At 55.3% G+C, this 57671-nt stretch carries 51 protein-coding genes (2 of these 51 cut by a window edge); 27 read left to right on the top strand and 24 right to left on the bottom strand.

The window, feature by feature from the left end; all coding sequences use genetic code 11:
* From AC1MKH_RS06485 to AC1MKH_RS06510, 6 genes are all read left to right on the top strand, one after another.
* Positions 1-66 carry the end of a TonB-dependent receptor gene (locus AC1MKH_RS06485; RefSeq protein ID WP_276218556.1) on the top strand. Its footprint begins 2139 nt before the window's first position, so only the last 66 of its 2205 coding nucleotides appear in the window; the start codon falls outside the window, past its left edge; the stop codon is at positions 64-66.
* A gap of 144 nt (positions 67-210) precedes the next feature.
* Positions 211-1599, top strand: coding sequence for a phenylalanine transporter (gene pheP, locus AC1MKH_RS06490; protein WP_276218554.1), 1389 nt, complete (start codon positions 211-213; stop codon positions 1597-1599).
* A gap of 224 nt (positions 1600-1823) precedes the next feature.
* Positions 1824-3065: an MFS transporter gene (locus tag AC1MKH_RS06495; protein WP_276218553.1), complete on the top strand. Its 1242-nt coding sequence runs from the start codon at positions 1824-1826 to the stop codon at positions 3063-3065.
* Between the two features lie 16 nt (positions 3066-3081).
* Entirely contained in the window at positions 3082-4110 is a 1029-nt protein-coding gene (locus AC1MKH_RS06500) for a sugar phosphate isomerase/epimerase family protein (RefSeq protein ID WP_276218551.1), read from the top strand.
* A complete protein-coding gene (locus AC1MKH_RS06505) occupies positions 4107-5258 on the top strand; it encodes a Gfo/Idh/MocA family protein (protein WP_276218549.1) in 1152 nt (383 codons plus the stop codon). Before AC1MKH_RS06500 ends, AC1MKH_RS06505 begins: the two co-directional genes overlap by 4 nt.
* Positions 5259-5335: 77 nt before the next feature.
* Positions 5336-6316, top strand: coding sequence for a LacI family DNA-binding transcriptional regulator (locus AC1MKH_RS06510; protein WP_276218547.1), 981 nt, complete (start codon positions 5336-5338; stop codon positions 6314-6316).
* Here AC1MKH_RS06510 and AC1MKH_RS06515 read toward each other — a convergent pair whose 3' ends face one another.
* From AC1MKH_RS06515 to AC1MKH_RS06535, 5 genes are all read right to left on the bottom strand, one after another.
* The gene (locus tag AC1MKH_RS06515) at positions 6317-7564 is read right to left on the bottom strand and encodes a mechanosensitive ion channel family protein (RefSeq protein WP_276218545.1); all 1248 of its coding nucleotides are present in this window, start codon (positions 7562-7564) and stop codon (positions 6317-6319) included.
* Between the two features lie 159 nt (positions 7565-7723).
* Positions 7724-8377, bottom strand: a complete 654-nt coding sequence (gene nfsB, locus AC1MKH_RS06520; protein WP_276218543.1) for an oxygen-insensitive NAD(P)H nitroreductase — start codon at positions 8375-8377, stop codon at positions 7724-7726.
* A gap of 123 nt (positions 8378-8500) precedes the next feature.
* On the bottom strand, positions 8501-8869 hold the full coding sequence (locus AC1MKH_RS06525) for an MmcQ/YjbR family DNA-binding protein (RefSeq protein ID WP_276218541.1): 369 nt from the start codon (positions 8867-8869) through the stop codon (positions 8501-8503).
* 49 nt (positions 8870-8918) lie between these two features.
* Positions 8919-10100, bottom strand: coding sequence for an aminotransferase-like domain-containing protein (locus AC1MKH_RS06530; protein ID WP_276218540.1), 1182 nt, complete (start codon positions 10098-10100; stop codon positions 8919-8921).
* 130 nt (positions 10101-10230) lie between these two features.
* Positions 10231-10809 carry a TetR/AcrR family transcriptional regulator gene (locus tag AC1MKH_RS06535; RefSeq protein ID WP_276218538.1) on the bottom strand — a complete coding sequence of 193 codons (579 nt, stop codon included), beginning with the start codon at positions 10807-10809 and terminating at the stop codon, positions 10231-10233.
* Between the two features lie 173 nt (positions 10810-10982).
* Between AC1MKH_RS06535 and AC1MKH_RS06540 the strand changes: the two genes are divergently transcribed.
* The 3 genes from AC1MKH_RS06540 to AC1MKH_RS06550 all read left to right on the top strand — a co-directional run bounded on the left by AC1MKH_RS06540 (position 10983) and on the right by AC1MKH_RS06550 (position 14191).
* Positions 10983-12098: an MBL fold metallo-hydrolase gene (locus tag AC1MKH_RS06540; RefSeq protein WP_276218621.1), complete on the top strand. Its 1116-nt coding sequence runs from the start codon at positions 10983-10985 to the stop codon at positions 12096-12098.
* 37 nt (positions 12099-12135) lie between these two features.
* The gene (locus AC1MKH_RS06545; protein ID WP_015965440.1) at positions 12136-12480 is read left to right on the top strand and encodes a RamA family antibiotic efflux transcriptional regulator; all 345 of its coding nucleotides are present in this window, start codon (positions 12136-12138) and stop codon (positions 12478-12480) included.
* Positions 12481-12568: 88 nt separating this feature from the next.
* Entirely contained in the window at positions 12569-14191 is a 1623-nt protein-coding gene (locus AC1MKH_RS06550; RefSeq protein ID WP_276218536.1) for an alpha/beta hydrolase, read from the top strand.
* Here the strand turns inward: AC1MKH_RS06550 and AC1MKH_RS06555 are convergent.
* Complete coding sequence (locus AC1MKH_RS06555; RefSeq protein WP_015965438.1) at positions 14123-14368, bottom strand: DUF1158 domain-containing protein; 246 nt, start codon at positions 14366-14368, stop codon at positions 14123-14125. The genes AC1MKH_RS06550 and AC1MKH_RS06555 overlap by 69 nt on opposite strands.
* Before the next feature lie 509 nt (positions 14369-14877).
* Between AC1MKH_RS06555 and AC1MKH_RS06560 the strand changes: the two genes are divergently transcribed.
* The gene (locus AC1MKH_RS06560) at positions 14878-17592 is read left to right on the top strand and encodes a cation-transporting P-type ATPase (protein WP_276218619.1); all 2715 of its coding nucleotides are present in this window, start codon (positions 14878-14880) and stop codon (positions 17590-17592) included.
* Positions 17593-17674: 82 nt separating this feature from the next.
* Here the strand turns inward: AC1MKH_RS06560 and AC1MKH_RS06565 are convergent, their stop codons facing one another.
* The 4 genes from AC1MKH_RS06565 to AC1MKH_RS06580 form a co-directional block, all read right to left on the bottom strand.
* Positions 17675-18403: a phosphodiester glycosidase family protein gene (locus AC1MKH_RS06565; RefSeq protein WP_276218534.1), complete on the bottom strand. Its 729-nt coding sequence runs from the start codon at positions 18401-18403 to the stop codon at positions 17675-17677.
* A gap of 73 nt (positions 18404-18476) precedes the next feature.
* Positions 18477-19592: a YbdK family carboxylate-amine ligase gene (locus tag AC1MKH_RS06570; RefSeq protein WP_276218533.1), complete on the bottom strand. Its 1116-nt coding sequence runs from the start codon at positions 19590-19592 to the stop codon at positions 18477-18479.
* 91 nt (positions 19593-19683) lie between these two features.
* Complete coding sequence (locus tag AC1MKH_RS06575) at positions 19684-21249, bottom strand: AbgT family transporter (RefSeq protein WP_276218531.1); 1566 nt, start codon at positions 21247-21249, stop codon at positions 19684-19686.
* Positions 21250-21435: 186 nt separating this feature from the next.
* Positions 21436-22341 carry a LysR family transcriptional regulator gene (locus AC1MKH_RS06580; RefSeq protein ID WP_276218529.1) on the bottom strand — a complete coding sequence of 302 codons (906 nt, stop codon included), beginning with the start codon at positions 22339-22341 and terminating at the stop codon, positions 21436-21438.
* Positions 22342-22517: 176 nt separating this feature from the next.
* Between AC1MKH_RS06580 and AC1MKH_RS06585 the strand changes: the two genes are divergently transcribed.
* Both AC1MKH_RS06585 and AC1MKH_RS06590 read left to right on the top strand, forming a co-directional pair.
* Complete coding sequence (locus AC1MKH_RS06585) at positions 22518-23267, top strand: SDR family NAD(P)-dependent oxidoreductase (RefSeq protein WP_276218526.1); 750 nt, start codon at positions 22518-22520, stop codon at positions 23265-23267.
* A gap of 133 nt (positions 23268-23400) precedes the next feature.
* A complete protein-coding gene (locus tag AC1MKH_RS06590) occupies positions 23401-24501 on the top strand; it encodes an NADH:flavin oxidoreductase/NADH oxidase (RefSeq protein ID WP_276218525.1) in 1101 nt (366 codons plus the stop codon).
* 38 nt (positions 24502-24539) lie between these two features.
* Here AC1MKH_RS06590 and entD read toward each other — a convergent pair whose 3' ends face one another.
* Both entD and AC1MKH_RS06600 read right to left on the bottom strand, forming a co-directional pair.
* Positions 24540-25193 carry an enterobactin synthase subunit EntD gene (gene entD, locus AC1MKH_RS06595; protein ID WP_276218523.1) on the bottom strand — a complete coding sequence of 218 codons (654 nt, stop codon included), beginning with the start codon at positions 25191-25193 and terminating at the stop codon, positions 24540-24542.
* A gap of 56 nt (positions 25194-25249) precedes the next feature.
* Entirely contained in the window at positions 25250-27478 is a 2229-nt protein-coding gene (locus AC1MKH_RS06600; RefSeq protein ID WP_276218521.1) for a TonB-dependent siderophore receptor, read from the bottom strand.
* A gap of 252 nt (positions 27479-27730) precedes the next feature.
* On the opposite strand from AC1MKH_RS06600, the gene fes reads away from it, so the two are divergent.
* Genes fes through entF form a run of 3 tightly spaced genes read left to right on the top strand, consistent with a single transcriptional unit; the run spans position 27731 to position 33065 of the window.
* Positions 27731-28945 carry an enterochelin esterase gene (gene fes, locus AC1MKH_RS06605; RefSeq protein ID WP_276218519.1) on the top strand — a complete coding sequence of 405 codons (1215 nt, stop codon included), beginning with the start codon at positions 27731-27733 and terminating at the stop codon, positions 28943-28945.
* Between the two features lie 29 nt (positions 28946-28974).
* Complete coding sequence (locus AC1MKH_RS06610) at positions 28975-29193, top strand: MbtH family protein (protein ID WP_327621805.1); 219 nt, start codon at positions 28975-28977, stop codon at positions 29191-29193.
* Positions 29190-33065 (top strand): enterobactin non-ribosomal peptide synthetase EntF, encoded by a 3876-nt coding sequence (gene entF / locus AC1MKH_RS06615; protein WP_276218515.1) that lies wholly within the window; start codon positions 29190-29192, stop codon positions 33063-33065. The genes AC1MKH_RS06610 and entF overlap by 4 nt, the downstream gene beginning before the upstream one ends.
* A gap of 29 nt (positions 33066-33094) precedes the next feature.
* On the opposite strand, the gene waaB is transcribed toward entF, so the two are convergent.
* On the bottom strand, positions 33095-34234 hold the full coding sequence (gene waaB, locus AC1MKH_RS06620; RefSeq protein ID WP_276218513.1) for a lipopolysaccharide 1,6-galactosyltransferase: 1140 nt from the start codon (positions 34232-34234) through the stop codon (positions 33095-33097).
* Between the two features lie 408 nt (positions 34235-34642).
* Between waaB and wzz(fepE) the strand changes: the two genes are divergently transcribed.
* Positions 34643-35779 (top strand): LPS O-antigen length regulator Wzz(fepE), encoded by a 1137-nt coding sequence (wzz(fepE), locus tag AC1MKH_RS06625; protein WP_276218511.1) that lies wholly within the window; start codon positions 34643-34645, stop codon positions 35777-35779.
* Positions 35780-35819: 40 nt separating this feature from the next.
* Here wzz(fepE) and fepC read toward each other — a convergent pair whose 3' ends face one another.
* The 3 genes from fepC to fepD are packed head-to-tail and all read right to left on the bottom strand — an operon-like array spanning position 35820 to position 38616.
* Entirely contained in the window at positions 35820-36623 is an 804-nt protein-coding gene (gene fepC / locus AC1MKH_RS06630; RefSeq protein ID WP_276218510.1) for an iron-enterobactin ABC transporter ATP-binding protein, read from the bottom strand.
* The gene (gene fepG / locus AC1MKH_RS06635) at positions 36620-37612 is read right to left on the bottom strand and encodes an iron-enterobactin ABC transporter permease (protein ID WP_276218508.1); all 993 of its coding nucleotides are present in this window, start codon (positions 37610-37612) and stop codon (positions 36620-36622) included. Before fepG ends, fepC begins: the two co-directional genes overlap by 4 nt.
* The gene (fepD, locus tag AC1MKH_RS06640) at positions 37609-38616 is read right to left on the bottom strand and encodes a Fe(3+)-siderophore ABC transporter permease (RefSeq protein ID WP_276218506.1); all 1008 of its coding nucleotides are present in this window, start codon (positions 38614-38616) and stop codon (positions 37609-37611) included. The genes fepG and fepD overlap by 4 nt, the downstream gene beginning before the upstream one ends.
* A 112-nt stretch (positions 38617-38728) precedes the next feature.
* Between fepD and entS the strand changes: the two genes are divergently transcribed.
* Complete coding sequence (entS, locus tag AC1MKH_RS06645) at positions 38729-39970, top strand: enterobactin transporter EntS (protein ID WP_276218504.1); 1242 nt, start codon at positions 38729-38731, stop codon at positions 39968-39970.
* A gap of 124 nt (positions 39971-40094) precedes the next feature.
* Here entS and fepB read toward each other — a convergent pair whose 3' ends face one another.
* Entirely contained in the window at positions 40095-41060 is a 966-nt protein-coding gene (fepB, locus tag AC1MKH_RS06650; protein WP_276218501.1) for a Fe2+-enterobactin ABC transporter substrate-binding protein, read from the bottom strand.
* A gap of 245 nt (positions 41061-41305) precedes the next feature.
* Here fepB and entC point away from each other — a divergent pair, with 245 nt between their 5' ends.
* From entC to AC1MKH_RS06685, 7 genes are all read left to right on the top strand, one after another.
* Positions 41306-42481 (top strand): isochorismate synthase EntC, encoded by a 1176-nt coding sequence (entC, locus tag AC1MKH_RS06655; protein WP_276218500.1) that lies wholly within the window; start codon positions 41306-41308, stop codon positions 42479-42481.
* A 9-nt stretch (positions 42482-42490) separates the two neighbouring features.
* A complete protein-coding gene (entE, locus tag AC1MKH_RS06660) occupies positions 42491-44101 on the top strand; it encodes a (2,3-dihydroxybenzoyl)adenylate synthase EntE (protein ID WP_276218498.1) in 1611 nt (536 codons plus the stop codon).
* Between the two features lie 13 nt (positions 44102-44114).
* Complete coding sequence (locus AC1MKH_RS06665; RefSeq protein ID WP_276218496.1) at positions 44115-44969, top strand: isochorismatase; 855 nt, start codon at positions 44115-44117, stop codon at positions 44967-44969.
* Positions 44969-45724 carry a 2,3-dihydro-2,3-dihydroxybenzoate dehydrogenase EntA gene (entA, locus tag AC1MKH_RS06670; RefSeq protein ID WP_276218494.1) on the top strand — a complete coding sequence of 252 codons (756 nt, stop codon included), beginning with the start codon at positions 44969-44971 and terminating at the stop codon, positions 45722-45724. Before AC1MKH_RS06665 ends, entA begins: the two co-directional genes overlap by 1 nt.
* Position 45725: 1 nt before the next feature.
* A complete protein-coding gene (gene entH, locus AC1MKH_RS06675; protein WP_276218492.1) occupies positions 45726-46139 on the top strand; it encodes a proofreading thioesterase EntH in 414 nt (137 codons plus the stop codon).
* 281 nt (positions 46140-46420) lie between these two features.
* Positions 46421-48526: a pyruvate/proton symporter CstA gene (cstA, locus tag AC1MKH_RS06680; RefSeq protein WP_276218490.1), complete on the top strand. Its 2106-nt coding sequence runs from the start codon at positions 46421-46423 to the stop codon at positions 48524-48526.
* A gap of 144 nt (positions 48527-48670) precedes the next feature.
* On the top strand, positions 48671-48868 hold the full coding sequence (locus AC1MKH_RS06685) for a YbdD/YjiX family protein (RefSeq protein WP_015965413.1): 198 nt from the start codon (positions 48671-48673) through the stop codon (positions 48866-48868).
* On the opposite strand, the gene AC1MKH_RS06690 is transcribed toward AC1MKH_RS06685, so the two are convergent.
* The 3 genes from AC1MKH_RS06690 to AC1MKH_RS06700 all read right to left on the bottom strand — a co-directional run bounded on the left by AC1MKH_RS06690 (position 48865) and on the right by AC1MKH_RS06700 (position 50816).
* Complete coding sequence (locus AC1MKH_RS06690) at positions 48865-49269, bottom strand: helix-turn-helix domain-containing protein (protein ID WP_276218486.1); 405 nt, start codon at positions 49267-49269, stop codon at positions 48865-48867. The genes AC1MKH_RS06685 and AC1MKH_RS06690 overlap by 4 nt on opposite strands.
* Positions 49250-49522, bottom strand: a complete 273-nt coding sequence (locus AC1MKH_RS06695) for a type II toxin-antitoxin system RelE family toxin (RefSeq protein WP_276218484.1) — start codon at positions 49520-49522, stop codon at positions 49250-49252. Before AC1MKH_RS06695 ends, AC1MKH_RS06690 begins: the two co-directional genes overlap by 20 nt.
* A gap of 205 nt (positions 49523-49727) precedes the next feature.
* Positions 49728-50816 carry an oxidoreductase gene (locus tag AC1MKH_RS06700; protein WP_276218482.1) on the bottom strand — a complete coding sequence of 363 codons (1089 nt, stop codon included), beginning with the start codon at positions 50814-50816 and terminating at the stop codon, positions 49728-49730.
* A 114-nt stretch (positions 50817-50930) separates the two neighbouring features.
* Here AC1MKH_RS06700 and AC1MKH_RS06705 point away from each other — a divergent pair, with 114 nt between their 5' ends.
* Complete coding sequence (locus AC1MKH_RS06705; RefSeq protein ID WP_276218481.1) at positions 50931-52091, top strand: pyridoxal phosphate-dependent aminotransferase; 1161 nt, start codon at positions 50931-50933, stop codon at positions 52089-52091.
* On the opposite strand, the gene AC1MKH_RS06710 is transcribed toward AC1MKH_RS06705, so the two are convergent.
* The 4 genes from AC1MKH_RS06710 to dsbG all read right to left on the bottom strand — a co-directional run bounded on the left by AC1MKH_RS06710 (position 52092) and on the right by dsbG (position 55941).
* Positions 52092-52718: an IbrB-like domain-containing protein gene (locus tag AC1MKH_RS06710; RefSeq protein WP_276218479.1), complete on the bottom strand. Its 627-nt coding sequence runs from the start codon at positions 52716-52718 to the stop codon at positions 52092-52094.
* Positions 52703-53926: a phosphoadenosine phosphosulfate reductase gene (locus AC1MKH_RS06715; protein ID WP_276218477.1), complete on the bottom strand. Its 1224-nt coding sequence runs from the start codon at positions 53924-53926 to the stop codon at positions 52703-52705. Before AC1MKH_RS06715 ends, AC1MKH_RS06710 begins: the two co-directional genes overlap by 16 nt.
* A gap of 150 nt (positions 53927-54076) precedes the next feature.
* On the bottom strand, positions 54077-54991 hold the full coding sequence (citR, locus tag AC1MKH_RS06720) for a DNA-binding transcriptional repressor CitR (protein WP_276218475.1): 915 nt from the start codon (positions 54989-54991) through the stop codon (positions 54077-54079).
* Between the two features lie 203 nt (positions 54992-55194).
* Complete coding sequence (gene dsbG / locus AC1MKH_RS06725) at positions 55195-55941, bottom strand: thiol:disulfide interchange protein DsbG (protein WP_276218473.1); 747 nt, start codon at positions 55939-55941, stop codon at positions 55195-55197.
* 411 nt (positions 55942-56352) lie between these two features.
* Between dsbG and ahpC the strand changes: the two genes are divergently transcribed.
* Complete coding sequence (gene ahpC / locus AC1MKH_RS06730) at positions 56353-56916, top strand: alkyl hydroperoxide reductase subunit C (RefSeq protein WP_015965404.1); 564 nt, start codon at positions 56353-56355, stop codon at positions 56914-56916.
* Between the two features lie 191 nt (positions 56917-57107).
* On the top strand, positions 57108-57671 hold the 5' end (the start) of the coding sequence (ahpF, locus tag AC1MKH_RS06735; protein ID WP_108473952.1) for an alkyl hydroperoxide reductase subunit F. Its footprint extends 1002 nt past the window's final position; the window shows 564 of its 1566 coding nt (coding positions 1-564); its start codon is at positions 57108-57110; the stop codon falls past the right edge of the window.

Genomic DNA, 57671 nt, shown 5'->3' on the forward strand with positions numbered 1-57671 from the left:
ACCGGCGTTTACCTGTTCCAGGGTGAACCAAGAACGCTGAAAGTCTCAATGACGTACGACTTCTAATCGCGCTATTTTGTGGTCTCGCGCCCCGGTAAGCCTGGCTTATCGGGGCGTTTCATTAATTACCACTCTGAATGTATTGCCTTGCGACAACGGCATCGAAGTGTTAAAAGATGCGCCTTCATAAAAAAGCTACAGGGGTTTGACGTGAAAGACACGTCCTCAGCATCCGAGAGTATTCAGGATGCTTCGTCGGAACAGGTTCCGACGCTGCAACGAGGCTTACAAAACCGACATATTCAATTGATTGCCCTCGGCGGCGCGATTGGCACCGGTCTGTTTCTCGGCATTGGCCCGGCGATTCAGATGGCGGGCCCGGCGGTACTGCTGGGCTACGGCGTTGCCGGGATTATCGCATTTCTGATCATGCGCCAGCTCGGCGAAATGGTCGTGGAAGAACCGGTATCCGGGTCGTTTGCCCACTTCGCCTTTAAATACTGGGGGCCGTTTGCGGGCTTCCTCTCCGGCTGGAACTACTGGGTGATGTTCGTGCTGGTCGGCATGGCGGAGCTCACCGCAGCGGGCATCTATATGCAGTACTGGCTGCCGGATGTGCCTACCTGGATCTGGGCGGCAGGCTTCTTTGTGCTGATTAACGCCGTCAACCTGGTGAATGTTCGCTTATATGGCGAAACGGAATTCTGGTTTGCGCTGATTAAGGTGCTGGCTATCATCGGTATGATCGGCTTTGGCCTGTGGATGTTGTTCACCGATCATGGTGGCGATCGCGCCAGCATTGATAATCTGTGGCGCTATAACGGTTTCTTCGCCACCGGCTGGAATGGGCTGATTACCTCACTGGCGGTGATTATGTTCTCCTTCGGCGGGCTGGAGCTGATTGGTATTACCGCAGCAGAAGCGCGTAACCCGGAGACCACGATTCCAAAAGCGGTTAATCAGGTGGTGTACCGTATCCTGCTGTTTTATATCGGCTCGCTGGTGGTTCTGCTTGCGCTTTACCCGTGGGTAGAGATCAAGTCCGATAGCAGCCCGTTCGTGATGATCTTCCATAATCTGGATAGCAACATCGTGGCATCGGCGCTGAACTTCGTGATTCTGGTGGCGTCACTTTCGGTGTACAACAGCGGTGTTTACTCCAACAGCCGTATGCTGTTTGGGCTGTCCGTACAGGGCAATGCGCCGAAGTTCCTCACCAAAGTCAGCCGTCGCGGTGTGCCGGTGAATTCACTGCTGCTTTCCGGGGCCATCACCTCGCTGGTGGTACTGGTGAACTATCTGTTGCCGAAAGAGGCCTTCGGCCTGCTGATGGCGCTGGTTGTTGCCACGCTGCTGCTGAACTGGGTGATGATCTGCATGGCGCACCTGAAGTTCCGTGCAGCGATGCGACGCAAAGGCCGTGAGCCGAAATTTAAAGCGCTGCTGTCGCCTGCAAGCAACTACATCTGTATCGCCTTCCTGCTGATGATCCTCGGCCTGATGTGTACCATGGACGGCATGCGCCTGTCGGCAATTCTGCTGCCAGTGTGGGTGGTGTTCCTGTTTGTGGCGTTTAAGACGTTGCGGCGCAAAGGGTAAAGCTCAGTCGGCGAAAACGTCTCTGTTTTCGTGCACGCATTATTGCCCGGTGGCGCTACGCTTACCGGGCCTACAAACATCGCACCCGTGCGGATCCCGCGCCCTCTATTTTAATCGTGACCCATCTCCCAGATCCTACTCATGATCCGCGATCTTCTGTTTGTAATCGATTACTTTTCTTTTCAGGGTTAAATGTAATCGATTACTTTTTGAGGGTTGCAAACATGGTGTCAACAACTGAAAGTAGTAATGGTCTCACCGTTCAGCATCGTATGCTGGTTCCACGGCTGTCGTTAATGATGTTTATGCAGTTCTTTATCTGGGGCAGTTGGTCGGTCACGCTCGGGCTGGTGATGACTCAGCACAACATGTCGCTGTTAATTGGCGATGCGTTCTCCGCAGGCCCCATTGCGTCTATTCTTTCCCCGTTTGTGCTGGGTATGCTGGTGGATCGCTTCTTTGCGTCGCAGAAAGTGATGGCGGTGATGCATCTGCTGGGCGCGGCGATCCTCTGGTTTGTGCCGCAGGCGTTAGTGGCGCAAAACGGTTCGCTGCTGATTGCGCTACTGTTTGGCTATACGCTTTGCTATATGCCGACCCTGGCGTTGACCAATAACATTGCCTTCCACAGCCTGGCGAATGTCGATAAAACGTTCCCGGTGGTGCGCGTGTTCGGCACCATTGGCTGGATTGTGGCGGGTATTTTTATCGGCGTGACGGGAATTTCCGATACCACGGGTATCTTTACCCTGGCGGCGATTTGCTCGGTGGCGCTGGCGATTTATAGCCTGACGTTGCCGCATACACCGGCTCCGGCAAAAGGGTTGCCGGTGAAGCTGCGCGATCTCTTTTGCGCCGATGCTTTCGCGCTGCTGAAAACGCGTCATTTCCTGGTCTTTGCTATCTGCGCGACGCTGATCTCCATTCCGCTGGGCACCTATTACGCGTATACCGCGTCCTACCTTGCCGATGCGGGCGTGGGAGATGTCAGTACAGCGATGTCCTTCGGTCAGATGTCCGAGATTTTCTTCATGCTGGTTATTCCCCTGCTGTTCCGCCGTTTGGGCGTGAAGTACATGCTGCTCATCGGCATGCTGGCGTGGTTTGTGCGTTATGCCTTCTTTGCGCTGGGCGTCAGCGAAGAGGGGCGCTTCCTGCTGTATCTCGGCATTTTGCTGCACGGCGTATGTTACGACTTCTTCTTTGTGGTGGGCTTTATCTACACCGACCGCGTGGCGGGCGAGAAGGTGAAAGGGCAGGCGCAAAGTATGGTGGTGATGTTCACCTACGGTATCGGCATGCTGCTGGGCTCGCAGATTTCCGGGGCGCTCTACAACCGTTTGGTCGCCGGGCACAGCGTGCCGCAGGCATGGGTAACCTTTTGGTGGATCCCGGCGGTTGCCGCCGCCGTTATTGCCATTATTTTCCTCTTCTCGTTTAAGTATGACGATAAGACGCAGGCGTAGTGTTTAAGGAGGTGGTATGAAAACAATCAAAGGACCGGGAATTTTTCTTTCTCAGTTTATCGCAGGCGATGCGCCCTTTAATACCCTGGATGGCCTGGCGGAATGGGCTGCTGGGCTGGGTTATAAAGCACTGCAAATTCCCTGCAATCATCCGGCGATATTTGACCTGGAAAAGGCGGTTGCCAGCCAGACTTACTGCGATGAGATTCGCGGTAGGTTGGCTGAAAAAGGGCTGGAGGTAAGCGAGTTGTCTACGCATCTGGAAGGGCAACTGGTGGCGGTGCATCCGGCCTATGATGATGCGTTCGATCACTTCGCGCCCGCTGTGCTGCGCGGCAACCCGCAGGCGCGTCAGCAGTGGGCGGTAGAGACGGTGAAGAAAGCCGCGCAGGCATCCGCCCGGCTGGGGTTATCGGCGCACGCGACCTTTTCTGGCGCGCTGGCGTGGCCCTATTTTTACCCCTGGCCGCCGCACAATGCTGCCCTGTTGCAGGACGCCTTTGCTGAGCAGGCGCGTCGCTGGCGGCCGATTCTGGATGTGTTTGATGAACACGGCGTGAACCTGTGCTATGAAATTCATCCCGGCGAGGATCTGCATGACGGCCTGACCTTTGAGCGTTTTCTGGAAGGCGTAGGACATCATCCGCGCTGTCATATGCTTTACGACCCCAGCCATCTGCACCTGCAAAATATCGACTATCTGGCGTGGATCGATATCTATCATTCACGCATTAAAGCGTTTCACGTTAAGGATGCCGAGTTTGAGCGCAACGGGCGCAGCGGCGTTTACGGCGGTTATCAAAACTGGCTCACCCGAGCCGGACGCTTTCGGTCATTGGGCGACGGGCAAATCGACTTTAAAGGGATTTTCAGCAAATTAACCCAGCATGATTACGACGGTTGGGCGGTGCTGGAGTGGGAATGTTGCCTGAAATCCGCAGAAGTGGGGGCACGCGAGGGAAGCGAGTTTATTCGTCGGCACATCATCCCGGTGTCCACTCGGGCATTTGATGATTTTGCCGCCGGCAGCGAGGCAAAGAAATGATTCAGGTGGGAATTATCGGCAGCGGATTTATTGGCCCGGCGCATCTGGAAGCGCTACGTCGCCTCGGTAACGTGCAGGTGGTGGCGTTGTGCGACAGCAGCCTGGCGCACGCGCAGGCTAAAGCAGATGAACTTTCGGTGCCGCACGCGTATGGCGATGTCGACACCTTTCTGGCGCATCCGGGCTTGCAGGTGGTTCATAACTGCACGCCCAATCATCTGCATGCGCAGATTAACCGGCAAATTCTTGCCGCCGGGAAGCATATCTTCTCGGAAAAACCGCTGTGCCTGACGCCAGATGAGGCGCGGGAACTGGTGACGATGGCGGAGGATGCGGGCGTCGTGCATGGCGTCAGCTTTGTTTATCGCCAGTTCGCGATGGTGCAGCAGGCGGCAAGTATGCAGCGCAGCGGCGCAACCGGGCGGCTGTTCTCGGTTTACGGTAGCTATTTACAGGACTGGATGCTCAACGAGACGGATTTCAACTGGCGCGTGGATGCCGCACAGGGTGGGGCGTCGAGGGCGATGGCGGATATCGGTTCTCACTGGTGCGATACAGTGCAGTTTGTAACCGGCAAGCGCATCGTAGAAGTGATGGCGGATCTCGCAATTGTTTGGCCGACGCGCAAAGCGAATGTTGCAGGTTCCTCAACGTTTAGCCAGCAGACGCAGGCCTTGCAGTACGCGGATTATCCTGTCACTACGGAGGATGCGGGTTCGGTACTGTTTCGATTTGACGATGGCAGTAAAGGTTGCTTTAGCGTCTCGCAGGTCAGCGCTGGGCGTAAAAATCGCCTCAGCTTTGAGCTCAACGGCAGTGAATGCTCGCTGGCGTGGGATCAGGAAGTGCCGCAGCAGCTGTGGATTGGCAAGCGTGAAGGGGCGAATCAACTGCTCAGTGACGACCCTGGATTACTGAATCGGGATATTGCTGACAGCGCCCATTTCCCCGGTGGCCATATTGAGGGCTGGCCGGACGCCTTCAAAAACATGATGCAGAACTTCTATCGCGCGGTGGCGCAGGGGGAAATGCCGCCAGCCGGGGCGCGTCGTTTTGCTTCCTTCCACGATGGCGCAAATGTGATGTATATCATTGACGCAATTATGAAAAGCCATCAGCAACAACGTTGGGTGCGCGTGGCGGATTAAGCGTCTGCCCGGTTCGCCGGGCGGCGTTTTTGTGATAGCCTGCAACCAACGCGTTAATAGCAGGATATCTCCTTCCTATGTCCATTCAGAAAATTGCGCGGCTGGCCGGTGTGTCGGTCGCCACGGTGTCGCGCGTGCTGAACAACAGCGACACTGTAAAACCGAAAAACCGCGAGCGGGTACTGCAGGCGATTAAAGAGAGCAACTATCAGCCAAACCTGCTGGCGCGTCAGCTACGCACGGCGCGCAGTTCGATGATCCTCGTGATGGTTTCTAACATCGCCAACCCGTTTTGCGCCGAGGTGGTGAAGGGCATCGAAGAACAGGCCGAGAAAAAGGGTTATCGCATTTTGCTGTGCCATTCCGGTTCTGATATCGAGCGTTCGAAATCCGGTTTGCGCTTGCTGACTGGTAAGATGGTCGACGGCATTATCACCATGGATGCATTCAGCAAGTTGCCGGAGCTGAAAATGATTATCGGCGATGCGCCATGGGTACAGTGCGCGGAGTATGCCGATACCGGCTCGGTTTCCTGTGTGGGAATTAACGATGTCGATGCCGCTCAACATGTGGTGAGTTATCTGGCTGACAGCGGTCGGCAGCGCATTGCGTTGATTAACCACGACCTGAGCTATAAGTATGCTCGCCTGCGTGAGCGGGGTTATAAAAGCGTGCTGCATGTACGCGAGCTGGATTATCAGACCGTAGAGTACGCGGCCGAGCTGAGTTCTGCGGCGGGGAAAGCGGCAATGGAAAAATTACTGGCGCAACAGCCGAGGCCGGATGCGGTATTTGCCGTTTCTGATACCCTGGCCGCCGGGGCGATGCGCGCGATTGAACAGGCGGGATTGAACGTTCCGCAGGATATCGCCGTAGTGGGATTCGATGGTACCGAGCTTGCGGAGATGGTCTCTCCGCAACTGACGACGGTGCAGCAGCCTTCGCGCGAGATAGGCGCGAAAGCGGTGGAACTGCTGCTGAAAAGAATTGAAAACCCGGCCTCAATGGCCGAGCGGGTGATGATGGACTGGCGCTTTATTTCGCGCGCCAGTGCCTGATTATTGTGGTTGAATGGCGCCTGCCAGTGAACGAATATCGTTCCCGGTAGGCGACTGATATACGCGCAGGCCAAACTCTTCTACCACCGCGAAAATATGGTCGAAGATATCCGCCTGAATGCTTTCATATTCCGCCCACACTACCGTATTGGTAAAGCAGTATATCTCCATCGGCAGTCCGTTATTATCTGGCGCAAGCTGGCGGACCATCAGCGTCATATCTTTACGAATACGTGGGTGGTTGCGTAAATATTCGTTGAGATAAGCGCGGAACGTGCCGACATTGGTCATTTTGCGCAGATTCAATACCGAAGCTTCGCTACCGTGCTCACGGTTCCATTCATCGATTTCCTGATGGCGCGAATCCATATACGGTTTCAGCAGTTTGGCCTGAATCAGACGCTGCTGTTCCTGCTCATCGAGAAAATGCACGCTGGTGGTGTCGATATTAATGCTGCGCTTAATTCGACGACCACCGGACGCGGACATGCCGCTCCAGTTTTTAAAAGAGTCAGAGACCAGCGACCAGGTAGGAATGGTGGTAATGGTGTTATCCCAGTTACGCACTTTTACGGTGGTCAGGCCGATGTCCGTTACCGCGCCGTCAGCGCCATATTTCGGCATCTCCAGCCAGTCGCCGAGCTTCAGCATGTCGTTAGCTGAAAGCTGAATCCCCGCCACCAGGCCAAGAATCGGGTCTTTAAACACCAGCATCAGCACAGCGGCCATTGCGCCAAGGCCGCTAATCAGAATCGCCGGAGATTGCCCCAGTAGCAGAGAAATAATCAGAATGCCGACCAGAATGGCGCTGACCAGTTTCACCCCCTGGAATATGCCTTTGAGCGGTAACTGAGATGCTGCGGATAATTTCTGGCTGAGATTAAAGATGACATCTAATAATGAGAAGAAAGACAACAGGGCGTAAAGCATGACCCACAGTTGGGCGCAGGTTGTCAGAATTTGTGCTGCATCACTGCCTTTTTGTAGCCATAAAACGGCCTGTACGTTGACGATAATCCCTTGCAGGGTAAACGCCAGGCGATGGAAAAGTTTATTCTGGGTAATGATTTGCAGCCATAATTTGCTGCTGGCCTGTGCGCGTCGTTCAAACGTCCGTAGCACAATGCGGTGCAGGATAATATGTACGACAATTGCAGTAAGTAAAATAATACCAAAGATAATCACCAGGGAACTGGTGTGATTTATTTCGATGCCGAGTTCTTCGACCTGAGCTATCAATTCCTGCATAACATCTCCTTTATAACCAGTGCCTATAATGGCGGCTGGGGGGATATTATGCAAATTGGGGGGGGGGCGCGGTGCGGTCTTTTGCCGGATGGCGGCTACGCCTTATCCGGCCTACAAGTGAGTAGGCCCGGTAAGCGCAGCGCCACCGGGCATCGCAGTTTAAATCTCAGTCAAGATTTCTGACAGCGGCAGACGGGATTTCGGCAGAGCCGCATTGAAATCTTCCACGCTGTGATGACCCACCGGCACGACTACCAGGCTGGTGAAGCCTTTCTCTTTCAGGCCAAACTCGGCGTCGAGTACGGCGGCGTCAAAACCTTCAATCGGTACCGCGTCCAGACCCATCGCGCCCACGCCCAGCAGGAAGTTACCGACGTTCAGGTAAACCTGTTTTGCCATCCACTGATCGTCATCTTTCAGATCGATGCGGTGCATATCGGCGAAGAAAGTACGGCCTTTGTGGTTAGCGGCTTTTGCTTCCGGGGTGGCGAAGCGGCCATCGGCCTCTTCCTGATCGACCACTTTCTCAAGCCAGGCGTCATCCATTGCGGTTTTGGCGCAGAAAACCACCACGTGAGAGGCGTCCAGCATTTTGCGTTCATTGAAGACGTAGTTACCGGCAGCGGATTTCGCGACGCGCGCTTTGCCTTCGTCGGTGCTGGCAACGATAAAATGCCACGGCTGAGAGTTGGTGCTGGACGGGCTGAATTGCAGCAGCGTCTTCAGGTTGTCTGCCTGCTCAGCGGTCAGTTTTTTGCTGGCGTCGAAGGCTTTAGTGGAATAGCGCTTTTTGGCAACGGAAATGATATCCATAACAACTCCTGAATGATAAAAAGCACCGCTCAAGCGGTGCGTTAAGTCGGAAAAGGGTACAGCGCAGGAGGCGATTTGAGAAGTGTGAAAAATGCGATAACAGTTATTGATAAAAACGGAAAATCATTGAGGACGAAACCGTTTTTGCTCGCGTTTTGGTAACTTATCGACAACGCGCTCCCATGAATCGGTAATCAGCGATTCCAGTAACTCAGGCGTAATATCATCACCCGGATAGACGGAGATCCAGTGCTTTTTATTCATATGGTATCCCGGTTTGATGCTGGGATAGATAGCCTGATTGAGCAGCGAAATTTCCGGATCTGACTTGAGATTTACAACGGGCAAGCCGCGTGTCCACAGGTTGATCATAAAGATTTTCCCGCCGATACAGAACACATCGTACTCCGGGCCAAACGGCCAGGTCAGCTCGGCAAACGGCATCTCCAGCGCCAGGCGTTTTGCGCTGGCGTGTAATGATTCACTGTCCATAGCTCCTCCGTTGTGCAAAACGGGAACGGCGGTACCGTTCCCGTTTCGCTTACAGTGATTTTGCCAGGCGATCGACCGCCTCAACTAACCCCTCGTGCGACACGGTGGAGTAGGAGAGACGCAGCGTCGTGACGTCAGGCGCATCGTTATAAAAGGCTTCGCCCGGTACAAAGACCACGCGGTTTTCCAGCGTCTTTTTCAGCCATTCGGTAGCATTGAACGGGTAGCGGAAATGGGCCCACAGGAACATCCCGCCTTTCGGGCGACTGAAAGCAAGATGATCGCCCAGTTTGGCTTCCAGCGCACTCGCCAGGGTGTCGCATTTTTTACGATAATCTTCACGGATCAGCGCAATTTGTGCGGGCAGTCGATTAAGCGATAAGTACTGTGCAGTGATTTGCTGCGACAGAGTGCTGGTATGCAGGTCGGTCGCCTGCTTCACGATAATGGCTTTGCTTGCCAGCCATTCCGGCATCACCAGCCAGCCTACGCGCATCCCCGGCGCCAGAATTTTGGAGAAGGTGGAGGTATAGATAACCTGGTCGGTGCAGCCGAGCGCCATGGCGTGTTGATAAAGCGGCTGCGGGCGTTCATCGGTAAAACTGATTTCCCCGTACGGGTCGTCCTCAACGATGATAAAACCGTGCTGTTTGGCCAGCTCAACCAGGCGACGGCGGCGCGGTTCGCTGAGCGTTTTGCCGCCAGGGTTGCCAAAGGTAGGCACCAGATACACCACTTTGACCGGGCTGGTTTGCACTAAATCGGCCAACTGTTCAACCAGCATGCCGTCTTCGTCAGTATCGACGCTCTGAATGTTGGCCTGCGCCAGCTGGAAGACCTGCAACGCCGCCAGGTAAGTTGGGCGTTCGACAACCACCACATCGCCAGGGTTAAGTAACGTACGGGCGACAATATCCAGCGACTGCTGAGAGCCGGACGTGATGTAAACCTGTGACGCGTCACAGGCCACGCCGCGCGCGCGACAAATATCGGCAATCGCCTGACGCAGCGGCGGGTAACCTTCGCTCAGGCTGTACTGCATCGCTTCCTGAAATTGTGACGCCATAACCTGCTGTACCGCGAGCTGAATACCTTCGTTATCAAACAGTTCTGGCGCAGGAATACCGCCGCCAAGCGAGATAACGCCGGGCAGTTTGCTGTGTTTGAGGAGTTCGCGGACGGCGGAAGGTTTCAGCCCTGTGGCGCGCGATGCCAGCTGATGTTCGAACATAATGACCCTGATTTCTGATGATGAGAAGAGGGTCTACTATAAAACAGTCTGCGGCGAAATGGCCGCAGCTTTTTAATTTTCAGAATATCGTGCTGTCAACATGGGGGAATCCGCTATCTGGCGGATGACGTTAAGGCTTTTCCTCGGCCAGTGCGCGCCACATCGCTTCAAAGCCCAGCGCTTTGAGTTTATCCGCACGCGCGGGCTGCTGGCTGGCGAATTCAATGGTGGCTTCCGCCAGCGAAAGGAACAGCGCGTCGCCGAAGGTTTCGAACTCGCCGGACAGGTAAACCGGGCGCACCGAACGCTGGCACAGGCGGTTGAGTTCCGGGAACATCTCTTTCACCTGCAGTTTTGTCTCTTCGGTGATCTTCTCGCTCATCGACATACGACGCATCGCGCGGTTGCCGACCGGATTACGCACGCCCCAGTCGATGTAACTGTTCCAGATACTGTGAATCACCTCTTTCGGCGCTTCAGACTCGCTAAGCCCGGCGATCATCGCCTGGCAAAGGTCGTATTTCAGATGCAGGTAAAGCGCATTAAGCAGATCGTCCTTGGTGGCAAAATAACGGAACAGGGTGCCTTCAGCGACCCCCGCGTTGCGGGCGATAAGCGCCGTCGAGGCAGCAATGCCGGATTGGGCAAAAGCCACCGTTGCGGCATCCAGTAACGCCTGCTTTTTATCTTCACTCTTGGGACGAGCCACTACACTTTACCTCACTGCGAACAAAAGAAGAGATTGAAACACGCAACCCGGCCTCACTTCAACGAGGCAGGTCAAAATTCGAAAATCGGCTTGACGATTTTTTCTTCCTCTCTCTATAATGAGTGCCTACTCACTCATAATCAAGTTTTTCACGCTGCTTCAGGATGAGGCATCTGTCTGGTCAGGAAATGAAACCTTTCATCATCAGTGTGGTTGTCATCATGCTTATTGCATCCGCAGCGAGTCTGCCATTTGTTCTGAATGCCGGTTTCGGCCAGGCTCCGCAAGGTACGGAGAAAAGTCGGGTAGAGGCGTCGCCAAACTACCGCGACGGTGTATTCAATAATCAGCTGCCAACGCCGGGGTTTACCAGCGACAAAAACATGCTGGTGGCCTGGTGGGAGTTTCTGACGGTCAAACGCGAGAACGCGCGCCCGGCGCAACCGCTGCCGATGGTCGCTACCGACCTGGCAAACATTCCGTTGCAGGAAGACGTTACGGTTTGGCTGGGCCATTCGTCGTGGTACCTGCAACTGGCCGGGAAACGCATTCTGATCGATCCCGTGTTCAGCAGCTACGCCGCACCGTTCTCGTTTCTGAATAAAGCGTTTGCCGGGGACTATCCGTGGCGTGCGCAAAATATGCCGGAAATCGATCTGCTGATTATTTCGCACGATCATTACGACCATCTGGATTACGCGACGATTAAGGCGCTGATCCCGAAGGTAAAAAGGGCAGTGGTTCCGCTGGGCGTAGGGTCGCACCTGCGTTACTGGGGAATGAATGAGGAGCGGGTGACCGAGGCCGACTGGCAGGAACAGGTTGAAATCAGCCCGTCGCTGAGCGTGCACGTGCTGCCCGCGCGGCATTTCTCCGGGCGCGGTATTAAGCGCAACCAGACCCTGTGGGCCAGCTTTATGTTCGTCACGCCGCAGCGAAAAATTTACTACAGCGGTGATTCCGGCTATGGACCGCACTTCAAAGCCATTGGTCAGCAGTTTGGTTTTGTCGATGTCGCGATTCTGGAAAATGGTCAGTATGACCAGGACTGGCGCTACATCCATATGCACCCTGAAGAGACCGCGCAGGCCGCCGTTGACCTGCACGCCGCTGCCGTGCTGCCGGGCCACTCCGGGCGCTTTGTGCTGGCGAAGCACACGTGGGATGACCCGTACAAGCGGCTTGCGCAAGCCAGCAAGGGTAAGGCTTATCGTCTGCTGACACCGATGCAGGGCGAGCCCGTAGCGCTTGCCAACCGTACACAACAATTCCGGGCCTGGTGGGAATAATCACCAGCAGTAATAAAAAAAAGAAGGAGAGGGAAGCATGACTATTTCCGCTCAGGTTATCGACACTATCGTTGAGTGGATCGATGACAACCTGCACCAACCGCTTCGCATTGACGATATCGCACGTCACGCGGGCTACTCGAAATGGCACCTGCAACGACTCTTTTTGCAGTACAAAGGCGAGAGTCTGGGGCGCTATATTCGCCAGCGCAAACTCAGCCTGGCGGCGCAGGAGCTGAGGACGACCAATCAGCGTGTGTATGATATTTGTCTGAAATATGGCTTTGATTCGCAGCAGACATTTACCCGCGTTTTCACCCGGACGTTTAACCAGTCGCCGGGGGCGTACCGTCGGGAGAATTATTGTAGTCAGATGCATTAGTGCAACATCTCCACCCGTGACTATCTATTGAAAACAATTCCCATTTGCATTAGCGTTGTTAACAAATTTCAACGGGAATGTGTGTTCGATGAAACTGGCGTGGAGTGGATTACTGATTGGGCTGACGGCGCTGCCTGCCTCGGCGATGGAGTGTGAAACCTCTCCCAACCGGGGCGAGCAGAAGGGGAAATTTGATGCCAGCGGCGAGGTTTGTTTTACTCTGCCGACACTGGGGGAGAATTATGTATCGGCGCGCTTATCGGGCGTGACCGATGCCCGATTGCTGGATGAGCAAAATAGGGCCATCCGCACGCTGGTTTCCGGTGGCCCGGCGGACGGGCAGCATATGTTGCTGTTTTCTCTGCCTGTTAAACAGGCCTCTTCGCTGGTATTACACGGTGAAGCCGGCTCTGCCTGGCATTTCCAGTGGCAAATCAATGAAACTCATGCGCTGGCAGTGGAAGAACAGCAATCGCCCGCCAGCCCACAGCTACAAAAACTCTCACGTGAACTTGCCGCAGGCGGGAATACTGACGCGTTCTGGCTGGCTCGCCAGCATGAAGGTACGCCGATGGTGGAGCCTGTCGACGCGCAGCATAAACGGGTGACTTTTCTGTGGCGCGGCGCGCGTAGCAATGTTTATCTGCTGGGCTCACCCGGTGGCGATCATGATGCGCTGTTTCGCTTAGGGCAGTCGGACGTCTGGTTTCGCAGTTATATCGTGCCTGCCGACACGCTGATGCAATACAAACTCGCCCCGGATGTACCTAAAGTCGCGGGGAGTTTGCGCGAGCAACAGCGCGCCATTCAGGTCAGCGCGCAGGCGGACCCGCTCAACCCGCAGACGCTGAGCCCATTGAGCCTCGATCGCTGGAACCGCTTTTCCCTGCTGGCGCTGCCTGCTTCCCGCTACTTTTCCGCCCAACGTATGGCGCAGCCGATCCGCTACGGCAGCCTGACGCGCCATACGCTGAGCAGCCACCATCTTGGTAATAGCCGCGAAATCAAAATCTATCGCCCCCGCGTCGCGCAGCCCGCACGCTGGACGCTGTTTATGTTTGATGGGCAAAACTGGCAGGATGAGTATCGCACTGCTAACGTGCTGGATAGCCTGATTGCTCGCCATCTGCTGCCGCCGATTAATATTGTTTTCATTGATAGCCTGGACCACGCAAGACGCGGAAAAGAGCTGCCGCCTAATCCCCATTTTGCTGATTTTATGGCCCACGAGCTGGTGCCGTTCCTGCAACGACAGGGCATTACGCTTACACGACAGAAAACGATTCTTTCCGGGTCGAGCTACGGAGGGTTGGCCTCCTCATGGGTGGCACTGCGCTATCCGCGTCTGTTTGGCAATGTGCTGAGCCTGTCAGGTTCGTACTGGTGGACGCCGAAAGGCGAACCGGTGAACTGGCTCGCCAGGCAATATGCGCAATCGCCGCGCTACCCATTACGCTTCTGGTTACAGGCCGGGCAGTTTGAGAGCAGCGGGCCCGGCGGCGGCAATTATCGCCACACGCTGGCGTTTGAGCAGGTACTGCGTGAGAAAGGGTATCCGGTCAGTTTTCATGCATCATCCAGCGGCCACGATTACGCCGGATGGAGTGAAGCGCTGGTGCTGGGACTGCGTGATTTAACCGGCTTAGCGCACGGCAAACCAGCGACGCCAGACGTAACGCAGAACAAAGTACTCTACAGCGCCCAGCACTAAGAACCACAGGCAAAACAGCAGGGTATAGAACTGGTCGAGATCCATCAGATGGAAGGTATCGACCAGTTTTTGCGCCAGCGTTAAGCCGAGGGAAGGCGCCGGTAGCAACAGGCACGAGAGCAGTGCCATAAGCAAAATACCGGCGGCAGAAATCAGGGTTTCGAGCGGGTGTTTCATGCGATGTTAATCTTAAGTTAAAAACTATATTTTCCGGCAATAGGCGGCATAACGCAATAACTCTTGGTAAACATATTTTAAAATATAAAAAACAACCACTACGTATTAATTCGTAGATGAATTAAATAAATATTCCTGGGTTTAAACGAACGCTAATTTACGTAAATAATCGTCATGTTTAACCCAGTAGTTTTACAAATGTATAGGTGCTGTAGCCGATCAGCGTAGCAACGATGATTGCAGCGGCGATGTACAGCGCCAGGCGGCGTCCGCGGTAGATTCCGAACATAATTCACCTCCGTTTAGTTTGAGTTTAAGAACATTCTGTAATATTAATATTATTAAATCAACTGGCATCATCTTTGAATTTTATTGGATAGCGAATGTTGCGTGAGATCAATTTTTTCATCCGCAAGGATTAATAATTATTAAACCGTCTTAGCCTTGGCCAGAAATGATTTCAGGCCTTCCGTATACAGGAATTTAGAAGGAAATTTATCGTGTCTAAAATGATGAACCCGCAGAACATACCGCCAACGGGCGGTAACACCCACCGGCAGGCTTATCAGCAAACCATTGCCCAGATCCTTGAGCAAAAGCAAACCCAGCCGGAAGGCCTCAACCAGGCCGAGGCCGTAGAGCGCTTGCAGAAGCTTGGCCCTAATGCGCTGCCGCAGAAGAAAGGTAAGCCCGCGTGGCTGCGCTTCCTTGCGCACTTCAACGACGTCCTGATCTACATCCTGCTGGCCGCTGCCGTGATGACGGCGGTGATGGGGCACTGGGTGGATACCGCCGTTATTCTCGGCGTTACGGTCATCAATGCGCTGATTGGTTATATCCAGGAGAGCAACGCGGAGAAATCGCTGCAAAGCATTCGCAATATGCTCTCCAGCGATGCGCAGGTGATCCGTGATGGCAAACACGCCACCATCCCGACCACCGATCTGGTGCCTGGCGATATCGTGGTGCTGCGTGCGGGCGACCGTATTCCGGCAGATATGCGTCTGATTGAAGCGCATAACCTGCGGGTGGAAGAGGCGATTCTCACCGGTGAGTCGACGGTTGTCGATAAGCACACCGACGCGCTGACCGGCGACCTGCCGCTGGGCGATCGCACCAATATGCTGTTCTCGGGCACCACCGTGAGCGCGGGCGGCGGCGTAGGCGTAGTTGTGGCGACCGGGCAGGCGACCGAGCTTGGCCGTATCAACCAGATGATGGCTGATGTCGAAACTAACCGCACGCCGCTGCTGGTGCAGATGGACAAACTTGGCAAAGCGATTTTCGTCATTATTCTGGCGATGATGGCGGTACTGTTCGTGTTCAGCGTCCTGCTGCGCGATATGCCGATGGGCGAATTGCTGCTGTCGCTGATTAGCCTGGCTGTTGCGGCGGTACCCGAGGGGTTACCGGCGATCATCTCGATTATCCTCTCGTTGGGCGTACAGGCGATGGCGCGTAAGCGGGCGATTATTCGTAAGCTGCCAACCGTTGAGACGCTGGGCGCGATGACCGTGGTGTGCTCTGATAAAACCGGCACTCTGACCATGAACGAGATGACCGTAAAAGCGGTGATCACCGCCGATAGCTGCTACCGCGTGGACGGCGACAGCTACGAGCCGGTCGGAAATCTCTATCTTGAGGGCAGCAACGAGCCGGTAAAAGTACAGCCTTACACGGTGCTGGAAAAATATCTGCGCACGATTGATCTCTGTAACGACAGTCAACTGGTACGCAATGAGCTGGGCCACTGGGGAATTACCGGCGGGCCAACCGAAGGCGCGCTGAAGGTACTGGCAACGAAAGCGTCGCTGGAGCCGGTGACCACGCAGCTGGTAGCGAAGATCCCGTTTGATTCACAGTACAAGTACATGGCAACGCACTACAAGCTGGATGCCGAAGAGTGGGTGATGGTCACCGGCGCGCCGGACGTCCTGTTTGCGCTGTGTGAGCAGCAGCAGACCGCACGTGGCCTGGCGACGTTCGACCGCACCTACTGGGAGTCAGAGATGGAGCGCTTTGCCCGCCAGGGCCTGCGTATGGTGGCGGCGGCCATTAAACCCGCTGACATCGGCGCGACCACGCTGGACCACAGCGACCTCCAGCAGGGCCTTATCTTCCTCGGTATCGCCGGGATGATGGACCCGCCGCGCCCGGAAGCGGTGGATGCGATCCACACCTGCCAGACGGCGGGGATCCGCGTGAAAATGATCACCGGCGATCACCCGCAAACGGCGATGAGTATTGGCCAGATGCTGGGCATTCATAACAGCACCGAAGCGATGACCGGCTACCAACTGGAGCACATGGATGACGACGAGCTGGCAAAAGCAGCCGTGGAGTATGACATCTTTGCCCGTACCAGCCCGGAGCATAAACTGCGTCTGGTTAAGGCGTTGCAGAAAAACGGCGAAGTGGTCGGGATGACCGGTGATGGCGTAAACGACGCGCCAGCGCTGCGTCAGGCTGACGTCGGCATTGCGATGGGGATTAAAGGCACCGAAGTCACCAAAGAGGCGGCGGACATGGTGTTGACCGACGATAACTTCGCGACCATCGCCAGTTCGGTCAAAGAGGGGCGTCGGGTGTATGACAACCTGAAGAAAACGATCCTCTTTATTATGCCAACCAACCTGGCGCAGGGTCTGCTGGTGGTGATTGCCCTGCTGGCAGGGAATATGATCCCGCTGACGCCGGTGCTGATTTTGTGGATGAACATGGCGACCTCCGCGACGCTTTCCTTCGGCCTGGCCTTCGAAGCCGCCGAGCGTAACGTGATGAATCGCCCGCCGCGTAAAACCGGCCAGCACGTCATGGACGCGTTTGCGGTCTGGCGTGTGGCGTTTGTCGGCTCGATGATTGCCATCAGCGCCTTCATTCTTGAGGCCTGGCTGGCGCCACGCGGCCACAGTGCAGAGTTTGTCCGCACCGTGCTGTTGCAGATGCTGGTAACCGCGCAGTGGCTGTACATGGTTAACTGCCGTAACACCGACGGTTTCTCTATCAACCGCGGCCTGCTGAAGAACAAAGGTATCTGGATGGTGACGGGGGTTCTGTTGCTGCTCCAGCTGGCGATTATCTATCTGCCGGTGATGCAGATGATGTTCGGTACCGAAGCGCTGCCTGCTCGCTACTGGTTCGTGACGCTGGCGATGGGTGCGGTGATGTTCTTCATCGTCGAGATTGAGAAGCGCCTGACGCGCAGATTCCGCAAAGCTGCTTAATTGAAAAATGCCCGGTGGCGCTTCGCTTACCGGGCCTACTCACTTGTAGGCCGGATAAGGCGTAGCCGCCATCCGGCATCTTTCAGGACGACGTTTTCCTCTCCACCGTAATCATCGTGACAAACGGATGATACTGCCACGGTACCGAACCTCCCTTCTGATACATCTTCGAAATGGTGCCATCAAGGTACAGCATCTGCCGGATATCCAGTTTCGACCGGGCATAGCAGGCGAAATCATAAAAATTGGTTTCTTTGGCGCTCAGCATAAACACCACGCGACCCTGACGGTTAATGCCCACCGCATTACGTAATTTTCTCGAACTGGCCGACGGTTTCAGACGCCAGTTGATAGTGCCGTTATCAATCAGCATCGGGCCGGACTGCACTGCGTAATCCATGCCTTTGGTGCTTTTCAGCGCATCGAGGGTCACAATGCCCGCTTTCTGATCCTTGAGATAAAACACGCCGCCCGGGCGAATAAAGAAGTTGCCGCCGCCGGATGCGCGATTAATCGGCGCGAGCTTTTTTCCCTTTTCGATATAGAGCCCCAGCGGCGCATAATCTTTGCCATAAATCCCGCCGTTCATCGCCATCAGCACCTGCCCGTTGCCGTTGATATCTGCCAGCAGCGAATAGAGCGAGCCCCAGGCTTTGCCGTCCGGTTTTTTCCAGCGCAGGGTGATGTTTTCTTGCTGTAGATCGACTTCATAGCTTTGTACCTGAAGAGATGGGTCGGTCAGCGTGCAGGCGGCGTGGGCGAAAGGCGTAAGTGGAAGCAGCAGGGCGGACAACAGCCAAAGACGCATCATATCTTCTTTCCTTGTGCGATGAGCGGGAGGGCAAAATAGCGCGTAATCCCGCTCATGCAAAGGCTTTCTGTGCTTACGCCGCCCAGGTGTCGCAGTGCTGTTGTACCAGGGTTATCAGCGAGCCGCCACCGGCGATGAACTCGCGCATGCGCTGGGCTTCGCTTTTCCCATGTTTCACCATCAGCGCCAGTTCTTCGAGCGCGCTTCCGCCACGGTGTTGATCGGCATACGGTTGCAACTGTTCCAGCAGCGTCTCCAGTTCATGGGCGATGGTGTGTTGCTCGCCGCTGGTCACGTCGGTGACCACACCCTGTAGACCATAACGGCAGGCCTGGAAGCGATTGAATTTATACAGCAGGTAATCCTGCGGGCCAGGTTTATGTGGCCGTTTTTCAAGTAACCAGTGCGCCAGCGCCTGAATCAGCCCGGCCATGTTGACCGCGTGGCCGAGAGTGAGCGGCGTATCCATGACGCGCACCTCCACCGTGCCAAAATGCGGGCTGGGGCGAATATCCCAGTGCAAATCTTTAATGCTTTCGACCATGCTGGTATAGCTGAGCTGGCGAAACAGCCGGGTAAACTCCTGCCAGTTTGCTGCCCAGGGCATGGGGCCGTTATCGGGAAAAGCCGAGAAAATATTGAGCCGCGCGCAGGCGAAGCTGCTGTCGGCACCCTGCAGATAGGGCGATGCGGCGCTGAGCGCAATCAGATGTGGAACGTACCGCGAAAGGCCATGCAGCAGATAAAGCGCGTCGTCACCGTTGGTGCAGCCAATATGCACGTGTTGACCAAACACCGTCGCCTGGCGGGCAAGGTACCCATAGGCTTCCAGGGTATGTTGATAACGGGGATTATCCCCGACTTCCTGACTTTGCCAGCGCTGGAACGGATGCGTCCCACCGCCGCAAATTTTGACATGCTGTTCTGACGCCGCGCGTAGCACGGCGCGCTGGATGGCGGCAAGCTGGGTGGCGGCCTGGTGGATATCGTCGCACACGCCCGTTGCCACCTCCAGCATGCTATTAGTGATGTCATGCTTGATTTCCCCCTGCGTCACACCGCGACTGGCGGCGGCAATCAGGGCGGAAGAGTCCTGGCAAAGATCGTAACCTGGCGGGTTAATGACCTGAAGCTCGAGCTCAATGCCGAGCGTAAAAGGCGCAGAAACATGAAAGTCAGGTAAAGGCATAGTCGTCTCACGGTGGTGACTGGTGCCTTTAGTATAGGTGGGAGAAAAAAAGAGAGCGGACGATACGATGAGTACCGTCCGCTATGTTAGGTTAACCGGCGCTCCAGGTATACGGCGCGGCGACGCCGAGCGGCATCCCCAGCCCCCACCAGGCCAGCAGGAACAAGCTCCAGCTAATAAAGAAGGCGATGGAGTAAGGCATCATCATTGATACCAGCGTGCCGACGCCCGCGCCTTTCACATAGCGCTGGCAATAGACCACCACCAGCGGGAAGAAGACCATCAGCGGGGTGATAATATTGGTGCTGGAATCGCCGATACGAAACGCTGCCTGGGTCAGTTCCGGTGAGATCCCCACGGCCATCAGCATCGGCACCATAATCGGTGATAACAGGCCCCATTTGGCCGAGGCGGAACCAATCAGCAGGTTCACGGCGGCAGTCAGCAGGATCATGCCGATAATCGTCGCTTCGCCCGGCAGCTCCATCGCTTTCAGGCCATCCGCGCCGACCAGCGCCAGCAGTGTGCCAATGTTCGAGTCGCTGAACGCTTTAATAAACATGGCGCAGAAGAACGCCATCACCATGTATGAGCCCATTTTACTCATCGAGTCATTCATCGACGCGATGACATCTTTGCCGGTTTTAAAGGTGCCGGATGCAAAGCCGTACACAATCCCCGGCAGAATGAAGATAAGGAAAATTAGCGGCACGATGGATTTCATAATGGGCGCGCTGTAAGAGGTGAGCGAGCCGTCGGTGCCGCGCAGCATCGAGCCTTCCGGCCAGGCCGCTGCCGCCAGCGCCGCGAGGCCCAGCAGCATCACCAGCGACGCGCGATTAAAGGCGCGGCTCTCTTTTTCTGAGACGCTGGACATATCCTCTTCATGCTTATAATCGCCGTCGATTGTCATTTTGCTGACGCGCGGCTCAACGATGCGCTCGGTGACCCACCAGCCGACCAGGGTAATCAGAATCGAAGAGGCAATCCCGAAGAAGAGGTTACACAGGGTGTTGACGGTATAGGTGCTGTCGAGCAGTTGTGCTGCGGCCTGGGTAAAGCCCTGCAACAGCGCATCGTTCCCGGTAGGCACCATGTTAGCGGCAAACCCGCCGGAGACACCCGAGAACGCTGCGGCGATCCCGACCAGCGGGTGACGCCCGGCAGACATAAAGATAATTGCGCCCAGTGGGATCACCAGCACGTAGCCCGCATCCGCCGCCACGTGGCTGAACATCGCGACAAAAATCAGCATCGGCGTCAGAAGTTTCTTTGGCGTTACGCGCAGCATCTTCTTCAGGCCCACGTTAATAAAGCCGGAGCTTTCCGCTACGCCGACGCCGAGCATCGCCACCAGCACAATACCGAGCGGGGCGAAGGTGGTGAACGTCGTCACCATATTGGCCAGCGTGTTGGTGAGTGCTTCGGCAGAGAGCAGGTTGTTGACCTGAACGGTCTCCTGCGTCATGGGATTGACGACATCAAAGGTCATTAACGACAGGACGGCAGACAGCCCCATCACGACCAGTAAAAAGTAGAAAAAGATCAGCGCCGGTTCAGGAAGTTTATTCCCGGCGCGTTCAATCGCATTGAGGAAACCGCTCATCAGACGGCTTTCACCGGCCCCGTTCCCTGGTGTTGTGGTGTGTGTACTCATTCGCTTCCCTTAACACTGACAAAGTGTTTCATAATTTGTCTGAATGTATCATCGGGGATGATAGGGGTAATTGCGCGGCTAAACTATCTTTTTTGCCAACAAAAACTCGACGAATGTCTTATTTATTTACTCACCATGCTGATTATTCGGTAATTGTTGGTGGTTTGCTCGGTGTGATCGAGTGATCTATTCCTTTACCGCCCCCGGAAACGCGTCATTCAGCCACTCGACAAACACCCGCAGCCGATGAGGAAGGTGCCGGTTTTGCGCATACACCACATAAAAGGGATAGGAAGCGGGTCGCCAGGGACGGAGGATCTCCACGACTTCACCGCTGGCGAGCTGATTTCTCAGTGAATAGGTGAACGTCTGGATAATGCCTAACCCCGCCTCGACGGCGGCAATGTGCGCGTTGCTTTCGTTGATGCCCAGGTGATGCTCCGTTTTCATCTCGGTCAAGATGTCGTTGTGCTTAAAGCGAAAAGGAAATGCGCGGCCGCTGGCGGGGGAAAGGTAGCTAATCAGGCGATGCCCGTTTTTGAGTTCATCAGGATAGGCAGGCGTGCCGTAGCGCCGAAGGTAATCGGGTGTGGCGCAGGTGATCAACGTCGCTTCACCTATTTTACGGGCGATCAGCGTTGAGTCTTCCAGCGCGCCGCCCCGGATTGCGCAGTCAATATTGCCGCTAATAAGGTCTGAGGGTTTATCCGCCACGACCAGGTCAATAAGAATATCCGGATAGGTCGCCATAAAATCGGCCAGCAGCGGAATCAGGACATCCCGGGCGGTGGAGCCGCCAATAGCAATTCGCAGATGACCTTTAATATTGTTTGTCGATGTCTTAAATGCGGCATCGACCTCTTCCAGCGCATTAAGGATCTCCCTCGCTTTTTCATAATACGCCTCACCTTCAGGCGTGACCGTAATACGCCGTGTCGTCCGTTGCAGCAGGCGAATGCCCAGGTGCGATTCCAGCTGTTGAATCGTTTTGCTAATTGTCGCGTTGGGCATATTCAGCGAGTCGGCGGCACGCGTAAAACTGTTAGCTTCGACCACGCGGATAAAAACGTTAAGCGCTAAAAATCGGTCCATTATTTTTCCTGACTCTGCATCGCCATTATTTACCTCTGTGAAGAGTGTTTTCTTATTTGCCCTGTTTTTCCGCCTGAGTGAGTGCGATTACAGTACTCACGAGCTTAGCAACCGGGTCGATGCGCTAAGTCGATGACTCACCTGACATATTTAAACTTTAGTTAAGGAAGTGCACCATGAGTAAAAAACTGGCGGATAAAATTGCGTTAGTCACCGGGGGAAGCACCGGTATTGGCCTGGCCGCAGCGCAGGCGCTGGCTGAGCAGGGCGCAACGGTGTATATCACCGGCAGACGTCGTGAAGAACTTGATGCGGCGGTGGCGTTAATTGGCCCTTCCGCAAAAGGCATTCGTGCCGACGCGTCTAATTTAAACGATCTTGATACCGTATTCTCGACGATTGCCAGCGAATCAGGACGGCTGGATGTGCTGTTTGCCAATGCCGGGGGCGGTGACATGCTGCCGCTGGGGCAGATAACCGAAGCGCATTTTGACCGCATCTTCGGCACCAATGTGCGCGGTGTGCTGTTTACTGTGCAAAAAGCGTTGCCGCTGTTGCGTAAGGGCTCTTCCGTTATCCTTACGGGCTCGACGGCGGCGGTGAAAGGCACTGCGAACTTTAGCGTGTACAGCGCAAGTAAAGCCGCGTTACGTAGCCTGGTCCGTTCGTGGGCGCTCGACCTGAAAGATAGCGGCATCCGGATCAATGTGGTCAGCCCTGGCCCCATTCGCACGCCGGGTCTTGGCGGCCTGGTGCCCGAGGAGCATCGCCAGGGGCTATTTGACGCACTGGCGGCCGAGGTGCCGTTAGGGCGACTGGGCGAACCGGAAGAGGTCGGCAAAGCGGTGGTTTTCCTTGCCTCCGACGACGCGAGCTTCATCAATGCCGCAGAGATTTATGTTGATGGCGGGTTGGCGCAGATATAGCTGATGAAAGTTGCCGGGAAGATTCTTGCCCCTGATGATGTCGTAAAATGGGCTTCCCGGCTTTTTCTGGCGTACAGTGGATGGCATACATAATTGTTTTGAATTCCCACAGTCATCCTCTGGAGAAAAAGGTATGTCGCAACCTAAGCTGTTTACCCCTTTTCGCATTCGAAACCTTGAACTTGATAATCGTATCGTGATTGCTCCTATGTGCCAGTACTCGGCAACGGATGGCTGCATGAATGACTGGCATGTACAGCATCTGGGTCAACTGGCGCAGTCTGGCGCGGGGTTACTGACCATTGAAGCAACCTCCGTTTCTCCCGAAGGGCGTATTACGTTTGCGGATGTTGGTCTGTATGACGATCGTTGTGAAGAAGCCATGGGCCGGGTGATAGCCTCCATTCGCCAGTGGTCAGATATGCCTATCGCAATACAGCTGGCCCATGCGGGAAGGAAAGCGTCCACGTCCAAACCGTGGGAGCAAAAAGGGCCACTCGCGCCCGATGAAGAGGGCGGTTGGCAGACCGTCGCACCCTCCGCGATTCCCTATAATGAGGGGCATTCGACGCCTGCGGCACTGGATAGCGAAGGCTTAGAAACCGTGCGTCAGCAATTTGCGCAGGCTGCGAAACGCGCGGCCCGGCTGAATGTGGATCTTATCCAGATACACGCTGCGCACGGCTATCTGCTGCATCAATTTTTATCGCCGCTGTCGAACAACCGAACGGACAATTACGGCGGCTCTTTTGAGAATAGAGTCCGATTCCCGCTGGAGATTTTTGACGTCGTTCGCGCCGCGTTCCCGGCGGACAAAGCAATCAGCGTGCGCATCTCGGCAACCGACTGGGTCGAGGGCGGGTTCAATATTGACGAGGCAGTAGCATTCTCCAGACTGCTGGAAGAACGCGGGGCAGATGCAATACATGTCTCCAGTGGTGGTTTGCATCCTGAACAGCAGATTGATGTTTTCCCAGGCTACCAGGTTCCGCTGGCCAGGGCGGTGAAATCAGCCGTTAACATCCCGGTCGTCGCGGTGGGATTAATTACCGAGCCAGAACATGCCGAGTCAATCGTGGCGGGCGGTGATGCTGATTTTATCGGGCTCGCGCGCGGCGTACTTTATAACCCAAGATGGCCATGGCATGCAGCAGCAGCGCTGGGGGCGCAGGTTCGCGCGTCGAATCAATATCTTCGCTGCCAGCCACACAGTCTGAAGCATTTATTTAAATAGTCAGGGTGCGCGATGCGAGACAACGTATCGCGCTTTCATTAAAGAGAAGTAACCGTGCAGGTCACCACTTCATCGCCCTTCACCTCATAAGCCACGCTGATTTCCTTCCCGGCAAGCTGGGCTGAAAACGCCGGTGTTAAGCGCAGACAAAGCGTGTTCTCATCAATCGCGATCATCTCAGCCGCCGCAAATCCTGGGCAGGGTTCCGCCTGTGAAGAGTACGCTTTATAGACGCTCTCTTTGGCAGAGAACGCCAGCGTCAGGGCAATCGCAAAAGGCAGGCCGCTGGTTTGCAGGCGAAAAATTTCCGCAGGCGAGGTAATTTGCGTCGCCACTTCGGCGGCTAACTGCGAGCTGAAGATGTGCTCGATATCAATGCCCACAGGCATCCTGGACACGGCGGCTATTGCCCGTTTTCCGCTGTGGCTGATGCTGCCAAAAATGCCTTCCGGCCACAGCGGTTGACGCTGTTCACCGATGCCAGGAATGGCTTTCAGGCCAAAGGGCTGTAGCGCATACGCGGCGGCAATCCGCCCGGCAAGATGCTCAATACGCCGTTTTTTGCCAAAATGCGCCAGGTCGGCGTGATGCGGTAACCACAGCAAATCGCCGTCGGTGAAGGTTTCAGGCTGAAAATCAATACGGTGTAGAAGGTAGTTTGCGAGGGTAAATGTCGTGTGATGGGTTTGCATCTTTTCCCCATACTTCTCTCCCCACAAAGGGGAGAGAAGACGGAACAGCGTTAAGTTTAGAAGTGCGTATTGACGCTCATAAACCAGGTACGGCCTGATTCGTTATAGGTATTCGCGCCTGCGCCATACATATAACCTGTCGCCCCGCCCGTGGTCTGGGCATTGCCTTCACGCCAGTGGCGTTTATCGAAGACGTTATCCACGCCGCTGGTCAGACTGACGTTTTTGGTCACATCCCAGGTCGCGCTCAGGCCAACGATGCTATAAGGGCTGACTTCGTCAGTTTCCGGGCCAGTAGCCGGTTGCCCTTTATAGTTGTATTTCTTCGGCTGCTGTTTGCCGTACCAGGTGAAGGTCGACTGCAAGGAGACATCCTGATGTACCTGCCAGCTCAGTGTTGAGTTCAGCGTGTACTCCGGAATGATCGACAGGCGATCGCCGGTCTCTTTATTCTTACTTTGCAGCATGTAGGTGATGTTGTTGGTCCAGTTAACGGTTTCGCTGACCGGAATATTCAACGTTCCTTCCAGGCCTTCAACTACGGCTTTCGGCACGTTTTCCCATTTGTAGATATCGGTACCGCTGGCGTTGCTGGAAACCGCAGAGTAGCCCGCTTCGATTTTGTCGCGGTAGTCATTACGGAACCAGGTCACACCGGCCAGCCAGCCATCGCGTCTGAACTCCAGACCAATCTCTTTGTTGATGCTGGTTTCTGCTTTCAGGTCGTCATTACCCTGCAAATAGCAGGCGCCGCCGCTGGCGTAGCAACCCTGACCTTTACTGTAGAGAATGTAGTTCGGGTTAGTCTGATACAGGCTTGGCGCTTTATAAGCACGCGCGATACCCATTTTCAGAGTGAAGTCATCGCCCAGACCCTGAGACAGGTTCAGCGACGGGCTCCAGTTGTTGCCGACGATGGTATGGTGATCGAAACGCAGCGCTGGCGTCAGCATGGTGCTGTCGGTCAGCTCAATGTTGTCTTCGGCAAACAGAGAGAAAATCTCAGCCTGCGAATAAGGGCTACGGTTAGTGCTGGTTGCGCCCGGAACGTCGCCGCCCATAAAGGTTTGGGTGTTAGAACCTAAATCTTTCATGCGCTGCTGGTTCCATTCGGTGCCCAGCGTCAGGTTCTGATTAACCAGCAGGTCGAGCGGAATGCTCACTTCGCTGTGCAACATCAGATCGGCAAGATCGATATTCACATAGTCGTTGGTGGAGAAGATCCCTTCCGTACCGCCCGCCAGACCTTCACCTTTACGGGAGTTACGGGTGTGCTCGTACTGGACCCAGTTGCTGGTGGTTACGCCGTTATCCCAGCCGCCATTCCAGGTGACAGAGTAGTTCTGGCGATAAAGACGGTTAGTCTCTTTGCCGTAGTTATCTTTCACTAACTGGTTGCTGTTGGTATTTTGAGTATCACCCGCGTAGAGGTTACCCTGTCGGCTATAGCCCGCTTCGAATTCCAGGGACTGCATCGGCGCAAAGTCCCAACGAACCTGGCCGTTGATATCTTTGTTGATGACGCCTTCACGGCCTGCAGGCAGCGTGCTGGAGTAAATACCGGTACGTTCAGACTGATGACCTTTGTTAATATCCCACGCATCCGCCTGCGTCTTATCCAGGTTACCGTACAGACGGAAGCTGAAATCGCCGCCCATCGGGCCGCTCAGGCTAAAGTTGGTACGCTTGGTGGAGCCTTCGTCTTTGTGCTCCGGCACATTGAAGTAGGTATCCCACGACCCGTGCCACTCGTTGCCGCCTTTCTTAGTGATGATATTCACCACGCCGCCCGCTGCGCCGTTACCATAACGGGCTGCTGCCGGGCCACGGATGACTTCAATACGTTCGATCATCTCCGGCGGTACCCAACTGGTATCGCCACGGGTATCACGCTCGCCGCGCCAGCCCTGACGAACAGAGTTACGGCTGCTGACAGGTTTACCGTCAATCAGGATCAGGGTGTTTTCCGGGCCCATCCCGCGAATATCAATCTGGCGGTTGTTGCCACGCTGGCCGCTGGTGGAGTTACCGGTCAGGTTGACGCCCGGCATGGTACGGATGATTTCAGACACATCGCGCGCCACCGGATTTTTACGGATTTCGTCAGCGGTAATGGTGGAAACACCGGGAGCCTGCAGGTTCTGCTGCGCGGCGGTGACGACCATCGTCTCGCCAGTTGATTCGGTTTCGCTGGTGGAGGCGGTCTCTGCGGCGTTGAGGGGGAAGGCGACGCCGTAGATACCCAAATTGACCAGTAAGGCCAGGGATTTGATCTTGTTATTCATCACTAATCCTGCTTTTCTTCGCCGTTCTCTCCACTTGCTCCATTCCCACGGGGAGGAGAGGCGGCATGAGTTGTGCCAGGGAACTGCGAAAGCTGCCGTCCATGGGGAAGAAAGCGGTTCCTGACTAATCTTTTATTTTGAAAGACATCTCTTGCGCGCCAATACGTTATTGCAAATGCAAATAGTTATCAATAATATTATCAATAGATTTTCACATGTAACAAAAAATTCCACACTAAACATGGGGTTAACGTGACGGAGAAGTTAGCAGCAGGAAGCGATGCCTGGTGGGCGACGATAAAAGGCCCGCAATTTGAACGAGTTGGCGATCGCTATCAGGTCACATTCTGGTGGCGCGATCCTAATGGCACCGCGCAAACATCCCCTGTTCGTCGGGTGTGGATTTACATCACCGGCGTCACCGATCATCACCACAACTCAGCACCACAGACGCTGGAACGCCTGCCTCATACCGATGCCTGGTTCTGGAAAACGACGCTTCCCGCCACCTGGCGGGGAAGCTACTGCTTTGCGCCTTCTGCACGCGAAGATGATTTTCCGGCGGCGATTTTTAGCCAAAGCGAGCCGGATCGTGCACTGCTGCGCGAAGGCTGGCGCAAGCTCCTGCCGCGTGCGGTGGCGGACCCATTGAATTCACAAAGCTGGAAGGGCGGGCGCGGGCATGCGGTATCGGCGCTGGAAATGCCCGAGGCCCCCGAACAGCCGGGATGGGCGACGCCTGCCACGCACTGGAACGCGCCGCAGTGTATTGAGTGGCATAGCACGAAACTGAATAACACGCGGCGGGTATGGATTTTTACCACAGGCGAAGCCGATGCCGGTGACAGGCCGCTGGCGGTATTGCTGGATGGCCAGTTCTGGGCGGAAAGTATGCCCGTTTGGCCCGCCCTGATGGCGTTAACCCAGGCTGGAAAACTGCCGCCTGCGGTCTATCTGTTGATCGACGTGATCGACAATGCGCACCGCAGCGTCGAACTGCCCTGCAACCCGGCGTTCTGGCAGGCGCTACAACAGGAACTCCTGCCACAGGTACAGGCCATTGCGTCGTTTAGCGATCGCGCCGATCGCACAGTGGTGGCCGGACAGAGCTTCGGCGGCCTCGCATCGCTCTACGCCGGACTTTACTGGCCAGAGCGTTTTGGCTGCGTCTTAAGCCAGTCGGGATCGTACTGGTGGCCGCATCGCGGTGGCCAGGAAGAAGGGCTGATTTTGCAACGCCTCAAAAGCGGCGAGATACAGCCAACAGGATTGCGCATCGTGCTGGAAGCTGGCGTACGCGAGCCGATTATCTTTCGCGCCAATCAGGCGCTTTTATCACAACTACAGCAAACACAGCAGTCGATTTTCTGGCGTCAGGTTGACGGCGGGCATGATGCGCTTTGCTGGCGTGGCGGGTTAACCGCAGGGCTGATGACGCTCTGGGAACCTTTGGTTCACGCCGACTAGCAAAGCACGATTAACGACAGGAGTTTGGTATGCAAGTTAGTAACCCCTTCGACGATGTGCAAGGGCAGTTTTATCTTCTGCAAAATGAACAGCAGCAGTTTAGCCTGTGGCCTGCCCAGTGCGCGCTGCCTGCGGGCTGGCGCGTGATTAGCCAGCCGCAATCTATAGACGGCTGCAATGCCTGGCTCACGGATAACTGGTCGACATTGATTCCGTCGCATTATGCGTCTGAGAAGGGGGCTGCATGAGCCCGCGTTTACCGTTAGTTGCCGCGCAACCGGGGATCTGGATGGCGGAAAAACTCTCAACGTTACCGAATGCCTGGAGCGTGGCGCATTACGTTGAGCTGGAAGGTGAAGTGGATGGCGAACTGCTGGCGCGTGCGATTGTTGCCGGGGTGAATCAGGCTGATACGCTACGTATGCGTTTTGGCGAGGACAACGGCGAACCGTGGCAGCAGGTCGATGACAGCCTGATGTTCACTATGCCTGAGGTACACGATCTTCGCGCGGATGCCGATCCGCACCAGGCTGCCATGACCCTGATGCAGGACGACCTGGCGCAGAACCTGCGTCTGGAAAGCGGTAATCCGCTGCGGTGTCATCAGCTTTATCGCGTCGGCGATCGCCGCTGGTACTGGTATCAGCGTTATCATCATTTGCTGGTGGATGGCTTCAGTTTCCCGGCCATTACCCGTCAAATAAGCGAAATTTACCGCGCATGGCAGCAGGGCGAACCGACGCCGGAATCGCCATTTACCCCGTTTGCGGAGGTGGTGGAGGAATATCAGCGCTACCGGGAAAGCGAGGCGTATCAGCGTGACGGTGCGTTCTGGCGCGAGCAGCGTCAATCGCTGCCGTCACCGGTATCTCTCTCTCCCGTTCCGCTGCCGGGGCGCGCGGAAACCACCGATATCTGGCGGCTGAAACTGACCGCCGATCGCCACGCGTTTTCTCGTCTGGCCGCCGCCGCACCACAGTGCCAGCGTGCCGATTTGGCGCTGGCATTGAGCGCGCTGTGGCTTGGGCGTTTATGCGGGCGCAGCGACTTTGCCGCCGGGTTTATCTTTATGCGTCGCATGGGATCGGCGGCGTTAACCGCCACCGGACCGGTGCTGAATGTGTTGCCGCTCTCCGTCACCCTGAACGGAAAAGAAACGCTGGCAGAGCTGGCGGTACGCCTTTCCGGGCAGTTGAAGAAAATGCGTCGTCATCAGCGTTACGATGCCGAGCAGATTGTGCGCGACAGCGGGCGTGCCGCGGGTGATGAACCGCTGTTTGGCCCGGTCTTTAACGTCAAAGTGTTTGATTATCATCTGGCGTTCACCGATGTACAGGCGACGACCCATACGCTGGCGACCGGCCCGGTAAATGATCTGGAGCTGGCGCTGTTCCCGGATGAGTCGGGCGGCCTGACGCTGGAAGTCCTGGCAAATCAACAACGCTACGATGAGCCGACGCTGAAACGTCACATCGCGCGCCTTAGTGCTTTATTGCAGCAGTTTGCGGATAACCCGGCGTTGGCCTGTGGCGATGCGGATCTGCTCTCTGACGACGAATATGCGCAGTTAGAAAAAATTAACGCCACCGCGCGCGAAATCCCGGCCGCTACGCTGAATTCGCTGGTGGCTGAGCAAGCGGCCAAAACGCCAGACGCCCCGGCACTGGCGGATGCGCGCTATCAGTTCAGCTATCGCGAACTGCGCGAACAGACGCTGGCGCTGGCGCGCCTGCTGCGCGCACATGGCGTACAGCCAGGTGATAGCGTCGCCGTGGCGCTGCCGCGCTCGGTATTTTTAACGCTGGCGCTGCACGGTATCGTGGAAGCCGGGGCCGCATGGCTGCCGCTCGATACGGGCTATCCGGACGATCGCCTGCACATGATGCTGGAAGATGCGAAACCGAAACTGTTGATCACCTCAGCCGATCAGCGTCATCGTTTCCCGAATATCGAAAGCCTTTGCTACAACGAACCGCTGCCGGTAGATGGCGATGAACCGCTGGCGATCACCACGCCGCAGCAGACGGCCTATATCATTTTTACCTCGGGCTCGACAGGCAGACCAAAAGGCGTAATGGTGGGCCATGAAGCCATCGTTAACCGCCTGCTGTGGATGCAGGACCACTATCCGCTTGGCGCGGATGACGTGGTGGCGCAGAAAACGCCATGCAGTTTCGATGTCTCGGTTTGGGAGTTCTGGTGGCCGTTTATCGCTGGCGCGAAACTGGTGATGGCAGAACCGGAAGCGCATCGCGACCCGCAGGCGATGCAGCAATTCTTCGCGGAATATGGCGTTACCACCACCCACTTTGTGCCGTCGATGCTGGCGGCATTTGTCGCCTCGCTGACGCCTGAAACGGCCCGTTGCTGTCGCACGCTGAAGCAGGTGTTCTGTAGCGGCGAAGCGCTGCCTGCGCAGCTTTGCCGCGAATGGGAACAGCTCACGCATGCCCCGTTGCACAATCTTTACGGCCCGACGGAAGCCGCCGTTGACGTCAGCTGGTATCCGGCGTTTGGCGAAGAACTGGCGAATACCACCGGCCACAGCGTGCCGATTGGTTATCCGGTCTGGAATACCGGGTTACGCATTCTTGATGCGATGATGCGCCCGGTCCCGATGGGGATTGCAGGCGATCTTTATCTGACCGGCATTCAGCTGGCGCAAGGCTATCTGGGGCGACCCGATCTCACCGCCAGCCGCTTTATTGCCGATCCGTTTGCGCCGGGCGAGCGTATGTATCGCACCGGGGATGTCGCGCGCTGGCTGGAAAACGGCGCGGTGGAGTATCTGGGGCGCAGTGACGATCAGCTGAAAATTCGCGGCCAGCGTATTGAGTTGGGTGAAATTGACCGCGTAATGCAAAGCCTGCCGGATGTCGCACAGGCGGTCACTCATGCCTGTGTGATCAACCAGGCGGCAGCAACCGGTGGCGATGCGCGTCAGCTGGTCGGCTATCTGGTGTCAGAATCGGGTTTACCGCTGGATCGTGACGCTTTACTGGCGCAACTGCGTGAACAGCTGCCGCCGCATATGGTGCCGGTCGTGCTGCTACAGCTGGATTCTCTGCCGCTGAGCGCCAACGGGAAACTCGATCGTAAAGCCCTGCCGCTGCCGCAGTTGACGGTGAGCACGCAAAGCCGCGCACCCTTGCCGGGAACGGAAACCCTGGTGGCACAGGCGTTCAGCGCGCTGCTCGGTTGCGAGATTAATGATGTGGAAGCTGATTTCTTCGCACTGGGTGGACATTCGCTGTTGGCGATGCGGCTTGCCGCGCAGTTGAGCCAGCAAACCGGGCGTCAGGTGACGCCGGGGCAGGTCATGGTGGCCTCTACGGTGAGCAAACTGAGCGTGCTGCTGGATGCTGAAAATGACGAACAGACGCAGCGTCTGGGTTATGAAACCCTGCTTCCGCTGCGTGAGAGCCACGGGCCAACGCTGTTCTGTTTCCATCCGGCTTCGGGTTTTGCCTGGCAATTCAGCGTGCTGGCGCGTTATCTGCCCGCAAACTGGTCGATAACGGGTATTCAGTCTCCGCGCCCGGAAGGGCCGATGCAGCAGGCTGCGACCCTGGACGAGGTTTGCGACTATCATCTTGCCACGCTGCTGGCGCAGCAACCGCATGGTCCGTACTATCTGTTCGGTTATTCGCTGGGCGGCACGCTGGCGCAGGGCATTGCTGCGCGGCTGCGTGCACGTGGTGAAGCGGTGGCATTCCTGGGATTACTCGATACCTGGCCGCCGGAAACGCAAAACTGGTCGGAGAAAGAAGCCAACGGTCTGGATCCGGAAGTGCTGGCTGAGATCGCCCGTGAGCGCGAGGCGTTTCTCGCCGCTCAGCAGGGGCAAGCCTCTGGCGAACTGTTTAATGCTATTGAAGGCAACTATGCCGATGCGGTGAGGTTGCTCACCACCGCGCACAGCGCCAGATTCGATGGCAAGGCGACGCTGTTTGTGGCTGAACGCACCTTACCGGAAGGTATGGACCCGCAGCAGGCCTGGGCGCCGTGGGTCGGTGAGCTGGAGGTCTATCGTCAGGATTGCGCTCACGTCGATATTATCTCTCCACAGGCGTTTGTGGCGATTGGCCCGGTTCTGAAGCATATCCTTGGCAAACAATAACCGCTTACCCTCCCTTTCGGGGGAGGGCTTCAGTTCAGTGCGGTAGTCAGTGGCGTGCGCTTCTTTTTGCTTTCCTGAAACGAAAGAGAAGGCGTAAGTGAGCGAGAATAGAGAATGTCACCTAATCTGCGATAGTAATTATCTGCGTAAAACGCGTCGATGGTGGCCGGTATGGCCGCGTGGTCGAACGTTATCTCACCGTTGATCATCGCTGAAATAAGCGCTGAAAGTTCTGCCCGTTCGCCTGGCGGATAGAGGCAACCATTCACGCCTGGAATGATGATATCGCCTGGCCCGGAGATACAGTCTGAACTGATGCAGGGAATGCCGCGTGCCATAGCTTCCAGTAGCGTCATAGGGAAACCTTCAAAAGAGGAGGTCAGTAGCAACGCCGTAACCTGGCCAATCTCTTGCTGCACCACTTTCCACGGTTGCGCCTGCCAGCCATGCCAGGTAATTCGATTCGCAATACATAACTCCTGCGCATATGTTTTGCAGCGATCGCTGTCAGAGCCGTCGCCGATAATGTGCAATTTCCAGCGACCGGGAACGCGGGAGAAACTGTCGAGTAAATCTTTTACCCGTTTCTGTCCTTCGAATTTTAATCTACCAACATAGATAAAGGCTGGAATATCATTCTGGCTATGCGCAGGAATAACGACCGGGGTTTTATCCGTTGGGTTATAGATGACGTGAATATTCTTTTCGGCCACCCCTCGTTTAATCATCTGCTGGCGGATGCCGCAACTGATAGCAAGATGCTCATCAGCGCAGGTGATATATTTCGCATGCTTTTTATGATCCAGCGAAAAATGTGGCCAGGAAAATAGCGTGAAGTAGCCATTCGTTTTTAAGCGAGCTCTACTGGCATAAAGGCATGAGAGGGGGTCGATAGCAATAACGACATCGGGCTGTTCATCCGAAAGCCAGCTACTCAAGGCATGGAGATGCTTAGCCCTGCGTAGCGGGGATAATTTGATATTTGAAATGGAGTAATGGGCATCAATATCTTTAAGCCATTTTTTATCCATGTCATTCTTGCGACAGGTAAAAAATATTTTACATTGCGCAGAGAAAGGTTCAGCACTCAATGTCTGGATAACATTGCGAATCACTGTTTCCATTCCGCCAAAACCTGAAATAGCTTCACCAATAAATACTATTTTCATTATTTTTTATCCACTTAAACCTTATTGTGATGATACTGTTAATGAAATAGCTGAGAGGAGCTGCCAATATTTTGCTAATTTTATCTTTCCAGGAAATAGGGCTCAATTTGAAATCATTCCGGAGGCAGATTAAATCTATAAAAATGTGACCATGATCACGGACTATTCGTAGTATAGGTATTTAACCGCGATGATTGTTCTGGATGCATTATTTTCGATATGAATTATTTGAATGCATTTTATTTGGATGAATGTTGTTTTGTTACATCGTGGTAACATTGCGCCGCGTTTTCCTGCCATTATTGGTAGCGTGCTTACAATACATACAATTTTGAGTAGGAATAATCTGAAGTTCTGGTATTATGTTGTCGGGATGTTATCTATCAGAATCGCTGCAGGACATACAGCATGTCATCACTCAATATAAAACCTAACAAAGATTCAGACTTCTCTTCCTATCCAGCTCTCTCATCAAACAGTAAAGAAATTGATTTGCTCCACTTGTTGGATATTTTGTGGCGCGCGAAAACTCGCATTATTGCTATCGCTTTCGGATTTGCCGTTGTAGGGCTATTAGCGTCGTTCCTGATGCCGCAAAAATGGACCAGTCAGGCGGTGATCACAACCGCCGAACCGAGCCAGTGGCAGGAGCTTGAGAGGACGCTGGTGGCATTACGCGTACTGGACGTTGATGTCAGCGTCAAAAAATCCGACGTGTTTACCCAGTTTATTAAGAAATTTAATTCACTTTCGCTGCTGGAAGAGTATCTGCGTACGTCTCCGGTGATTATGGACCAGCTGAAAGGGGCTGATATTGACCCGCTGGATCTGCACCGTGCCATTGTTGGCCTCAGCGATAAAATGAAAGCGGTCGATAACAACTTCGGTAAGAAGAATGAGCCGGCGTTATTCACCTCCTGGACGCTGAGCTTTACCGGCCCAAATCCGGAAGAAGCGCAGAAGGTTCTCAATGGCTATATCGATTATATCTCGGCGATTGTGGTGAAAGAGACGCTGGACGATATGCGCAACCGTCTCGATATTAAGACCCATTTCGAGAAAGAAAAACTGGCGCTGGAGCTGATAAAATTAAAGAATCAGCTCGATGCGAAGATTAATCGTCTGCACTATTCGCTCGAGATTGCGACCGCAGCGGGCATCGCTAAACCGGTGTACAGTAATGGTCAGGCGGTTAAAGACGATCCTGATTTCTCTATTGCATTAGGTGCCGATGGTATTGCGAAAAAACTGCAGATTGAAAAGGGCGTAACGGATCTTGCGGATATTAACGGTGACCTGCGTAACCTGCAATATCATGTGCAGCAGTTAACGGCGCTGAATATCTCTGACGTGTCGTTTGAGCCGTTTAAATATCAGCTCTCTCCATCATTACCGGTGAAGAAAGATGGTCCGGGAAAATCGCTGATTATCCTGTTGGCCGGGCTGGTTGGTGGGATGGTGGGCTGCGGAGCGGTGTTGCTGCAAAATGCACTGCTTTCCCGCAAGCTCGAAGAAGCATCGCCGCTGGAAGAGCAGTTAGCCTGATGAACATTAGCCGGATGCGGCGCATCCGGCCAGGCAAATCTCAGGCGCGCCCCGTTCGCCCTAGCGGCACAACTAACGGTGTTCCGGCAACCGGGTCTTCAATGATCAGGCATTTTAAACCGTAAACCTGCTCAATAAGCTCTGCGGTGACTATTTCACCCGGTGCGCCTTCCGCTACAATCTTTCCTTCCTTTAATGCAATCAAATGGGTGGCGTAACGGCAGGCCTGGTTCAGGTCGTGCAATACCGCCGCCAGCGTGTAACCCTGTTGACGATTGAGTTCGCTCAGTAGCTCCAGCAGGTCGATTTGATGGCTGATATCAAGCCAGGTGGTCGGCTCATCCAGCAGCATAATGGCGGTTTCCTGCGCCAGCACCATCGCTATCCACACGCGCTGGCGTTGCCCCCCCGAGAGTGTATCAACGCTTTGACTGGCGAGATTTGTCACGCCAGTGGCCCGCATCGCGTTCGCCACCGCGCGTTCATCCTCCTCGCGCCAGCGGGTAAACAGCGGCTGATGCGGATAGCGTCCACGTGCAACCAGTTCCTGTACAGTAATATCGCCCGGCGTGGTGGCGTTTTGCGCCAGTAACCCAATGCGGCGCGCCACTTCTTTACTGGCATATTGCTGAATGTGCTCACCATCGAGAAAAACATGCCCCTGTGAGGGCGTCATCAAACGGCTGAGCGTGCGCAGTAGCGTAGATTTTCCGCAGCCGTTGGGGCCTATAATGGCGGTGAAATGGCCGTCGGGAATGGTGACGTTAAGGTTTTCCGCAATCGTCTTTTTGCCATAGGCCAGCGTTAACTGTTCACCGCGTAAACGGGGCTGAGAAACGGTCATTTTTTGCGGGACTCCTGAATAAGCAACACAATAAGGTAAATACCGCCCAGGCTTACGGTCACGACGCCGACCGGAAGCTGATAAGGCAGGAACAGCTGCTGCGCGCAAAAATCGGCAGCGGCTAACAGCAGCGCGCCGCACAGTGCCGCCTGCATCAGGCCCCAGCGCGCAGTGCCGCTAAGACGACGGGCGATGTGGGGCGCCACCAGCGCGATAAAGGAAATCGGCCCTGCCAGCGCGGTGGAAGCCGCAGTCAGTATGACGGCAACAAACATCATCAGCAGGCGTGAATATTCGACGCGAACGCCAAGCGCGCAGGCGGTGTCATCACCCATCTCCAGTAACCGCAGGCGGCGTACCAGCAAAGCGGCGCAGGCCAGCATCACGATAATAATTGGCACCGACGGCCAGGCTTTTGCCCAGGTCAGGCCATTGAGCGAGCCCGCATACCACAGCCCGGCAGAGATTGCGGTTTCCAGCGAGGCGCGTAATAGCAGCCAGGTATTGAACGCCACCAACATTGCTCGTATGCCGATGCCGATGATGATAAGCCTGAAGGTATCAATCCCGTCACGCCAGGCCAGCAGCCAGACAATCAGCGCGGTCAGAATACCGCCCGCCATCGCGGCGACCGCAATGGCGGTAAGGTGCTGATCGAAGAACACCATAGCGACCAGTACGCCGCTCCATGCGCCGGTATTAAAGCCCATGACGTCGGGGCTGCCGAGCGGGTTGCGCATCAATGACTGGAAAATAGCGCCGCTGACGCCAAGCGCCGCGCCAATGACCAGCGCCATGACCACGCGTGGCAGACGCCATTCGGTCACCACCATGGTGATAGCGCGCGGTGCATCACCCAACAGGGCGGAGAGGACCTGGCTAAACTCCAGCGTGACCGCGCCGCTGCGAAGACTCCAGATCATGACCAACAGACAAGCGATAGCCAGCAGCAGGCAGGTTGCCACTAAACGACGAGACGGGGTCATCATCGGCCACCTCCCGCGCGCTGGCGGCGCACCAGGAAGATAAGCACCGGCGCGCCGATAAAGGCGCTGACGACCGAGACGCGCATCTCACCGGGCACAATTAAGCGGCCAATAATATCGGCGAATAGCAGCAGGGAAGGGGTTGCCAGCAACGTAACAGGCAGCGATCTCCGGTGATCGGCACCTACCAGCCAGCGAGAAATATGTGGCATCATCAGGCCAATAAAGGCGATCGGGCCAACAACCGCCGTGGCGCTGCCGCACAGTACGGTGATGATCAGCAGGCCAAAAATTTGTGTACGCGCCACTTTGCTGCCCAGCGCGGTGGCGGTGTCGGTGCCGAGGCTCAGGCTGTTCAGCGCCCGGCTGAGCATCAGAGCAGCGATACCGGCAATGAGCACGGGGGCCAGCACCACTTTCAGCGTGATAAAGGTGCGGATATCCAGCGAGCCCGCTTGCCAGAAGCGCAGTTGATCGTAAACGTCGGGGTTGAGCAGGGCGATGCCGCTGGTTAAGCCTTCCAGCACTGCCGCCAGCGCCACACCCGCCAGCGTCAGACGAACAGGGCTCAACTGGCCGCCGCCCTGGCTGCCGGTAAAGGCCACAATCAATGACGCCATAAACGCGCCGCAAAAGGCCATTAACAGTTGCTGTTCCGGTGAGGCGATACCGAGCAGCGCCGCACCCAGCACGATGGCAAAACTGGCGCCGGCGTTGACGCCGAGCAGGCCAGGGTCAGCCAGCGGGTTACGGGTGAGCGTTTGCATCAATGCCCCGGCCAGGCCCAGCGCGCCACCTACCAGTAATCCTGCCAGCGTACGGGGTAGACGGGCATCAAGCACGATAGTGCAGTCCGCACTCTGACAGGTGCCGCTAAAGGCATCGACAACCACGGAAACAGGAAGCGCTTTCGCGCCGATAAGTAAGCTGAGTGTTACTGCGAGGAGTAGCAGCAAAAACAAACCGGGCAGCGCAACGGCGCGCAACGCGGAAGTGGAAAACGACATAACACATCCCTGAAGTTGATAATGATAGTAATTATCGTTATCTATCTTATTCGTTTATGTTAGCATGTGCGCCCACGAAAATGGTATGAAAAAAAAGCATCAAGGCGCTGTAATGAATCGACAATCCTGGCTGCTGAATCTTAGCCTGCTCAAAACGCATCCGGCCTTTCGTGCCGTCTTTATCGCCCGATTTATCTCTATTCTCTCTCTGGGGCTCCTCGGCGTTGCCGTTCCGGTCCAGATCCAAATGATGACTCATTCCACCTGGCAGGTGGGGCTTTCCGTCACGCTTACCGGCGGGGCGATGTTTATCGGCCTAATGGTCGGCGGCGTGCTGGCCGACCGGTACGAGCGCCGCAAGCTGATTCTGCTGGCGCGTGGCACCTGCGGCATCGGTTTTATTGGCCTGTGGCTGAATGCCCTGCTGCCGGAACCGTCGCTGATTGCCATCTATTTGCTGGGGCTATGGGATGGTTTCTTTGCTTCGCTGGGTGTCACGGCGTTGCTGGCAGCGACGCCGGTGCTGGTCGGGCGCGAGAATTTAATGCAGGCCGGGGCGATCACCATGCTGACGGTGCGTTTGGGCTCGGTGATTTCACCGATGGTCGGCGGCCTGCTGCTGGCGTCCGGTGGCGTTTCCTGGAACTACCTGCTGGCGGCGCTGGGCACCTTTATTACCACGTTGACCCTGCTGCGCCTGCCGCAGCTTCCACCCCCGCCACAGCAGCGGGAACATCCGCTGGCTTCGCTGGTGGCGGGGTTCCGCTTTCTGCTTGCCAGCCCGTTGATTGGCGGCATTGCCCTGCTGGGCGGTTTGCTGACCATGGCGAGTGCGGTGCGCGTGCTTTATCCGGCGCTGGCGCTGAACTGGCAGATGTCAGCGGCGCAGATTGGGCTGCTGTATGCGGCGATCCCGTTGGGCGCGGCGTTTGGTGCGCTGACCAGCGGCAACCTGGCACGTCATGAGCGGCCTGGGTGCATCATGCTGCTCTCCTCCGTCGCGGCGTTCGTGGCGATTGGCCTGTTCGCGCTGATGCCGATGTGGGCAATGGGCGTGGTGTGCCTGGCGCTGTTCGGCTGGCTGAGCGCGATTAGCTCGCTGTTGCAGTACACCCTCATTCAGACGCAAACGCCGGAAGCGATGCTTGGACGGATCAATGGATTATGGACGGCGCAGAACGTGACGGGCGATGCCATTGGCGCGGCGCTACTCGGCGGATTAGGGGCAATTCTGACGCCGGTGGCGTCGGCCAGCGCCAGCGGTTGGGCGCTGGCGATTGTTGGCGTTATCCTGCTCGGCTTGTTGACCGAGCTGCGACGTTTCCGCCAGCAGCCGGTGATTGTTGAAGGGTAAGCGCTCTGTGCGGTTGCCCGGTGGCGCTGCGCTTACCGGGCCTACAAGGTGCAGGTGCGGCCGGTAATCCCCGCGAATGTCGGTAGGCCGGATAAGGCGCAACGCGCCGCCATCCGGCAAAACGTTACTTCGCGCTAAACAGCGCAGACAACCGCTCCAGCACCAGCATCGCGCTGTAGTAATCGAGGCGGAAGGTTTCGGTGCCTAAAGCATAAACATGCTTTTGCTGTACCGCAGGCAGATGGGAAAGCAGCGGGTTGGCATAGATAGCGTCGCTATCTTTCTGGTCGCCCGCGAACAGGAACAGGCTTTTGCCGTTCAGACCCGTTGCCAGATTTTCCCCGCCAAGTTGAATAATATCGTGACGTTTTCCCTGACTCTGGCTGGCGTGCAGACCTTCGGGCAGCGTCGCAAGCGTAAAGCCCAGTTGTTCCAGCAGCTTGCCCTGCGCGGACTCCGGCGTCCACAGGTTGGCGCTGTGCGCGGCGGCAGTGTAAACCATGGCGCTCACCGGCTGTGGCGGCAGGGTGATGTGCTGTTTCACCTCGGCCAGTTTTTTATCAAAGCTTGCAATACGCGCGCTCGCTTCTTTTTCCTGGCCGGTGATGTGCCCCAGCTGCATCAGCAGTTCCTGCCAGCTTTTATCGTCATAGTTGATGATAAGCGTGGGCGCGATAGGGGAAAGCTGGTCGTAGAGCGCCAGCGCCGAGTCACCACCGGTGGCGCTGATCAGAATTAAATCCGGCATTTGTGCGGCGACGGCTTCCGCGCTGGGTTCGCCAATATAGAGACGCGCCAGCTTGCGCTGTTTCGCCACCTCGCTCCACTGGCGCAGGAAACCCTGACCGTCGGCCACGCGGTTGTTCGGCGTGGTGGCCCCGCTGGCAATCACTGGCGCATCAATCGCCAGCAATGAACCGGTCAGCGTGACGCTGGTGGAGGCAATTCGTTCTGGCTTGTGCTCAAGCGTGAGTGTGCCACGGCTGTCGCTGACCTGGCGCGGCCAGTCGGCGGCGGTGGCTGAGGATAGTCCTAAAAGGCTGACAAAGCACAACAGCAACGTTTTGTGGTGCAGGGAAGGAAAGTTCACAGCGCGGTATCCTGTTTATGGTGTAGTGAATGCTTCTCATTTTCAATCATTGTGCCTGCTGGATGCAAGTCTATGAAGAAATACCGTAAAAAGCGCGAGGTTTAGCGCACTTGTACGGCAAAGCCGTCTATTGAGCACAACTTACTACCCCGTGCTGTTGACATACGAAGCATTTACTTTTAGGTTACCGACCGAAAATATAAATGATAATTATTCGTAATATCTTTATCGTTTTGGAGGATGATATGGAAACGTCACTGGCTGTGGATACGAGCGAGCAGCAAGAAACACTCTGCGCGGATAACTTCTTCTTTATGTCGCCTTACCGGAGCTTCACAGCCTCCGGTTGTTTTCGTCGTTTTTCCTGCCCTGCGGCAGGCGGCGATGCCCTGAACAGTTCTTTCCAGCAACAACTTGCTGCCGCATTTGCCGAGGCGAAAGCGGCGGGGATCGAAAAACCGGTGATGGTTGGCGCGATCCCCTTTGATACCAACCAACCCTCTTCACTCTTTATCCCGAAACAGTGGCAATCCTTCTCGCGTACCGGGAAGCAGCACTCTGCACGCTACATCGCATCGACCTCGCCGGTTGGCGTGACCGAACGCCGCGAAATTCCGCAGCAGCCGGTGTTTATGGAGATGGTCGCTCGCGCCGCGGCGCTGACCGCCACGCCGCAGGTCGATAAGGTCGTGCTCTCGCGTCTGATTGAAATCGCCACCGATCGCCCGCTGGACAGCGGTGTATTGCTTGAGCGCCTGGTCGCGCAAAACCCGGCGAGCTTTAACTTCCATGTACCGCTGGAGAACGGCGGCGTGCTGCTGGGCGCGAGCCCTGAACTGCTGCTGCGTATAGAGGGGAGCCATTTCAGCTCTCTGCCGCTGGCCGGTTCCGCGCGTCGTCAACCGGATGATGTGCTGGACAGGGAAGCGGGTAACAAGCTGCTGGCATCGGAAAAAGATCGCCACGAACACGAACTGGTGACCCAGGCGATGAAAGCCACGCTGGCCCCACGCAGCCGCTCGCTGTCGCTGCCGGAAACCCCGCAGTTGATTACCACACCAACACTCTGGCATCTGGCGACGCCGATTGAAGGCGAGGCGAATCCGGCGGAAAACGCGCTGTCTCTGGCGTGCCTGCTGCACCCGACGCCTGCCCTGAGCGGTTTCCCGCATCTGGCGGCGAAGCAAATCATCGCCGAGCTGGAACCTTTCGAACGCGACCTGTTCGGCGGCATTGTGGGCTGGTGCGATGCCGAAGGAAACGGCGAGTGGGTGGTCACTATCCGCTGCGCCGAAGTGAATGCGAACAAAGTGCGTCTGTTTGCCGGAGCCGGCATCGTGCCTGCTTCTTCTCCCGAAGCGGAGTGGCGTGAAACGGGCGTGAAACTTTCCACCATGTTGAACGTTTTTGGTTTGCAGTAAGGAGCAACGATGTCTGTGGAATTTACCCGCTGGCCAGCGGACCTGGCGGCACGCTACCGTGAAAAAGGCTACTGGCAGGATCTGCCGCTGACCGATATTTTGACCCGCCACGCGAATAGCGATGCCGTTGCGGTCATTGATGGCGAACGTGAAATCAGCTATCGCCAGCTTAACCAGGCGGTCGATAACCTGGCGTCGGCGCTTCAGCGCCAGGGGCTGAAACAGGGCGAAACGGCGCTGGTGCAGCTTGGCAATATTGTCGAGTTCTATATGACGCTGTTTGCGCTACTTCGGATTGGCGTCGCGCCGGTGAACGCGCTGTTCAGTCATCAGCGCACCGAACTTAACGCCTATGCCGATCAAATCGAACCGTCGCTGCTGATTGCCGACCGCGCGCATGCCCTGTTCACCGATGACAGCTTCCTGAATACCTTTATCGAAAACCATCCGTCGGTACGCGTGGTGCTTCTGCGCGGTGGCGAAGGTGAGCACTCACTCGATACCGCGCTGACGCAGGCGGCGGATAACTTTACCGCCACGCCAACGGCCGCCGACGAAGTGGCGTTTTTCCAGCTTTCCGGGGGCAGCACCGGTACGCCGAAGCTGATTCCGCGTACGCACAACGATTACTACTACAGTATTCGCCGCAGTAATGAAATCTGTCATTTCACCCCGGAAACTCGCTTCTTATGCGCGATTCCGTCGGCGCACAACTATGTGATGAGCTCGCCGGGCGCGCTGGGCGTGTTCCTGGCTGAAGGTACCGTCGTGCTGGCCGCCGATCCGAGCGCCACACTCTGTTTCCCGCTGATTGAAAAGCATCAGGTGAATGTGGCGGCACTGGTACCGCCGGCTGTCAGCCTGTGGTTACAGGCGATCACTGAATGGGGCGGCAATGCGTCGCTGCGTTCGCTGAAATTACTTCAGGTGGGCGGGGCGCGGCTTTCCGCTACGCTGGCCGCGCGTATCCCGGCAGAAATTGGTTGCCAGCTACAGCAGGTCTTCGGCATGGCGGAAGGGCTGGTGAACTACACCCGTCTGGATGATTCTCTGGAGCGCATCATCAATACCCAGGGCCGCCCGATGTGTCCTGACGATGAAGTATGGGTAGCCGATGAAAACGGCGAACCGCTGCCGCGTGGTGAAGTGGGGCGACTGATGACGCGCGGGCCGTACACGTTCCGCGGTTACTACAAAAGCCCCCAGCATAACGCCAGCGCCTTTGATGCTAACGGTTTCTATGGTTCCGGCGATCTCATCTCTATTGATGAAGAGGGCTATATCACCGTCCAGGGGCGTGAGAAAGATCAGATCAACCGTGGCGGCGAGAAGATCGCCGCCGAAGAGATAGAAAACCTGCTGCTCAAGCATGAGTCGGTTGTCCACGCCGCGCTGGTGAGCATGGAAGACGATCTGATGGGTGAAAAAAGCTGCGCGTATCTGGTGGTGAAAGACCCCCTGCGCGCCGTTCAGGTTCGTCGTTTCCTGCGTGAGCAGGGTGTTGCTGATTTTAAACTGCCGGATCGCGTCGAGTGTGTGGATGAACTGCCGCTGACCCACGTCGGTAAAGTCGATAAAAAACAACTGCGTCAGTGGCTGGCTTCCCGCGCGCTGGGCTGAAGGAGAGAACAGAATGGCTATTCCAAAATTAAAGGGTTACGTACTGCCGACGGCAATGGAGCTTCCGGATAACAAAGTGAGCTGGGCGTTTGAGCCTGAGCGCGCAGCGCTGCTTATCCATGATATGCAGGAATATTTCCTCAACTTCTGGGGCGATAACAGCGAAATGATGGAAACCGTGGTAGCGAATATCGCTGCGCTGCGTGATTTCTGTAAAAAGAATAATATTCCGGTCTACTACACCGCCCAGCCGAAAGAGCAGAGCGATGAAGATCGCGCCCTGCTGAATGATATGTGGGGGCCGGGCCTGACCCGTTCGCCAGAGCAGCAAAAAATTGTCGCCGCGCTGACGCCAGACGAAGCGGATACGGTGCTGGTGAAGTGGCGCTACAGCGCGTTCCACCGCTCACCGCTGGAGCTGATGCTAAAAGAGACGGGCCGCAATCAACTGATCATTACCGGCGTGTATGCGCATATTGGCTGCATGACCACCGCGACCGACGCGTTCATGCGTGATATCAAGCCGTTCTTTGTCGCCGACGCGCTGGCGGACTTCAGCCGCGACGAGCATTTAATGTCGCTGAACTATGTCGCCGGGCGCAGTGGCCGCGTGGTGATGACGGATGAACTGCTGCCGTCCGTTCCGGCCAGCAAAGCCGCACTGCGTGCGCTGGTGCTGCCGCTGCTGGATGAATCCGACGAGCCGATGGATGATGAGAACCTGATCGACTACGGCCTTGATTCCGTGCGCATGATGGCGCTGGCCGCGCGCTGGCGTAAAGTGTACGGCGATATCGATTTTGTGATGCTGGCGAAAAACCCAACGATCGACGCCTGGTGGGCGCTGCTTTCCCGCGAGGTGAAGTGATGAGCGGCTTCGATTTCAGCGGCAAAACGGTGTGGGTCACCGGCGCGGGCAGAGGCATTGGTTTTACCACCGCGCAGGCGTTTGTCGATGCAGGCGCAGCGGTAGTGGGGTTTGATCTCGCCTTCTCAGACGAGGCGTATCCTTTTACCACGCAGGTGCTGGATGTCTCCGACGCGCGTCAGGTGGCGCAGGTGTGTGAGCGCCTGCTCGCCACCACGCCGCGTCTCGATGTGCTGGTGAACGCTGCCGGTATTCTGCGCATGGGTGCGACGGATGCACTGAGCATCGACGACTGGCAGCAGACCTTTGCGGTCAACGTCGGTGGGGCATTCAACTTTTTCCAGCAGACCATGGCGACCTTCCGCAAACAGCAGGGCGGAGCGATTGTTACCGTGGCGTCCGACGCCGCGCATACGCCGCGTATCGGTATGAGCGCCTATGGCGCATCGAAAGCGGCGCTGAAAAGCCTGGCGCTCACGGTGGGCCTGGAACTGGCGGGTTCCGGCGTGCGTTGTAATCTGGTCTCGCCGGGATCGACGGATACTGACATGCAGCGCGGAATGTGGCAAAGCGACGATGCGGAGCAGCAGCGTATTCGCGGTTTTGGCGAGCAGTTTAAGCTCGGCATTCCGCTGGGGAAAATCGCAAAACCGCAGGAAATTGCTAACACGGTGCTGTTCCTCGCCTCAGATTGTGCCAGCCATATCACGTTGCAGGACATCGTGGTTGACGGCGGCTCGACGCTGGGAGCGTAAGATGATCTGGAAACGTCACTTATCACTTGAAGAACTCAACGCCACCAGCCTGAATACGATGGTGGCGCACCTGGGGATTGTTTACACCCATCTTGGGGATGACATTCTCGAAGCGGAAATGCCGGTGGATGCGCGCACCCATCAGCCGTTTGGCCTGCTGCACGGTGGCGCCTCGGCGGCGCTGGCTGAAACGCTGGGGTCGATGGCGGGTTTTATGATGACTCGCGACGGGCAATGTGTGGTGGGAACGGAACTTAACGCCTCGCATCACCGCCCTGTCTCACAGGGCAAAGTGCGCGGCGTCTGCCGCCCGCTGCATTCAGGTCGCCAGAGCCAAAGCTGGGAAATCGTCGTGTTCGATGAACAAGGGCGACGCTGCTGCACCTGCCGTCTGGGGACGGCGGTGATCGGCTAGATTAGCGCTGAATTGCCCGATGGCGCTGCGCTTATCGGGCCTACGGTTCGTGGACATTCGTAGGCCGGGTAAGCGAAAGCGCCACCCGGCAAAAGCAGCGACACACTTCACTCATCCTGCCTGTTTTTACACTTCTTTTCGCCACTTAAGTGATCCCGTTAACAATGTGATGTAAATACGTAGTGTTCTTGTTGTACTTATTGGTTTCTGAGTTGTTAAATCAAACCTGTTGATACAGAAATAAAATGTAACACTCTCAGCGACTCACACGGACAACATCTATGAACAATTCAGGGAAATACCTCACATGGGCATTGCTCTCCATTGTCGGAGCGTTTGCCCTGGGCTATATAGCCCTCAATCGTGGTGAACAGATTAACGCCCTTTGGATAGTGGTGGCGTCAGTTTGTATCTATCTGATTGCTTATCGTTTTTATGGACGCTATATCGCCAAAAATGTGCTGGCGGTTGACCCTTCGCGTATGACGCCTGCCGTGCGTCATAACGATGGACTGGATTATGTACCGACCGACAAGAAAGTGCTGTTCGGTCACCATTTTGCGGCGATTGCCGGGGCGGGGCCGCTGGTTGGCCCGGTGCTGGCGGCGCAGATGGGGTATCTGCCTGGGATGATTTGGATCCTCGCGGGCGTGGTGCTTGCCGGTGCGGTGCAGGACTTTATGGTGCTCTTTGTCTCCACGCGCCGCGACGGTCGTTCGCTGGGTGAACTGGTGAAAGAGGAGATGGGGCCAACCGCCGGGGTTATCGCGCTGATTGCCACCTTTATGATCATGGTGATCATTCTGGCGGTGCTGGCGATGATCGTGGTGAAAGCCCTGACGCACAGCCCGTGGGGAACCTACACCGTGGCGTTTACCATTCCACTGGCGCTGTTTATGGGGATCTACATTCGCTATCTGCGCCCGGGGCGCATTGGCGAAGTCTCCGTCATCGGTTTGTTCTTCCTGATTTTTGCCATTATTTCTGGCGGTTGGGTGGCGGAAAGTGAAACCTGGGCGCCGTGGTTTGATTTCACGGGCGTCCAGTTGACCTGGATGCTGGTGGGCTATGGTTTCGTGGCGGCGGTATTGCCGGTCTGGCTGCTGCTGGCGCCGCGCGATTATCTTTCTACCTTCCTGAAAATTGGTACGATCGTTGGGCTGGCGATTGGTATTTTGATTATGCGCCCGACGCTGACCATGCCTGCACTGACCAAATTCGTCGATGGCACCGGCCCGGTGTGGACCGGTAACCTGTTCCCGTTCCTGTTTATCACCATCGCCTGTGGCGCGGTTTCGGGCTTCCATGCGCTGATTGCTTCAGGTACTACGCCGAAGATGCTGGCGAATGAAGGTCAGGCGTGCCTGATTGGCTATGGCGGGATGCTGATGGAATCCTTCGTCGCTATTATGGCGCTGGTTTCCGCCTGTATCATCGATCCGGGCGTCTACTTTGCGATGAACAGCCCGATGGCGATGCTGGCACCAGCGGGTACCGTTGATGTGGTGGCTTCTGCCGCGCAGGTGGTGAGCAGCTGGGGCTTTGCGGTAACGCCGGAAACACTGAACCATATTGCCAATGAAGTGGGTGAGCAGTCGATTATCTCGCGTGCGGGCGGTGCGCCGACGCTGGCGGTCGGCATGGCGTACATTCTGCACGGCGCGCTGGGCGGCCTGATGGATGTGTCGTTCTGGTATCACTTCGCCATTCTGTTTGAAGCGCTGTTTATCCTGACGGCGGTGGATGCCGGTACACGAGCGGCGCGCTTTATGTTGCAGGACCTGCTGGGCGTCATTAACCCAAATCTGAAGAGAACTGACTCGCTGCCCGCGAACCTGCTGGCGACGGCGCTGTGCGTACTGGCGTGGGGCTACTTCCTGCACCAGGGCGTGGTTGACCCGTTAGGCGGTATCAATACCCTGTGGCCACTGTTTGGTATCGCTAACCAGATGCTCGCAGGTATGGCGTTAATGCTGTGCGCGGTGGTACTGTTTAAGATGAAACGTCAACGCTATGCGTGGGTAGCGCTGGTGCCAACGGCCTGGCTGCTGGTTTGTACGCTGACGGCTGGCTGGCAGAAAGCGTTCAGCCCGGATGTTCGTGTGGGCTTCCTGGCTATCGCCAATAAATTCCAGGCGATGATCGACAGCGGGGCGATTCCGCCGCAGTACACGGAATCCCAGTTGGCGCAGTTGGTGTTTAACAACCGTCTGGATGCTGGCCTGACCATCTTCTTTATGGTGGTGGTTGTGGTGCTGGCGCTGTTCTCAATTAAGACCGCACTGGCGGCACTGAAAGAGGACAAACCGACGGCGAAAGAAACGCCTTATGAGCCGATGCCGGAAAACCTGGAAGAGATTGTGACCCAGGCGAAAGGGGCGCATTGATAGATGCCCTCACCCTAACCCTCTCCCTCAGGGAGAGGGGACCGACCGAGCTCGTTGTGACATTTGCGTCGGTTTTCGCCCTCTCCCTGTGGGAGAGGGCGGGGTGAGGGGAACAAAACGCACCACAATTAATGAGAAATCACCATGTTCGACACATTATCAAAAGCAGGAAAATACTTAGGCCAGGCCGCGAAAATGATGATTGGCGTGCCGGATTATGACAACTATGTCGAGCATATGCGCGTAACCCACCCCGACCAGACGCCAATGACGTACGAAGAGTTCTTCCGCGATCGTCAGGATGCTCGCTATGGCGGAAAAGGCGGCGCGCGCTGCTGTTAGCCCTCTTTTGGCAGATACAGGCTGATTTGTTCCTGTTTACAGCCGTATATTGCCGCCAGTTTCTCACGCGTGCGTTTTTGCGGGCGAGATTCGGCAGATTCGAGTTGTGAAATGGCAGACTGGCTAATACCCAGTTTCTCCGCCACGTCCTTTTGTGATAAGCCGCAATGAATGCGCCAGGCCGCCTGTAAGCTCACGCCTTCTTTATCCATGATGTCGCACACGATGCCGGGCAGGCTGGTGTTGTCATCGTCATCATGTTCGCAGGGAATATCTTCCCATTCATCGTCATCGTCGCTCGCGGACTCAGCCAGTTGCAAACGCAGGCGGTAATATTCGTCGTAAGGGATCACAACGTACTGCGGTTTCCCGTTTTCATCCTTAATTAGCTGAATAGCCATAGGGTGCTTTCTCCTCGTGCAGATATGTCGTCGTAGTTCTGCGCTTCACGGCCACAATGTGGCAGGTGTTTTCGTCGTCTATCACCGTAAAAATAATGCGATAGTCACCCACGCGCAGGCGATAGTGGTCCTTTGGCGTGGAGAGCTTAACGAGATCGGGCATCGGCGCGTTTCTGTCATTTAACGCCATTATCTTCTCAGTGACCTTTTGCCGATATCTCACATCAATGCTTTCTAACTGCCGCCTTGCCACTCTTTACCAGGTAATAACCATCCTGTACCTCCACTGTACGCTTACGGTTTACATAAGTAAAATATAAGTTTATTAGAAAATTAAATTTTTCTAATAAGTGTCACGATAAGCAAGATTAGTGAGAGGGGAAAGAGGTAAAAGGCAAGGCTTCGTGAAGGCTCGCAAAAACCTCTGTCAACTGACAGAGGCTTGCATAAACAGCGGATTAATCCGCGAAGTTTTCCACTTTTTCAAAGGCTGCAAATAGCGTGTCCGGCGTCAGTTCGACGGGCAGGAAATGAATGGATTCCACCGGGCGCAGCGTGTGGGCGATGACTTTATCGAGCTCCGCGCGGTTGTGAATATCGACGTCCAGCTGCGCAAGCGTAGTGGGTAAATGGAAGCGCTTGTAGGCGTGAACCAGTTGCGCCAGCACATCATCCTGACCGAGCAGGGCGCTTTGTACCAGAATGCCGTAGGCGACCTTGGTGCCATGGAGGAATTTCTCCGTCTGCGGCAGTACGGTGAGGCCGTTATGCACCGCATGTGCGGCGGCAACGCGAGTGAAGCGCTCGCCCAGGCCGCCAACCATACCGCCGCCCGCGATAATGGCATCCACAACGTCGCGAAATGCCTGGGTTAATTTCCCTTGCTGCTGATCAATTAGCGCCTGCTCGCTGCTTTCCAGCAGCACATCCCGAATCGCCAACGCGCCATTAATGCCCAGGCGAACCGTCAGCGGCAGCGTTTCCGGTTGCGGGGCGAGAACCACGGCTTCATACCATTTCGCTAAGGTATCACCAATGCCCGCCAGCAGATATTCCGCCGGCGCATTGAGGATAATGCGTGGATCGACCAGTACCAGGAAGTTGGCATCGTCGAAAATCTCAAAATGCAGCGCCTGACCTGCATCGTTATACCACACGGAAAGCGGCGTCCACGCGGCGCAAGTCGCGGCGATAGTTGGGATAGCGACAAACGGTAAATTCAGTCGGCGTGCAACGGCTTTCACCGTATCAAGCAACGCGCCGCCGCCTACGCCAATGACAACGCTACGGTTATCGCCAGCCTGCGCGACCAGTGCGTTCACATCCCGTTCGCTACAGTGGCCGGTGAACAAAATCTGCGTTGATCCCGGCGCGGTGGCGCATTCCGGCAGATAAGGGCGTGCACCTGCAATTGCTTTTTCGCCGTAAATCCACACCGCGCGGGAGAGTTGCTCCGGGCTGAAAAAATCGTTGAGACGTTGCAGGCTGTCGGGGTGCGAGAAGTAGTTGGCGGGGCCGGGGACCACGCGAATATCAGTTTGATTCATAGATGTTGTGCCTCAGGATATTATTGTTTTATAGACGTCTAAACGTCTTGATTGCCAAATACTAGCATCGTGTTATAGTGGCTTCAACACTGCATCACAGATGGAACAACAATAATGACGCACAACCCACTGATCCCACAGAGTAAATTACCTAATCTCGGCACCACGATTTTCACGCAAATGAGTGCACTGGCGCTTAAACATCAGGCGATTAATTTGTCGCAGGGTTTCCCTGATTTTGACGGTCCGCGTTATTTACAGGAGCGACTGGCGTATCACGTTGCCGCAGGCGCGAACCAGTATGCGCCGATGACCGGCGTACAGGCGCTGCGTGAGGCCATTGCCGAAAAGACCGGCTCGCTATATGGTTACACCCCGGACGCCAATAGCGATATCACCGTGACGGCGGGCGCGACAGAAGCACTTTATGCGGCAATTACTGCCCTGGTGCGCCCTGGCGATGAGGTCATCTGTTTTGACCCGAGCTATGACAGCTATGCGCCAGCGGTGGAGCTATCGGGTGGCGTCCTCAAGCGTATTGCGTTGCAGCCGCCACATTTTCGTGTCGATTGGGCCGCGTTTCACGCATTACTCAGCGATAAAACGCGTCTGGTTATTCTTAATACACCGCACAATCCTTCAGCCACCGTCTGGCATGCGGCTGACTTTTCCGCACTCTGGCAGGCGATTGCGGAGCGAGAAATCTACGTGCTGAGCGATGAAGTCTACGAACATATCTGCTTTGATCCGCAGGGCCACGCCAGCGTGCTGGCGCATCCGCAACTGCGTGAACGGGCTATCGCGGTCTCCTCGTTCGGCAAAACCTATCATATGACGGGCTGGAAGGTTGGCTACTGCATTGCGCCAGCGGCGATAAGCGCCGAATTGCGCAAAGTGCATCAGTATTTGACCTTTGCGGTAAATACCCCGGCGCAGCTGGCATTGGCGGATATGCTGCGTGCCCAGCCGGAGCACTATCGCCAGTTGCCCACGTTTTACCGTGAGCGGCGAGATCTATTTATTGAAGCGCTTCGCGAGAGCCGACTGGAAATTCTGCCGTGCGAAGGCACCTATTTCCTGCTGGCCGATTACAGCGCTATCTCGGATATGGACGATGTGAGTTTCTGCCAGTGGCTGACGACGGAAGTGGGCGTCGCCGCAATTCCGTTGTCGGTTTTTTGCGCCGATCCCTTCCCGCACAAACTCATTCGTCTGTGCTTTGCCAAGCAGGAATCGACTCTGCTGGCGGCGGCAGAGCGCTTGCGCCAGCTCTGATTATTTAACGGTCCAGGCCTGTGAAAAATTACGATCGCCGAACATTTCGAGCAGGCCGTTAATCTGCTTTAGACGCAGCACTTCGTCGCTGTCCATCCCCAGCTCTTTGCTGATTTTCTCATCGTTCCAGCCCAGACGCGCCAGTTCCAGCACGATATCAGACATGGCATTAATTTGGTGTCGGCCACGAGCGCGGTTATGGCGCACGGTTGCTGCCATCCGTGAAGGTAGCGTGGTGCTGCGACTGTCGATACTGGTGATGGGCAGGTAGCCTTTAAACTGCTTTTTTAGGCCCGGTTTACTGCTCGCCAGCGCATAACGATGAAAGCCATCGACAATTTCGTACTGGCTGTCATGCTTCCCCATCACCACCAGAGGCTGCGTGAAGCCATCAACTTCCAGCGATTTTTGCAATAGCCGTTTTTCCGGCGGTGCCATGTTATTGGGATTGTAATCGTTTGGCGTCACCTGTTCTTCTTTCACCCAAATTACGCAATCAACGGGCTGATCGTTAAACGGGCTGACACCATGCAGCGCCTGGCGAAAGTGATTGATCGCTTCTACACGCGCCTCGAAATCAAGTGATTGCAGCCAGGTGGTCATATCATTAATTAATCGTTGTTGCACAGGATCCCCCATTGTTGACGTTTTTGGTTCATTCGTTCGCGATAGCGCTGATAGTGGATGGATTTGGTTGGGCTGAAAGAGAGCGCCCGGCACCAGTAATCGTTGTTTAACATGACCTTGCAAATACGTCGCCACGACGGAATATCTTTTGAGCCGACGTCGCCTTCCTGGCTGTCCGGAATATCCTCCATGCCCTGTTTTTGATACCAGTGCAGGTAGACCGCGATTTTATTGCGATAATGCTCGGCGGTGGTTTGCGGCATGCTCTGTAATAAAAACATCGCATAGCTGCGCCAGCTGTGATGCGCGGGCTTCTCAATTTTGCGATGACCATAAAACTGGTTATCGCGCCCGGCATACACCCCGCCGCTGTGCACGCCGCTCACGCGCTGGCACATCGCGGCCCAACGCTCAGGTTCGAGTACATGATAGAGCCATAGCCCCTGGCGCTGTTCCGGCCCGAAGGGTTCACAAATGCGCATGTTGCGGGGTGGTACGCCAGCCTGGTACATCAGGTTGTACAAGGGGTTATAGCAGTGCTTAGTGCGGGCGAACCATGTCCAGATATCTGCCGTTTTCCAGTCGTAAATGGGATACACGTACCAGGCATGGCCGCCAGGCGCGGCGGTAGTCCAGGGTTTATCATCGGCGAAACGCTGCTTGCGCTGCGATGAGATAGTCAGGAATCGATTATAGGATTCATCGGCGCGGATCCCGACCAGCATGGCTGCCGGGCGTTGTTGTGAAAACCACTCCGCAAAGCTTTGGACAAAGCTTTCGAAAGTACAGCCCTGGCGATAAAACGGGAATATTGTCGGGTCGGTTATCGCGCCTTCTGGCGGCTGCCGTACCCATTGCGCACCAGGCTCCCAGCATTGCCATTCGGGTTCAAACTGGGTAAGGGCGTTTTGCGTGGTGAGGGGAATCGCCACCCAATAGAAATTCTCGATAACATCCTGATAGAGATCGCGCATCCGTTCGCAATGGGCAATAGTGCTGGAAAACTGCGCCTCCCAGTCGATAAACAGGACGCTGATTTTTTTGCCCATTTCCCGCGCCAGTCGGGCGGTAATATGTAGCATTACCGTGGAATCTTTGCCCCCGGAAAAGGAGACACAAACGCGAGTAAAATTCTGCAAGGCCCAGGAGGCACGATGCTGGCTGGCTTCCTGTACGGTACAGGGTAAAGGTACCTTTAATAACGACATCGTCGGCAATCCTTGCGATATATTAAGCATGATGAGTCGCTATAATATAACGGCAAGGACGGCGAATGTAATATTTTAATTAATGGTTAACCTAATATACATTTATTAATGAGCATTCATTTTACATGTGAATATATATGAGTAATTAATTCACTCTGGTGATTTTTTGTAATGGGTGATTCGTTCTATAACTTTCGCAAATGCAGGCGTGTTCATCGACGAACGGTTATAGATAATGTATATCATTACGGAGGGTAATGGTTCCGGGGTGATGACTTCCCGTAACTTCATATTTTTGCCTAAATAATCAAAAAACTCGCGGGGAATAATCCCGATTAAATCGGTTTTTTGTATAATGTTGACCATACCGATAAGTGAGTTAGTGCGTAATCCTGTGCGTCGGCCCAGGTACTGTTCATCCACTTCCGTCTGATATCCCTTAATGCCGGGTTCATCCGTTGTGTAAGTTGCAAAGCGTTCCAGAAGAATCTCTTCTTTCGTGGCGCTTTCTCCCAGTCTTGGGTGGTCTTCACGGCAGACCAGAACGGTTGAAACCTCTTTAAATGGCTCGCAGGCAACCGAACGATTGATGATAGGCGAGGTGCTTAACACCAGATCGGCTTTCCTGTAACTCATTAAATCTTCGATGTTATCTGAAGTGGCAACGTAATCGTAATGGGCGATTTCGATGCTGGGGTCTTCCAGTAAACGTGTCACGATATTAATCAATGGGCCGGAAATGAATATCTGTGGGCCATAAATCACAAAGCGCTTCGTAAGTTCCGAATGGCTCATAATATTGATGGTTTTTTCCAGCTGATTCAGGTTATCCGCGAGGTGATGATGCAGGTTAACGCCGACCGTGGTAGGCGTGATCCCTTTGCCGGAACGCACGAACAACGGGTCGTTGAGCTGAATGCGCAAGCGCTGTAATGACTGGCTGACGGCGGACGGGGTAATAAACAGCGTCTCCGCGGCTTTACTGATGCTGAGATGTTGATAAATGCATTCAAAAATAACTAATAAGTTAAGATCGAACCGCTTTAGATCATAGAGGTTAGCCATTATGTTGTCCTTGTTTCGGTGCAGGTAGCAGAGAAGGCGCAGTTGCTCTCCTGTACCGCGAAGATTATTAACATTCCATGTTTTCGTAAAACTTAAAGCACCTTACATCCTGACTAAATATATATCAGAAAATAGTGTTTTACTACTGATCATAGAAAACAAGGTGATTGATATTTTATTTTTATACAATCACCCTGGGTTAATTACTCTTCGCCCATCATGACCTTCAGTTTTTGGGCATCAGGCAGGCCGACGACCTGCTGTAACTGGCCTTCTTTATTCATATAGTAAATGGCTGGGGTGACGTTTGCGCCCAGGTCATCCATCAGTTTCTGATTTTCATTTAATGTACGCATCGCATCCGCTGCTGGGGTCGCGGGAAGGGTGAGCTTCAGTTTTCCACCGGATTGCTCATAGTCATGCCAGGTTTTGGCAGGATCTTTCGTTGCCAGGATTGCGGCGGCGGTGTCCGGGCTTTCGGGTTTGATCACGCCAACCAGCAGCGTGCGAAGCTGAACCTTTCCTGCATCTACCCACGGACGCGCCTGCTGCCAGAACTGCTTGCAATACGGGCAGAACGGATCGGCGAAAACGTACAGGATGACCGGCGCGTCTTTTTTACCGTCCAGTAACCAGTGGCTTTTCTCCATGCGCTTCCACATTTCCTGCCCGGCCGGGGTATAAATCTCTTTCTGGAACAGCTGCTCACTGAGATTTTGCCCTTTCTCATCATACATATAGCCGGAAATGGCGTGTTTGCCGTCTGGTGTCACGTAGATAGCCACGCCCATATCCTGATATTTGCCGAGATACCCTTTCATACCTGCGGGCGCATCAAACGGCTTGATGATGGTAATGCCCTGTTTTTCGATGGCTTTTACCGGCGCAGGGAGTTCTTCCGCGTGGGCGAACAGAGGGAGGAGGGTGAGGAGTAAAGAACGTTTTAGCATAGAAAATCTCTGTAAAATCAGTCCGTAAGATGAAAGGAATGGTGTAGCCTATCACAACCATAGATAAGACCAACCGGTGGTGGATTGCCCTTTGAAGGGTAGGGTGATGTAATCCCTTAGCTGTTACAACCTTTGTTAAGGTAATGTAGAGCGCAACATATAGCCAGCCTGGCTGGCGCTGAATCCACCGACGGGTGTTCAGGTAACGGGGCCGCCTGAAGAGGGGGCCTTTTTACTTTACGCAGATTAGACGGGTAAGGGGCGTTTCGTGCCTTACTCATTTTCAGGTTCACAATGTTGTCTTGAGTCGGTTGTAAGGTAACGCTTATTGATTTGATAATGGAAACGCATTGGCCCTATCAACCAAATTTCGTTAACTTACAACTCAACGAAAACACGGAGGAAGTATAGATGTCCTTAATTAACACTAAAATCAAACCTTTCAAAAACCAGGCATTCAAAAACGGCGAATTCATCGAAGTAACCGAGAAAGATACCGAAGGTCGCTGGAGCGTATTCTTCTTCTATCCGGCTGACTTCACCTTCGTTTGCCCGACTGAACTGGGCGACGTAGCAGACCACTACGAAGAACTGCAGAAACTGGGCGTGGATGTGTACTCTGTTTCTACCGATACTCACTTCACCCACAAAGCATGGCACAGCAGCTCTGAAACCATCGCGAAAATCAAATACGCGATGATCGGCGACCCGACTGGCGCCCTGACCCGTAACTTCGAGAACATGCGCGAAGATGAAGGTCTGGCTGACCGTGCGACCTTCGTAGTTGACCCGCAGGGTATCATCCAGGCTATCGAAGTTACCGCTGAAGGCATTGGCCGTGACGCATCTGACCTGCTGCGTAAAATCAAAGCAGCACAGTATGTGGCTTCTCACCCAGGCGAAGTTTGCCCGGCTAAATGGAAAGAAGGCGAAGCAACTCTGGCTCCGTCCTTAGATCTGGTCGGCAAAATCTAAGTCTTTATTGCCCGGCGGCGCGACGCTTGCCCGGGCCTACAAATGTAGGCCGGGTAAACGCAGTGCCACCCGGCAACCAACGGGTGCTTAGCACCCGTTTTTCTTCCCCCACGCACTATGATGCAAGTTGCATCCAGGCCGCCCGAATGAGGCAGCTTGCATGATGATGTATTTAGCCCAGGAGATTAACAATGCTCGACACCAACATGAAAACCCAGCTCAAAGCCTATCTTGAAAAGCTGACCAAACCTGTTGAGCTGATTGCCACGCTGGATGACAGCGCCAAATCGGCAGAAATCAAGGAACTGCTGGCTGAGATTGCTGAACTGTCAGATAAAGTGACCTTCAAAGAAGACAACACGTTGGCCGTTCGTAAACCGTCGTTCCTGATTACCAACCCAGGTTCCCACCAGGGTCCGCGTTTTGCTGGCTCCCCGTTGGGGCATGAGTTCACATCGCTGGTACTGGCGCTGCTGTGGACCGGCGGTCATCCGTCGAAAGAAGCGCAGTCTCTGCTGGAGCAGATCCGTAATATCGACGGCGATTTTGAATTCGAAACTTATTATTCGCTCTCCTGCCACAACTGCCCGGACGTGGTGCAGGCGCTGAACCTGATGAGCGTGCTGAACCCGCGCATCAAGCACACGGCGATCGATGGCGGCACCTATCAGAACGAAATCACCGAACGTAATGTGATGGGTGTTCCGGCAGTGTTCGTGAATGGTCAGGAGTTTGGTCAGGGCCGTATGACACTG

The organism is Pseudocitrobacter sp. CD920760 (assembly GCF_057782505.1).

What these genes read in the sequence shown, in the direction of transcription:
- AC1MKH_RS06495 (WP_276218553.1), top strand. Translation starts at nt 1,824, where the DNA reads ATGGTGTCAACAACTGAAAGTAGTAATGGTCTCACCGTTCAGCATCGT.
- AC1MKH_RS06500 (WP_276218551.1), top strand. Translation starts at nt 3,082, where the DNA reads ATGAAAACAATCAAAGGACCGGGAATTTTTCTTTCTCAGTTTATCGCA.
- AC1MKH_RS06505 (WP_276218549.1), top strand. Translation starts at nt 4,107, where the DNA reads ATGATTCAGGTGGGAATTATCGGCAGCGGATTTATTGGCCCGGCGCAT.
- AC1MKH_RS06510 (WP_276218547.1), top strand. Translation starts at nt 5,336, where the DNA reads ATGTCCATTCAGAAAATTGCGCGGCTGGCCGGTGTGTCGGTCGCCACG.
- AC1MKH_RS06515 (WP_276218545.1), bottom strand. Translation starts at nt 7,564, where the DNA reads ATGCAGGAATTGATAGCTCAGGTCGAAGAACTCGGCATCGAAATAAAT.
- nfsB (WP_276218543.1), bottom strand. Translation starts at nt 8,377, where the DNA reads ATGGATATCATTTCCGTTGCCAAAAAGCGCTATTCCACTAAAGCCTTC.
- AC1MKH_RS06525 (WP_276218541.1), bottom strand. Translation starts at nt 8,869, where the DNA reads ATGGACAGTGAATCATTACACGCCAGCGCAAAACGCCTGGCGCTGGAG.
- AC1MKH_RS06530 (WP_276218540.1), bottom strand. Translation starts at nt 10,100, where the DNA reads ATGTTCGAACATCAGCTGGCATCGCGCGCCACAGGGCTGAAACCTTCC.
- AC1MKH_RS06545 (WP_015965440.1), top strand. Translation starts at nt 12,136, where the DNA reads ATGACTATTTCCGCTCAGGTTATCGACACTATCGTTGAGTGGATCGAT.
- AC1MKH_RS06550 (WP_276218536.1), top strand. Translation starts at nt 12,569, where the DNA reads ATGAAACTGGCGTGGAGTGGATTACTGATTGGGCTGACGGCGCTGCCT.
- AC1MKH_RS06555 (WP_015965438.1), bottom strand. Translation starts at nt 14,368, where the DNA reads ATGAAACACCCGCTCGAAACCCTGATTTCTGCCGCCGGTATTTTGCTT.
- AC1MKH_RS06560 (WP_276218619.1), top strand. Translation starts at nt 14,878, where the DNA reads ATGATGAACCCGCAGAACATACCGCCAACGGGCGGTAACACCCACCGG.
- AC1MKH_RS06565 (WP_276218534.1), bottom strand. Translation starts at nt 18,403, where the DNA reads ATGATGCGTCTTTGGCTGTTGTCCGCCCTGCTGCTTCCACTTACGCCT.
- AC1MKH_RS06570 (WP_276218533.1), bottom strand. Translation starts at nt 19,592, where the DNA reads ATGCCTTTACCTGACTTTCATGTTTCTGCGCCTTTTACGCTCGGCATT.
- AC1MKH_RS06575 (WP_276218531.1), bottom strand. Translation starts at nt 21,249, where the DNA reads ATGAGTACACACACCACAACACCAGGGAACGGGGCCGGTGAAAGCCGT.
- AC1MKH_RS06580 (WP_276218529.1), bottom strand. Translation starts at nt 22,341, where the DNA reads ATGGACCGATTTTTAGCGCTTAACGTTTTTATCCGCGTGGTCGAAGCT.
- AC1MKH_RS06585 (WP_276218526.1), top strand. Translation starts at nt 22,518, where the DNA reads ATGAGTAAAAAACTGGCGGATAAAATTGCGTTAGTCACCGGGGGAAGC.
- AC1MKH_RS06590 (WP_276218525.1), top strand. Translation starts at nt 23,401, where the DNA reads ATGTCGCAACCTAAGCTGTTTACCCCTTTTCGCATTCGAAACCTTGAA.
- entD (WP_276218523.1), bottom strand. Translation starts at nt 25,193, where the DNA reads ATGCAAACCCATCACACGACATTTACCCTCGCAAACTACCTTCTACAC.
- AC1MKH_RS06600 (WP_276218521.1), bottom strand. Translation starts at nt 27,478, where the DNA reads ATGAATAACAAGATCAAATCCCTGGCCTTACTGGTCAATTTGGGTATC.
- AC1MKH_RS06610 (WP_327621805.1), top strand. Translation starts at nt 28,975, where the DNA reads ATGCAAGTTAGTAACCCCTTCGACGATGTGCAAGGGCAGTTTTATCTT.
- entF (WP_276218515.1), top strand. Translation starts at nt 29,190, where the DNA reads ATGAGCCCGCGTTTACCGTTAGTTGCCGCGCAACCGGGGATCTGGATG.
- waaB (WP_276218513.1), bottom strand. Translation starts at nt 34,234, where the DNA reads ATGAAAATAGTATTTATTGGTGAAGCTATTTCAGGTTTTGGCGGAATG.
- fepC (WP_276218510.1), bottom strand. Translation starts at nt 36,623, where the DNA reads ATGACCGTTTCTCAGCCCCGTTTACGCGGTGAACAGTTAACGCTGGCC.
- fepG (WP_276218508.1), bottom strand. Translation starts at nt 37,612, where the DNA reads ATGATGACCCCGTCTCGTCGTTTAGTGGCAACCTGCCTGCTGCTGGCT.
- fepD (WP_276218506.1), bottom strand. Translation starts at nt 38,616, where the DNA reads ATGTCGTTTTCCACTTCCGCGTTGCGCGCCGTTGCGCTGCCCGGTTTG.
- entS (WP_276218504.1), top strand. Translation starts at nt 38,729, where the DNA reads ATGAATCGACAATCCTGGCTGCTGAATCTTAGCCTGCTCAAAACGCAT.
- entC (WP_276218500.1), top strand. Translation starts at nt 41,306, where the DNA reads ATGGAAACGTCACTGGCTGTGGATACGAGCGAGCAGCAAGAAACACTC.
- entE (WP_276218498.1), top strand. Translation starts at nt 42,491, where the DNA reads ATGTCTGTGGAATTTACCCGCTGGCCAGCGGACCTGGCGGCACGCTAC.
- AC1MKH_RS06665 (WP_276218496.1), top strand. Translation starts at nt 44,115, where the DNA reads ATGGCTATTCCAAAATTAAAGGGTTACGTACTGCCGACGGCAATGGAG.
- entA (WP_276218494.1), top strand. Translation starts at nt 44,969, where the DNA reads ATGAGCGGCTTCGATTTCAGCGGCAAAACGGTGTGGGTCACCGGCGCG.
- entH (WP_276218492.1), top strand. Translation starts at nt 45,726, where the DNA reads ATGATCTGGAAACGTCACTTATCACTTGAAGAACTCAACGCCACCAGC.
- cstA (WP_276218490.1), top strand. Translation starts at nt 46,421, where the DNA reads ATGAACAATTCAGGGAAATACCTCACATGGGCATTGCTCTCCATTGTC.
- AC1MKH_RS06685 (WP_015965413.1), top strand. Translation starts at nt 48,671, where the DNA reads ATGTTCGACACATTATCAAAAGCAGGAAAATACTTAGGCCAGGCCGCG.
- AC1MKH_RS06690 (WP_276218486.1), bottom strand. Translation starts at nt 49,269, where the DNA reads ATGGCTATTCAGCTAATTAAGGATGAAAACGGGAAACCGCAGTACGTT.
- AC1MKH_RS06700 (WP_276218482.1), bottom strand. Translation starts at nt 50,816, where the DNA reads ATGAATCAAACTGATATTCGCGTGGTCCCCGGCCCCGCCAACTACTTC.
- AC1MKH_RS06705 (WP_276218481.1), top strand. Translation starts at nt 50,931, where the DNA reads ATGACGCACAACCCACTGATCCCACAGAGTAAATTACCTAATCTCGGC.
- AC1MKH_RS06715 (WP_276218477.1), bottom strand. Translation starts at nt 53,926, where the DNA reads ATGTCGTTATTAAAGGTACCTTTACCCTGTACCGTACAGGAAGCCAGC.
- citR (WP_276218475.1), bottom strand. Translation starts at nt 54,991, where the DNA reads ATGGCTAACCTCTATGATCTAAAGCGGTTCGATCTTAACTTATTAGTT.
- dsbG (WP_276218473.1), bottom strand. Translation starts at nt 55,941, where the DNA reads ATGCTAAAACGTTCTTTACTCCTCACCCTCCTCCCTCTGTTCGCCCAC.
- ahpC (WP_015965404.1), top strand. Translation starts at nt 56,353, where the DNA reads ATGTCCTTAATTAACACTAAAATCAAACCTTTCAAAAACCAGGCATTC.